Source organism: Klebsiella sp. HMSC16C06 (assembly GCF_001808325.1).
Classification (GTDB): Bacteria; Pseudomonadota; Gammaproteobacteria; order Enterobacterales; family Enterobacteriaceae; genus Klebsiella; species Klebsiella variicola.
The window spans coordinates 56013-113683 of record NZ_KV793007.1; the positions used below are offsets into that span (position 1 = coordinate 56013).

Below are 57671 nucleotides of genomic sequence, written 5' to 3' on the forward strand. Positions count from 1 at the left end.
CTGAACAGCTTCTCGCTGAGCGGTAAGGTCGTCGACAACATCAACGACTCCGCGCTGGCCTCGGTGAGCCGGGTCATTACGCCGGTGTTTAAACCGATCGGCGTGCATGAAGATAACTGGCAGGCCACCGTCGGCCTGTTTACCGGCGCGATGGCGAAGGAGGTGGTGGTCGGTACGCTGAACACCCTCTATACCGCCGAAGATATCCAGAATGAGGAATTCAATCCGCAGACCTTCAGCCTCGGCGAAGAACTGCTCGCCGCCGTCGACGAAACATGGCAGGGACTGAAAGACACCTTCAGCCTCAGCGTCCTGGCCAACCCCATCGAAGCCAGCAAAGGCGATGGCGAGATGGCCACCGGCGCCATGGGCGTGATGGGCAGTAAATTTGGCAGCGCGGCGGCGGCATACAGCTACCTGATCTTCGTTCTGCTCTATATCCCCTGCATCTCGGTGATGGGCGCCATCGCCCGCGAATCGAGCCGCGGCTGGATGACCTTCTCCATCCTGTGGGGGCTGAATATCGCCTATTCGCTCTCGACGCTCTATTACCAGACCGTCAGCTTTAGCGACCATCCGCGCTACAGCCTGGTGTGTATCCTGGCGGTGGTGTTGTTCAACGTGGTGCTCTTCGGCCTGCTGCGCCGGGCGCGCAGCCGGGTGGATGTCTCGCTGCTGGCCACCCGAAAAACGCCGGCCTCCTGCTGTTCCAGCCCGGCTGGCGATTGCCACTAAGGAGGGTCTGTGGCGTCGTTAATGGAAGTCCGCGATATGCTGGCCCTGCAGGGGCGTATGGAGGCGAAACAGCTCAGCGCCCGCCTGCGGACGCCTCAGCCGCTGATTGACGCGATGCTGGAACGGATGGAAGCCATGGGTAAGGTGGTACGGATCAGCGAAACGAGCGAGGGCTGTCTCTCAGGCAGCTGTAAAAGCTGTCCTGAAGGGAAAGCGGCGTGCCAGCAGGAGTGGTGGGCGCTGCGATGAAAGGAGTCAGGCCTGGTCGTGCAACGGGTAAAACGAGTAAGTCAGCAGTGAAAAACGGGCCAACAGGCCCGTTTTTTATGACTGGATTATTTATAAACGTCAGCGTTAGCGTGTACGGTTTTTTCGTTTTTCTGCCCGGCAATCACCACAAAGTATTTCCCACCCAGCTCATCGGCTTTTTTAGACAGATCGCGTCGGGCGTCCATCGGTGACGTCGTCCTGGAGGTCGTGATGCTGCCGACCTTGGTCAAATTCATCTTCGCCACGTCTTCTTTTTGGATCTCTTTCGCGGCAAATGCGCCAAAAGACAGGGTGCCAATCACCAGAGATGCAACCATTCCTGTAACAAGTTTCATAGCCTCTACTCTCCATAAGGTTGTTATTGTAGGTCACGGTGGCGGAATGAAATAATCAACCACCGTAACAACCTAAGTATTGCTAGGAATGGCCCATTTACCATGGCGCGGCAAAAAAAATTACCCCAGCCGCGTTTTCAACGCCAGCAGCGGCTCGCAGAAGGCCGCGGGATGGGAAACAAACGGCGCATGCGCCGCCTTATCGAAGAGGATTGACTCGCTTTCCGGCCACAGCTCATCCAGCAGCGGGACAATCTTGCGCGGCACCAGTCCGTCCAGCCGGCCATACAGCCGCAGAAACGGTATCGGCAACCCAACCAGCGCCTGGCGCAGATCGACGGTTCTGAGGATCTCCAGTCCGCCGTTCAGCGCCTCGGCGGAAGGCATCGGCAGCGAGAGCACCGCCTGCTTTAACGCCCGCGCATCCTGACGCGCGCTCTCTGTGCCCATGGTTTGCAGAGCGAGGAATCGCTCGACGGTGCGCTGGAAATCGTCGCTCAGCTGCTGCTGAAACCCGGCCAGCACCTCGGGTTTGATGCCGGGCCAGTCGTCACAAGCCGCGAAACAGGGGGAAGAGGCAACCGTCACCAGCGCCTGCACGCGTTCCGGGTGCATCATCGCCACCTGGCTTGCCACCAGCCCGCCCAGGCTCCAGCCCAGCCACACCGCCTGAGGAGGAGCCTGCTCCAGCACCCGCTGCGCCATCGCCTCGAGCGACATCGCCCCATACCCGCCGCTGCGGCCATAGCCAGGCAGATCCACCAGGTGGAGGGTAAAATGCGAAGCCAGCTGCGGCGTGATGCAATCCCATACCTGAGCGTTCAGTCCCCAGCCGTGCAGCAGCACAAGATGACAATCCCCTTCGCCGATTGTTTGCCACCAGATGTCGTTCATCCGTTACCGTTCTCTTTTTTACTGGACAGAAGGCCAAATATGCTAACAGCACACAGCTTATGCTGGCTATGCCAAATGCCGCTGGCGGTCGCCTGCTGGGGGATCTGCTCCCGCTGCAGCCGCGCCCTGCTCGCCTGCCCCCCGCTCTGCCCCCAGTGTGGCCTGCCGGCGGCGACATCCCATCACCCCTGCGGCCGCTGCCTGCAAAAACCACCTCCCTGGCATTGGCTGGTGGCAGTCAATGACTATCGCCCGCCGCTGAGCGGTCTGGTCCAGCAGTTGAAGTTTCACCATCGTCCGGAGCTGGGGCCCGCCCTCGCGCGCCTGCTGCTGCTGCGTCTTCTGCAGTGTGACGATTTGCCGCCGGTGGACGGTATGGTCGGCGTACCGCTGTGGCATCGCCGCCGCTGGCGCCGGGGTTATAATCAGTGTGACGAACTGTGCCGACCGTTAGCCCGCTGGCGAGGTTGCGTCTGGCATCGGGAAGGCCTGACGCGCCAGCGAGCCGGCGCCGTCCAACATTCGCTCAATGCCCGCCAGCGCAGGCAGAACCTGAAAAATGCCTTTCAGCTTGAATTTGCCGTGGAGGGACTCCATATCGCTATCGTGGATGATGTCGTCACGACCGGCAGCACCGTCGCCGAGATATCCCGCCTGCTTTTGCGAAACGGCGCCGCGACGGTTCAGGTATGGTGTTTGTGCCGTACCTTGTAGACCCCCGCTGATGGGCGTATTATAACCCAGTAAAATAGTCAACTATTAGGCCAACGCTATGATCCGTATTTCCGATGCTGCACAAGCGCACTTTGCCAAACTGCTGGCAAATCAGGAAGAAGGGACGCAAATTCGCGTATTTGTGATTAATCCCGGCACCCCAAACGCTGAGTGCGGCGTATCTTACTGCCCACCGGATGCGGTGGAAGACACCGACACGGCGCTGAAATTTGAACAGCTGACCGCCTATGTCGATGAGCTCAGCGCGCCCTATCTGGAAGACGCTGAAATTGATTTCGTCACCGACCAGCTTGGCTCGCAGCTGACGCTGAAAGCGCCGAACGCCAAGATGCGCAAAGTCTCTGACGATGCCCCGCTGATGGAGCGCGTCGAGTACCTGCTGCAGTCGCAGATTAACCCGCAGCTGGCAGGCCACGGCGGCCGCGTGTCGCTGATGGAGATCACCGACGACGGTCTGGCTATTCTGCAGTTCGGCGGCGGATGCAACGGCTGTTCGATGGTTGACGTGACTCTGAAAGAAGGCATTGAAAAGCAGCTGCTGAACGAGTTTCCGGAGCTGAAAGGGGTTCGCGATCTGACCGAGCATCAGCGCGGCGAGCACTCCTACTACTAAGCCTTCCTCCGGCGGCACCCTGCCGCCGGTCCTCCCTGGCCCTTTCTGTGTTACCGCGCAACATCTCCCGCTAAATGACCGGCAAAAACCGGGGAAAGAGTATGACTTAAGTCTCATATTTAACATTTTCCCCCGTCAGGTGATTCTCAACCCTCACATGTTACCCGTATCATCCCCTTCAGGCACCACCGGCAAAAAAATAGCCAGCTATCCTTTCTCTGGGTAAGGATAATGCAAGTATTTACGGTGCCAGACTATTTTGCTCCCACATGGGGCAGATGTCTTACAGGTTGAATCTTTGACGTTACCCATAACAAATTAAGGCCAGGTAAATCATGCCATTAATCATCGTTGCTATCGGGGTTGCCCTGTTATTGCTGTTAATGATCCGTTTCAAAATGAACGGCTTCATTGCGCTGGTTCTGGTGGCGCTCGCCGTCGGATTAATGCAGGGTATGCCGCTGGATAAAGTGATCGTCTCTATCAAGAACGGCGTTGGCGGCACCCTTGGCAGCCTCGCGCTGATCATGGGCTTCGGCGCTATGCTCGGTAAACTGCTGGCAGACTGCGGCGGCGCCCAGCGTATCGCCACTACCCTTATCAATAAGTTCGGTAAGAAGCATATTCAGTGGGCCGTGGTCCTGACCGGCTTCACCGTCGGCTTCGCGCTGTTCTATGAAGTAGGCTTCGTGCTGATGCTGCCGCTGGTATTTACCATCGCCGCCTCGGCCCGCATCCCGCTGCTGTACGTCGGTGTCCCGATGGCCGCCGCGCTCTCTGTCACCCACGGCTTCCTGCCGCCGCATCCGGGTCCGACAGCGATTGCCACCATCTTCCATGCCGATATGGGCAAAACGCTGCTCTACGGCACCATTCTGGCTATCCCGACGGTTATCCTGGCAGGGCCGGTGTTTGCGCGCTTCCTGAAAGGCATTGATAAGCCGATCCCGGAAGGCCTGCATAACCCGAAAGTGTTCACAGAAGAAGAGATGCCTGGCTTTGGCGTCAGCGTCTGGACCTCGCTGGTACCGGTGATCCTGATGGCGATGCGCGCCGTGGCCGAGATGATCCTGCCGAAGGGCCACGCCTTCCTGCCGATTGCTGAGTTCTTCGGCGACCCGGTGATGGCCACCCTGATTGCGGTACTGATCGCCCTGTTCACCTTCGGTTTGAACCGCGGCCGCTCCATGGAGCAGATCAACGATACCCTGACTTCTTCTATTAAAATCATCGCGATGATGCTGTTGATCATCGGCGGCGGCGGCGCCTTCAAACAGGTGCTGGTGGATAGCGGCATGGATAAATACATCGCCTCTATCATGCACGAATCGAACATGTCTCCGCTGTTTATGGCGTGGTCAATCGCCGCAGTGCTGCGTATCGCGCTGGGTTCGGCGACCGTTGCCGCCATCACCGCAGGCGGGATTGCCGCGCCGCTGATCGCCACCACCGGCGTCAGCCCGGAACTGATGGTTATCGCCGTTGGCTCCGGCAGCGTTATCTTCTCTCACGTCAACGATCCGGGTTTCTGGCTGTTCAAAGAGTACTTTAACCTGACCATCGGCGAGACCATCAGGTCCTGGTCGGTGCTGGAAACCATTATCTCAGTATGCGGCCTGGTAGGCTGTCTGCTGCTGGGGATGGTGGTGTAAGGATACTCCCGCACAGAAAAAGGCCGGTCCGCATAATGCGGACCGGCCTTTTTTATCGGACATGCTCATCGCCGCGCAGCAAACGACGCGGCGGGAAGTCATCTGGCGGCGGCTTTCTTGCTCGCCGCCTTGCGCCGTTTATCCAGATCCTTAATCAGCTTATTGACCTGTTCATCGGCAAACATCTGCTCCAGGGTGACGGACAGCTTCCGGCGCCAGTTCGGGTATTCGGTGCTGGTACCCGGAATGTTAACCGGCGACGCCATCTCCAGCCAGTCTTCCGGCTGCAGGCCCAGTAGCGCACTGTTACTGTCGGCAATGTAACGCTGCATCCCCCGGTTGAGGATCCCGGTCATGCTCATCAGCGAGGCCTTATGCCCGGCACGTTTGGGCAGACAGCCGTACTTATGCAACGCATCCAGCAGCCCTTGCTTCGCCAGCTCGCGGTCCTGGTACAGTCCGCGCAGCACCACCTCATCAGGATAGAGCCCCAGCGCTTTACCTAGCGTCAGATCGCCGCTTTCCCAGTAGCCGCGGAGGGTGGGCAGGTCGTGCGTCGTCGCCACAGCCATTGATTGCTCCGGGTACAGCGCCGGCGCGCGGAACGTTTTCTCTGCATCACTCTCAAAATAGAGCACCTTATAAGAATAGACGCCGCTGTTGCGTAACTTGCTGACAATCTCCACCGGTACCGTGCCCAGGTCTTCGCCGATCACCATGCAGCGATGACGCTGGCTTTCCAGCGCCAGAAGCGACAGCAGATCGTCGACGGGATACTGAACGTAAGCGCCATGGTCGGCGGTTTCACCATAGGGGATCCACCACAAACGCAGCACCGACATTACGTGATCGATGCGCAGCGCGCCGCAGTTCTGCATATTGGCGCGCAGCAGGTCGATAAACGGCTCATAGGCGCGAGCGGCAATAATATGCGGATCCATCGGCGGCAGGCCCCAGTTCTGGCCCAGCGGGCCCAGAATATCCGGCGGCGCGCCCACGGACGCTTTCAGGCAGTACAGCTCACGGTCGCACCAGGTCTCCGACCCGCCTTCGGCGACGCCCACCGCCAGATCGCGGTAGAGGCCAATCGGCATCCCGTCGCGCTGGCTGGTTTCCCAGCAGGCGGCGAACTGGCTCCAGGCCAGCCACTGCAGCCAGAGATAGAAACTGACGTCGTCCTCATGCTCAATGCAGAAGGCTTTCACCTCCGGGCTGTCGATATCCTGAAAGGCCTTCGGCCAGGCCGGCCAGCCCCAGCGCAGCGGGTCCTGTTGTACCTGCCAGGCGTGCAGCGCATCGAAAGCGGCCTGCCAGTAGAGGCTTTCCCCTTCGCGCAGAACAAACTCGCGGAACGCCGTCATCTGCTCATCTTCACGACGAGAGAATCGTTTCCACGCCATACGCAGCGCGGTCATTTTCAGCGTGGTGACCGCGGTATAGTCGACATCATCCGTTTGCCGCGCCGCCTGCAAGGCCTGCTGGGTCGCTGCGGACTGCCACCACGCCTGCGCCTCTTCGCTACGCTGGAAATCTTCAACCGCATTAACGTCGATGTAGATGACGTTTAGCCAGCGACGTGAAGACGGGCTATACGGACTGGCGCTCTCCGGGTTCGCCGGATAGAGAGCATGTATCGGGTTAAGGCCAATAAACGACCCGCCGCGGCGGGCGATTTCCGGCAACATGGCCCGCAGATCGCCAAAATCGCCGATCCCCCAGTTTTTCTCCGAGCGCAGGGTATAAAGCTGCACGCAGGTGCCCCACAGCTTTTTCCCCTCTTTCAGCGGCTGCGGTTCGTAGCAGCGCGCCGGCGCGACAATGGTCCGGCAGTGCCAACGCTCTCCCTCCTGGGTGAGCGTCAGGGAGTGGTACCCCTCCGGCAGTTTAGCCGGCAGCGGCAGCGTCTCGCCGCCGCGGGTTTTCCCTTGATACTGCTTACCGTCCTCAGTGGTCAGGATCCACTGATACTCACCGCGTCCTGCCACCGGCAGCGACATTTTTTTGCCGTGGGTGAAAATTTTCACGTTCGGCAGCGGGTTAACCGCCACTTTCGTGGCGGCGGTAGAGCGATGCATCGCATCCAGCAGGCGCTGTTTGGTGACAGCCGCGATAGACTGCGGCTTGCCGTGCGCATTGATATAGCTGGGGCTGATGCCCGCCGCCAGCGCGGCATTATCGAGGCGTTTACTCTCCATAGGCCTTCCTTTAGCGTTTCGCCTGCCAGATACGTTGCTGATAATCGCGGATCGAGCGGTCGGAGCTGAACATGCCGCAGCGCGCGGTGTTGAGGATAGCCGCGCGGGTCCAGGCCTCCTGGTCGCGATACAGCTCATCTACCCGTTTTTGCGCCGCTACGTAGGCTTCGAAATCGGCCAGCACCAGGTACGGATCGCCGCCCTGCAGCAGGCTGTGCAGCATCTGATCGAAGGCATGCTTGTCGCCGTTGCTGTAGGTGCCGTTCTCCAGCTCCTTAAGCACCGCATCGAGCAGCTTGTCTTTTTTACGCCATTTCAGCGGATCGTAGCCTTTCGCTTTCAGGGCTTTCACCTCTTCAACCGTGTGGCCGAAGATAAAGATGTTTTCCTCGCCCACCTGCTCAGCGATTTCCACGTTAGCGCCATCCAGCGTCCCGACGGTCAGCGCGCCGTTCAACGCCAGCTTCATGTTGCCGGTGCCAGAGGCTTCTTTACCCGCGGTGGAGATCTGCTCGGAGATATCCGCCGCCGGGATCAGTTTTTCCGCTGCCGATACACAATAGTCCGGCAGGAAGACCACCTTCAGCTTATCGCCGACTTTCGGGTCATTGTTGATCGCTTCCGCTACCTTATTGATGGCAAAAATAATGTTTTTCGCCAGATAGTAGCCCGGCGCCGCTTTCGCGCCGAACAGGAAGACGCGCGGCACGCGGTCCGCCTGCGGGTTTTCGCGGATCTCTTTGTACAGCGCAAGAATATGCAGCAGGTTAAGGTGCTGACGCTTGTACTCGTGCAGGCGTTTGATCTGAATATCGAAAATCGCCTGCGGGTTGATCTCAATCCCGGTACGCTGCTTCACAAACTCAGCCAGATGAACTTTGTTGGCCTGCTTGATATCGCGATAAGTCTGACGAAACGCCGCATCGTCAGCGTATTTTTCCAGGTTGATCAGCTGGTCGAGGTCATTGGCCCACTCTTTTTTCAGCGTCTCATCCAGCAGCGAGGCCAGCGCCGGGTTGCACTGCTTGATCCAGCGGCGAGGCGTGATGCCGTTGGTCACGTTATGGAATTTGTTCGGCCACAGCTGGTTATATTCCGGGAACAGATCTTTTACCACCAGATCCGAGTGCAGCGCCGCCACGCCGTTGACAGCAAAGCCGCCCACCACGCACATGTTGGCCATCCGAACCTGCTTGTCATGCACCACCGCCAGCTTCGCCCAGACCTGCTTATCGCCCGGCCAGGTTTTGTCCACCAGCTGTTTAAAGCGGTCGTTGATCTCTTTAATGATCTGCATATGGCGCGGCAGCAGCGCTTTCACCAGCTTCTCATCCCAGCACTCCAGCGCTTCCGGCATCAGGGTGTGGTTGGTGTAAGCAAAGGTTTTGCTGGTGATCGCCCAGGCGTCGTCCCAGCTCAGCTGGCGCTCGTCGATCAGCACGCGCAGCAGCTCCGGAATGGCGATGGTCGGGTGCGTATCGTTCAGCTGGATCACTTCGTAATCCGCCAGCTCGGCCAGCTTGCGGCCTGCCAGATGATGACGACGCAGGATATCGGCCACTGAGCAGGCGCACTGGAAGTACTGCTGCATCAGGCGCAGTTTTTTACCGGCCTGATGGTTGTCGTTCGGGTACAGCACCTTGGTCAGTTTTTCCGCGTCGATGCCCTGTTGCTCGGCGCGCAGGAAATCGCCATCGTTGAATTTGGTCAGGTTGAACGGATGAGCGTGTTTGGCCTGCCACAGACGCAGTGGCTGGGCGACGTTGTTGCGATAGCCAAGCACCGGCAGGTCCCAGGCTTCGCCGGTAATGACGAACGCCGGCTGCCATTCGCCGTTTTTGCTGACTTTCCCGCCGATGCCGACCTGGACATCCAGCGCCTCGTTATGGCGGAACCACGGGTAGCTGTTACGCCCCCAGTCGTCCGGGGCTTCCATCTGCTGGCCATCGTCAAAGGACTGGCGGAACAGGCCATACTGGTAATTGAGACCGTAACCGGTCGCCGACTGCCCCACCGTCGCCATGGAGTCGAGGAAGCAGGCTGCCAGACGTCCCAGGCCGCCGTTACCCAGCGCCGGGTCTGTCTCTTCTTCCAGCAGATCGGTGAGGTTGACGTCGTAGCCTTTCAGCGCGTCGCTGACGCCCTCGTACCAGCCCAGGTTGAGCAGGTTGTTGCCGGTCAGGCGACCAATCAGAAACTCCATCGAGATGTAGTTAACGTGACGCTGTCCTTGCGCCGGTTTCGCTACCGGCTGCGCCGCCAGAAGTTCCGCCAGCGCTCCGCTGACCGCGCGCCACCATTGACGCTGTGTCATCTCGGAAGCGGACTGTAAACCAAAATGCTGCCACTGACGCGTCAGTGCAGCCTGAAACTGAGCTTTGTTAAATGAAGTCTGTGACATAATGAGATCCGGGTCCTTTACTAAAACGATGGCGCTAGTGTGCCGACCTCCCGATTCATCGTCCTCATCCCGACGGGGATTAGACAGGGAGGAGTGGCGGGGATGAGCGAAAAGTGTGATCCTGGACACTATAGTGTGGGTGAGAAGGCAAAAATATGCTGTAAAAATCACCGCGATATGACAATCGAGAGGTTACGTCCGCAGGGAAAAAATTTGTTACAGGCCAATACGCGCTAAAAATCTTTCCGCCTCTCGCCAGGTTATTAAAAAAATAAATAGAGAGCTCTGGAGAAATAAGCACATTTCATCACATTGATCCGCAAAAAAGATTACTTCTAAGAAATCTCTGACAATAATTTAATAAAAACAAACAACTACTCTTCACATAAAATAAATCTCTCCCCGCTCCGCCAGCCGCCGCCTGAAAACCGCTGGCGGCGAGTTCTGCCTGCGATTTTTCCCCATTCTCAACCAATGTCAAAATTTGTGACATAGAGCAAATTCAAGAGCATAAAGTTCGGACATAACTTGCAATAAATTTCATAATCACCGACCTTATTAGATATTAATTACGAAGCGCAAAAAAAATCGCAACCTCTCTCTTGCACAGCGAAATGTAGAACTATGTTGATTCCGTCCAAATTAAGTCGTCCGGTCCGCCTTGAACACACTGTGGTTCGTGAGCGTTTACTGGCGAAACTTTCCGGCGCGAACAATTATCGTCTCGTGCTGATCACCAGCCCTGCCGGGTACGGTAAAACAACGCTCATTTCTCAGTGGGCCGCGGGTAAAAACGATCTCGGGTGGTTTTCGCTGGACGAAGGCGACAATCAGCAGGAGCGTTTTGCCAGCTATCTGATCGCGGCGATCCAGCAGGCCACCGGCAACCACTGCGGGGCCAGTGAAGCGATGGTGCAAAAGCGCCAGTACGCCAGCCTCTCCTCTCTTTTTGCGCAGCTGTTTATTGAACTCGCCGACTGGCAGCGCCCGCTGTACCTCGTCATTGATGATTATCACCTGATCAATAATCCGGTGATCCATGACGCGATGCGCTTTTTCCTGCGCCATCAGCCGGAGAATATGACCCTGGTGGTGCTGTCGCGTAACCTGCCGCAGCTGGGCATTGCCAACCTGCGCGTCCGCGATCAGCTTCTGGAGATTGGCAGCCAGCAGCTGGCCTTTACCCACCAGGAAGCGAAACAATTTTTCGACTGCCGTCTGACGTCGCCAATCGAAGCCGACGACAGCAGCCGGCTGTGCGACGATGTCGCCGGGTGGGCCACCGCGCTGCAGCTCATCGCCCTCTCCGCCCGCCAGAATAACTCTTCCGCCCAACACTCCGCCCGCCGCCTCGCCGGGATTAACGCCAGCCATCTGTCGGATTATCTGGTGGATGAAGTACTGGATAACGTCGACGCCCGCACGCGTAACTTTTTGCTGAAGAGTTCTCTGCTGCGCTCGATGAACGACGCGTTAATCGTGCGCGTCACCGGCGAAGAGAATGGCCAGATGCAGCTGGAGGAGATCGAACGCCAGGGGCTATTCCTGCAGCGGATGGATGATTCCGGTGAATGGTTCCGCTATCACCCGCTGTTTGGCAGCTTCCTGCGCCAGCGTTGTCAGTGGGAGCTGGCGGTTGAACTGCCGGAGATCCACCGCGCTGCGGCGGAAAGCTGGATGGCGCAAGGGTTCCCCAGCGAGGCCATTCATCATGCGCTGGCCGCTGGCGATGCCAAAATGCTGCGCGATATCTTACTCAACCACGCCTGGGGCATGTTTAACCATAGCGAACTAGGGCTGCTGGAGCAGTCGCTGTCGGCGCTGCCCTGGTCAAATCTGCTGGAAAATCCGCGCCTGATCCTGCTGCAGGCCTGGCTGATGCAGAGCCAGCATCGTTACAGCGAAGTCAACACCCTGCTGGCGCGCGCCGAGCAGGAGATGAGTGTGGAAATGGACACCGCGATGCATGGCGATTTCAACGCGCTGCGCGCACAGGTAGCGATTAACGACGGCGACCAGGACGAAGCGGAACGTCTGTCGATGGTGGCCCTGGAAGAGTTGCCGCTGGCCAACTATTACAGCCGCATCGTCGCCACCTCGGTGCATGGCGAAGTCCTCCATTGCAAGGGGAAACTGACCAAATCCCTCGCCGTGATGCAGCAGACCGAACAGATGGCCCGCCGTCACGACGTGTGGCATTACGCGCTGTGGAGCATTATTCAGCAAAGTGAAATTCTCTTTGCCCAGGGCTTCCTGCAGGCTGCCTGGGAGAGCCAGGAGAAAGCCTTCCAGCTGGTGCGTGAACAGCACCTTGAGCAGTTGCCGATGCATGAGTTCCTGCTGCGCATCCGTTCTCAGCTGCTATGGGCATGGGCGCGCCTCGACGAAGCTGAAGCCTGCGCCCGCCAGGGAATGGACGTTCTCTCAACTTATCAGCCGCAGCAGCAGCTGCAGTGTCTGGCGCTGATGGTCCAGTGCTCGCTGGCGCGCGGCGATCTCGATAATGCCCGTAGCCACCTGAACCGGCTGGAAAACCTGCTCGGTAACGGTCACTATCACAGCGACTGGGTCTCCAACGCCGATAAGGTGCGGGTGATCTACTGGCAGATGACCGGCGATAAAACCGCGGCGGCCAACTGGCTGCGCCAGACGCCGAAGCCGGAATTCGCCAACAACCACTTCCTGCAGAGCCAGTGGCGCAACATTGCCCGGGCGCAGATCCTGCTGGGCGATTTCGAACCGGCGGAAATGGTGCTGGAAGAGCTGAACGAAAATGCGCGTTCGCTGCGTTTGATGAGCGATCTCAACCGCAACCTGCTGCTGCTCAACCAGCTGTACTGGCAGGCGGGACGCAAGAGCGAAGCGCAGAAAGCCTTGCTCGAAGCCCTGACGCTCGCCAACCGCACCGGCTTTATCAACCACTTTGTGATTGAAGGCGAGGCGATGGCTCAGCAGCTGCGCCAGCTGATCCAGCTGAACACTCTGCCGGAGCTGGAGCAACACCGCGCCCAGCGTATTCTGCGCGACATCAACCAGCATCATCGCCACAAATTCGCCCACTTTGACGAAGGGTTCGTCGAGCGGCTGCTGAATCACCCGGAGGTGCCGGAGCTTATCCGCACCAGCCCGCTGACCCAGCGCGAATGGCAGGTGCTTGGCTTAATCTATTCCGGTTACAGCAACGAGCAGATTGCCGGCGAGCTTGACGTGGCGGCTACCACCATCAAGACCCACATTCGCAACCTGTATCAGAAACTGGGCGTCGCCCACCGGCAAGACGCGGTGCAGCATGCTCAGCAGTTACTCAAGATGATGGGATACGGCGTCTGACGACGCCGTTGCCGTTTAGCACAGCTCCAGCTGGAGGTTGTTATCGGTGATGACCTTCAGCACGCCCGCCGGCGGCAGCACGTCGGTATAGACCGCATCGACCATACTGATACTACCCATATTGACCATCGCATTGCGGCCAAACTTGGTATGATCCACCACCAGCATCACGTGGCGTGAATTCTCAATGATCGCGCGCTTGGTGCGCACTTCATGATAATCAAACTCCAGCAGCGAGCCATCGCTGTCGACGCCGCTGATGCCAAGAATGCCGAAGTCGAGACGGAACTGCGAGATAAAATCCAGGGTCGCTTCCCCAATGATCCCACCGTCGCGACTACGCAGTTCACCACCGGCGAGAATAATGCGGAAGTCCTCTTTCACCATCAGCGTGTTGGCCACGTTCAGGTTATTGGTGACAATGCGCAAATCGTGGTGATCGAGCAGGGCGTGCGCCACCGCTTCCGGCGTGGTGCCGATATCAATAAACAGCGTCGCCCCGTCGGGGATCTCGCTGGCTACCCGCCGGGCGATACGCTCTTTTTCCGCCGTCTGGGTCGCTTTGCGATCGTGCCAGGAGGTGTTCACCGAGCTGGAGGGCAGCGCCGCGCCGCCGTGATGGCGGAGGATCATTTTCTGTTCGGCTAAATCATTCAGGTCGCGGCGGATGGTCTGCGGGCTGACCGCGAACTGCTCAACCAGCTCTTCCGTGCTGACGTAACCCTGTTTTTTTACCAGCTCGATAATCGCGTCATGACGTTGTGTTTGTTTCATGAAATATCCCTGGAAAAATGTCGCCTACCCGACCCCTGTCGGTAAGTCTTTATGCGCGTTTTCGCCCATGCAAGGTATCAACAAACGCCATCGCCAGGCCGGTCGCCAGACCAGCCACATGCGCGCCGTTAGCGATCGCCATGCCGAAAACGTCAAACCAGCCAGCAATTAACCACACTAAAGAAAAGAGTATCAACCCGCGCTGCAGATAAATACCGCTCTGCGGATCGCGCTCGCCCCGCAGCCAGACGTAGCCCATCAGCGCATAGACCACGCCCGATAAGCCGCCAAACCACGGGCCGCTAAACTGATGCTGCACGAAGCCGCTCAACAGGGCGCTGATAACGGTGATCACCACCAGTTTGCCGCTGCCGATGCGTTTTTCCACCGCGCCGCCGAGATACCACCACCATAGCAGGTTGAAGAGAATATGCATCAGCGAGAAATGCATGAAAGCATGGCTGAAATAGCGCCAGGCTTCGAACTGCAGCGAAGGATCGTAGGGCCAGGCCAGCCAAATCATCACCGGCTGATCGCCCAACAGATTTTGCAGGATAAACACCGCGATGCAGATGAGCAGAATCGCCCAGGTGAACGGGCCGGCGTTATGCCGCAGCGTGGCAAAGAAAGGAAAGCGCTGATAGCGCAACCCGCTATTGGTCTGTCCGGACTGCCAGCTCGCCGCCAGATAACGCGGGTCCGCCGGGTTCTCAAGGAAGCGGGCCAGCTCAGCCCTGACACGCCCGGCCTGACTCTCATCAGCCAGCCAGACGTCGCTCTGGGCGTGCTGCTGAATGGTCAGGATAATCCCCTGCGTCGCCATATAATCGACAAACGCCTGGGCCACCCGTGGATTGGCAAAAGAGGTAATCATTAACATGCAGCGAATCGCTTATTCCACACAAAGGGGGATAGTATACCTGCCAGCCGTTAAAACGTCCCGTGCGCCACTTCCGCCGGGAAATGGCGATGCCAGGCGTCGAACCCGCCATCAACGCTGTAGACCTTATCAAACCCCTGCTGTAGCAGATACTGCGCGGCGCCCTTGCTGCTGTTGCCGTGATAGCACATCACCATCACCGCCGTGTCAAAGTCGTGGTCACGCATAAACGCGCCCAGCGTATCGTTGGTCAGATGAAACGCGCCCGGCGTATGGCCCATCGCATAGCTTTGCGGATCGCGGATATCCACCAGCACCGCCGTCTGCTGATGCAGCTTCTGGTGCGCTTCTTCAACGTTGATACATTCAAACTGTTCCATGGTTCTCTTCTCTTTCTCGTCATGACGGGCGATGGCCGGCCCAATTTTACCCTGTAGTGTACCGTCAGGCGGTAAAGAAACGCCAATATGTTACACCCATCACTCCAAAATGTTTTTTTGATGTTACCAAAAGCGCGTTTGTTTGCTATAGTGAGCGATATCGAGCATTTGTGAGCTTAAACGAAAGTGTGAGAGGGTAAGAACGTGGAAACCAAAGATCTGATTGTGATAGGCGGAGGCATCAACGGTGCCGGTATCGCGGCAGATGCCGCCGGGCGGGGTTTATCCGTACTGATGCTGGAAGCGCGCGATCTCGCCTGCGCTACCTCCAGCGCCAGTTCCAAACTTATCCACGGCGGGCTACGCTACCTCGAACACTATGAGTTCCGCCTGGTCAGCGAAGCGCTGGCCGAGCGTGAAGTGCTGTTAAAAATGGCTCCGCATATCGCCTTCCCGATGCGCTTTCGTCTCCCGCATCGTCCGCATCTGCGTCCGGCATGGATGATCCGTATCGGCTTGTTTATGTACGATCATCTGGGCAAACGCACCAGCCTGCCGGGCTCCACCGGCTTGCGTTTTGGCGCAGAATCGGTACTTAAGCCGGAAATTGTGCGCGGTTTCGAATATTCCGACTGCTGGGTCGACGATGCCCGCCTGGTGCTGGCCAACGCGCAGATGGTTGTCCGCAAAGGCGGCGAAGTGCGGACCCGCACTCGCGCCATCTCGGCAAAACGAGAGAATGGCCTGTGGGTGGTGGAAGCGGAAGATATCGATAGCGGCGAGAAGTTTACCTGGAAGGCGCGCGGTCTGGTCAATGCCACCGGTCCATGGGTCAAACAGTTCTTCGACGAAGGGATGCATCTGCGCTCGCCTTACGGTATCCGCCTGATCAAGGGCAGCCACATCGTGGTGCCGCGAGTGCATACTCAGAAGCAGGCCTATATTCTGCAAAACGAAGATAAACGTATTGTGTTTGTTATCCCGTGGATGGATGAGTTCTCCATCATCGGCACGACGGACGTCGAGTATAAGGGCGATCCGAAAGCGGTAGCCATTGATGATAAAGAGATTAATTACCTGCTGAACGTCTATAACGCGCACTTTAAAAAGACTCTCAGCCGGGACGATATCGTCTGGACCTACTCCGGCGTCCGTCCGCTGTGTGATGACGAGTCGGATTCGCCGCAGGCGATCACCCGCGACTACACGCTGGATATTCACGATGAGAACGGCCAGGCGCCGCTGCTCTCCGTCTTCGGCGGGAAGCTGACCACCTATCGCAAGCTGGCCGAGCATGCGCTGGAAAAACTGACTCCCTATTACAAAGGAATCGGCCCGGCATGGACCAAAACCGCGGTGCTCCCCGGCGGCGATATCGGCGGCGACCGCGACGACTATGCAGCAAAACTACGCCGTCGCTTCCCGTTCATCAGCGAATCACTGGCCCGCCATTATGCCCGCACCTACGGGAGCAATAGCGAGTGGATCCTGAAGGAAGCCAGCGCCCTGAGCGATCTGGGGGAAGATTTCGGCCATGAGTTTTATGAAGCCGAGCTGAAGTATCTGGTTGAGCACGAATGGGTGCGCAGCCTGGATGACGCCATCTGGCGTCGTACCAAACAGGGCATGTGGCTGAATGCCGAGCAGCAAGCGCGCATCAGCGAATGGCTGGCGCAGCATGCGGGAAAGTCTGAACTGTCGTTAGCGTCCTGACATCGCGCGGCGCCAGGAGAGAAATACCCGGGCTATGGCTTGCGCTTGGCCCGGATACCTGTTCACAAATTAAACGAGACTTTTTTTCCAGTCGGCAACGTGACATTTATACTGAGTTCTCCCCCCAGTGCCGCAATGTAGCGTTTTAGGGTCGAAAGCCGCGGATCGTTATCAGCCTGTTCCATTTTAGCGATCGTTGGCTGCTTTACCCCCATAGCCGCAGCCATCTCTGTTTGCGACATTTGCAACTCTTCTCGAAGCAAGTTTAAAGCGACAGACTGGCGTATCTCTGCCGCTTTCGCTGCAATACGCTGCTGGCTTTCAGGACTCTGTTTCGCCATGAGTTCTTTTAGCGTGGCCATTATCGCTCCTTAGTCAGGTGTTGGCTGAATTCTCTGTCAGCCAGAGTAATCATCTCTTTGTAAAAACGTTTCTCATTCATGCCATCCTTATTGCCCGCACATAAAACGATAGCTTTCCGCAGAGGATCAAAAGCAAAAAAGGCGCGGATGGGGAGCCCATGATGCTGAACCCGGAGTTCTTTCATATTCTGAAACGTTGAATCTTTCACCGTATCAACATACGGGCGCCCAAGCTGCGGACCAAACTCAGACAAGATGAGCATCGTGGCCAACATATCCTCTTTTAAAGCTCTACTTTGTAATTCGAACCAGGCATCAAACGTATCCGTCGTTTCTACATCCCACATAGGCGATCCCTCATAGCCTAAAGGCTATCATCCATATTATAGCCATTAGGCTATGAACGTCAACTTATTGAGCATTTATCGTACTGCTGGCGAATTCACGTCAATAGTATATTCCCGCAATAGCCTGAATCCTCCCCGGCACTTTTCCGAATAAAACGTTCTCCGCACAGACAGAAACGGGGCCAAATGGCCCCGTTGTGTTGCATTGACTGGCTTACAGCCTTACCGGGTCGATATGCCAGATATATTTCGCGTACTCCTGGATCGTCCGGTCAGAGGAGAAGTAGCCCATGTTGGCAATATTCAGCATCGCCTTATAGGCCCACTCTTCCGGATGTTGATACAGCTCGTCGACGCGATCCTGACAGTCCACATAGCTGCGATAGTCCGCCAGCACCTGGTAGTGGTCGCCAAAGTTAATCAGCGAATCCAGCAGGTCGCGGTAGCGCCCCGGTTCCGCCGGGCTGAACACGCCGGTACCGATCTGCGTCAGCGCCTGGTGAAGCTCTTCATCCTGCTCGTAGTATTCGCGTGGTTTATAGCCGCTGCGACGTAGCTCCTCCACCTCTTCCGCGGTGTTGCCGAAGATAAAGATATTCTCTTCGCCCACGTGCTCCTGCATCTCCACGTTCGCCCCATCGAGGGTGCCGATAGTCAGCGCCCCGTTAAGGGCAAACTTCATATTGCTGGTGCCGGAAGCTTCAGTGCCTGCGAGGGAGATCTGTTCCGACATGTCTGCCGCCGGAATAATCAGCTGCGCCAGGCTGACGCTGTAGTTGGGGATAAAGACCACCTTCAGCTTGTCGCCAATCTGCGGATCGTTATTGATCACCGCGGCCACATCGTTGATCAGGTGAATAATATGCTTGGCCATGTAGTAAGCCGAGGCCGCCTTACCGGCGAAAATGTTCACTCGCGGCACCCACTCCGCCTGCGGATCGGCTTTGATCCGGTTATAGCGGGTAATGACGTGCAGCACATTCATCAGCTGGCGTTTGTACTCATGGATGCGTTTGATCTGCACATCAAACAACGCCTTCGGATTCACCACCACATTAAGCTGCTGCGCAATATAGCTGGCCAGCCGCTGTTTGTTTTCCAGTTTAGCCTGACGCACCGCCTGATTGACCGTCGGATAGTCGATATGCTGCTTCAGCTCGTCAAGCTGGCTCAGATCGGTCCGCCAGGTGCGGCCGATATGCTCATCCAACACTTTCGACAAGGGCGGGTTGGCCAGCGCCAGCCAGCGGCGCGGCGTGACGCCGTTGGTGACGTTGGTAAAGCGCATCGGGAAGATTTTAGCGAATTCGGCAAACAGCGACTCCACCATCAGCCGCGAATGCAGCTCCGACACGCCGTTGACCTTGTGGCTGACCACTACCGCCAGCCAGGCCATCCGCACGCGACGGCCGTTGGACTCGTCGATAATCGAGGTTCGGCTGAGCAGCGCGGTATCATTGGGATACTGCTCCTGCAGGGTCTTGAGGAAGTAATCGTTAATCTCGAAGATAATCTGCAGATGGCGCGGCAGAATTTTGCCCAGCATATCCACCGGCCAGGTCTCAAGCGCCTCGCTCATCAGCGTATGGTTGGTATAGGAGAAGACCTGACAGGTCACCTCGAACGCCTCGTCCCAGCTGAATTTATGTTCGTCGATAAGCAGGCGCATCAGCTCCGGTATTGACAGCACCGGGTGGGTGTCATTGAGGTGAATGGCAATCTTGTCCGCCAGGTTGTCAAAGGTCTTATGCAACATGTAATGGCGGCTCAAAATATCCTGTACCGTCGCCGACACGAGGAAATACTCCTGGCGCAGACGCAGCTCGCGTCCGGAGTAGGTCGAGTCATCCGGATAGAGCACGCGGGAGACGTTTTCGGAGTGGTTTTTATCCTCTACCGCAGCGAAGTAGTCGCCCTGGTTGAATTTACCAAGGTTAATTTCGCTACTGGCCTGCGCGCTCCACAGACGCAGCGTGTTGGTGGCGTCGGTGTCAAAGCCGGGGATGATCTGGTCGTAGGCTTCCGCAATAATCTCTTCCGTCTCAATCCAGCGGGTTTTCTTCCCTTCCTGCTGAATGCGGCCGCCGAAACGCACTTTATAGCGGGTGTTGTGGCGCTCAAACTCCCACGGGTTACCGTACTCCAGCCAGTAGTCAGGGGACTCTTTTTGTCGGCCATCGACGATATTCTGTTTAAACATCCCGTAGTCGTAGCGGATCCCGTAACCGCGTCCCGGCAGGCCCAGCGCCGCCAGGGAATCAAGGAAGCAGGCCGCCAGACGGCCCAGACCGCCGTTGCCAAGACCAGGGTCATTCTCTTCATCGATCAGCTCTTCCAGATCGAGCCCCATCTCCGCCAGTGCGCTGCTCACATCGTCATAAATGCCTAGCGACAGCAGCGCGTTAGAGAGGGTACGGCCAATCAGGAACTCCATCGACAGATAGTACACCTGGCGCACTTCCTGCGAAAGCTGCGCGCGGTTGGAGCGCAGCCAGCGCTCCACCATGCGATCGCGAACGGCAAACAGCGTGGCGTTAAGCCATTCATGCTTGTTGGCGATGGCCGGATCTTTACCGATGATAAACATCAGCTTATAGGCAATAGAGTGCTTTAACGCCTCAACGCTCAGCGTCGGTGATGCATAGCTAAAGGGTACATTCATAACAATGACTCCAGTGGTTACATCAAGCGTTGATAAAGTTCGCGATAGGAGTTCGCGGCAACCTGCCAGCTAAAATCCATATTCATCGCCTGACGCTGCACATAGCGCCAGAGCGACGGGCGCGACCAGAGAACAAAGGCGCGACGGATAGCGCGCAGCAATGACAGCGCATTGCTGTCCTCAAAGACAAACCCTGTCGCCAGACCATCGGCAAGGTTCTCCAGCGAACTGTCAGAGACCGTGTCCGCCAGCCCCCCGGTGCGGCGCACCAGCGGCAGCGTGCCGTACTTCAGACCATACAGCTGAGTTAAGCCGCACGGTTCAAAGCGGCTCGGCACCAGAATGACGTCGGCGCCGCCCATAATGCGATGGGAGAAGGCCTCATGGTAGCCAATCTGCACCCCCACTTTGCCCGGATGTTCGGCGGCGGCGGCGAGGAAACCTTCCTGCAGCACCGGATCGCCGGCGCCCAGCAGCGCCAGCTGGCCGCCCTGCTCAAGCAGACCCGGCAGCGCTTCGAGCACCAGATCCAGCCCTTTCTGGCTGGTCAGGCGGCTGACCACGGCAAACAGCGGCGCTTTGTCATCGACCTTCAGGCCCATCGCAATCTGCAGCTGACGCTTGTTCTCCGCCTTCTCCTCCAGCGTGTCGCGATCGTAGCGCATCGGCAGCAGCAGATCGTTTTGCGGACTCCAGATACCGTCGTCAACGCCGTTGAGGATCCCCGACAGCCGTCCTTCATGATGGCGCTGGCGCAGCAGCCCTTCCATGCCGTAGGCGTATTGCGGTTCGGTGATCTCGCGCGCGTAGGTCGGGCTTACCGCCGTAATATGGTCGGCGTAGTAAAGACCGGCCTTCAGAAACGAGATCTGACCGTTAAACTCGAGGCCATGCATGTTGTAAAACGACCACGGCAGCTCGATATCATTCATATGCCAGGAGTAAAACATCCCCTGGTAGGCCAGGTTGTGCACGGTAAAGACCGATTTAGCCGGGCGTCCGCGCGCCGCCAGGTAGGCCGGCGTCAGGCCGGCGTGCCAGTCATGGGCATGCACCACATCCGGGCGCCAGAATGGATCCAGTCCGCTGGCCATTTCGCTTCCCACCCAGCCCAGCAGCGCAAAGCGCAGGACGTTGTCGGTATAAGCGTGCTGGTTGGTATCGTGGTATGGGCTCCCCGGCCGGTCATAGAGATGCGGGGCATCTATCAGGTAGATCCCCACGCCGTTAAAGTGGCCGTACAGCAGCGTGATCCGCCCGGCGAAGGTATCGCGGCGGGTTACCACCTGGGCATCCACCACGCCGCGGCGGATATCGGGAAACGCCGGCAACAGCACGCGGGTGTCGATACCCTCCGCAATTTGCGCCGCCGGCAGTGCGCCGATGACGTCCGCCAGACCGCCCGTCTTTAACAGCGGGAACATCTCAGAACATACATGTAAGACCTGCATTAGCGCTCCTGTTTGTGCCCCAATTTCCGCAGCATGTCGCGGGTCACCAGCACGATACCTTCCTCTGAGCGATAGAAGCGGCGTGCATCCTCTTCCGCGTTCTCACCAATCACCATACCTTCCGGGATGACGCAGGCGCGGTCAATCACGCAGCGACGCAGGCGGCATGAGCGCCCCACCCAGACATCTGGCAACAAGACTGCCGAATCAATGTTACAGAATGAGTTCACCCGCACGCGCGGGAACAGCACCGACTGCACCACCACCGACCCGGAGATAATGCAGCCGCCGGAAACCAGCGAGTTCAGGGTCATGCCGTGGCTACCGGAGCGGTCCTGGACGAACTTCGCCGGCGGCAGCGATTCCATATGGGTGCGGATCGGCCAGTTCTGGTCGTACATATCCAGTTCCGGCGTGACTGACGCCAGATCGAGGTTGGCCTTCCAGTAGGCCTCCAGCGTTCCCACATCGCGCCAGTACGGCTCAGCGTTCGGGTCAGACTGCACGCAGGAGAGCGGGAAAGGATGTGCATAAGCCATGCCAGCTTCGGTGATCTTCGGAATGATATCTTTGCCGAAATCGTGGCTGGAGTTTTCGTTGCGATCGTCTTCTTCCAGCAGCTCATAAAGATAGGCGGCGTCAAAGATATAAATGCCCATACTGGCCAGTGATTTGGTCGGGTCGGTTGGCATCGCCGGCGGGTTAGCGGGTTTCTCGACGAACTCAATGATTTTTTCGTTTTCATCGACCGCCATGACGCCGAAGGCGGATGCCTCTTCAATGGGCACCGGCATGCAGGCCACGGTGCAACGCGCCCCTTTTTCGACATGGTCAATCAGCATGCGCGAGTAATCCTGCTTATAAATATGATCGCCCGCGAGGATCACCACGTACTCCGCTTTGTAGCGGCGGATGATGTCCAGGTTCTGCGTCACTGCGTCCGCCGTGCCGCGATACCAGTTTTCGCCGTGCACGCGCTGCTGGGCTGGCAGCAGATCGACAAACTCATTCATCTCTTCGCTGAAGAACGACCAGCCGCGCTGGATGTGCTGCACCAGCGTGTGCGACTGATACTGGGTGATGACGCCGATACGGCGGATCCCTGAGTTAATGCAGTTAGATAATGCGAAATCGATAATACGGAACTTGCCGCCGAAGTGAACGGCAGGTTTCGCACGCTTAATGGTGAGATCCTTGAGCCGGGTGCCACGCCCGCCCGCGAGGATCAACGCCACGGATTTGATGGGTAATTGACGCGCCAGCATCAGCGGATCGTTTTTTTCAAGCCTAACCATGATTAACTCCTTTTTACACCCCAGCTTTCCTTCTCATCCCGCCGCGCCGCCGCCACGAGTTCAACCGGAAGCTTCAGGGATTACGACCTTTGAAATACGCACACTCCGTGCGCGGGCCCATGCCAGACAGCCATGATGACCGGATTATCCTCTCCGGCGAAGGGAGGAACGGCGCGCCATTCCCCCTCAGGTAAAACCATATCGACCACCTCTGCGGTGGCGTTCAGCGTGAGCAGCCAGCGATCAGACAACTGGATCTGCATACACGCTGCGCCCTGCTGCCACTCCCCGGCAGTCAGCGGCTGGGCGTTGCGATTAAGCCAGCGGACATTGCCATCGCCCTCCTGCCACCAGCGGTTGCGGGTGAGCGCTGGAATGCGACGGCGCAGGTGGATCAGCGCCGCGGTAAACGCGGTTAATCCCGGGTTCGCCTGACGCCAGTCCAGCCAGGTCAACGCGTTATCCTGGCAGTAGGCATTATTGTTGCCGTGCTGGCTGTGGCCCTGCTCATCGCCCGCCAGCAGCATTGGCGTCCCCTGAGCCAGCAGCAGCGTCGTCAATAGCGCATGCACGCTGGCGCGCCGCCGTTCAATCACCGCAAGATTGGCGTCTAATCCCTCTATACCATGATTGTTGCTGTAGTTATTGTTAGTCCCATCGCGATTCTCCTCCCCGTTTGCCTCATTGTGTTTCTGATTGAAACAGACGCAGTCGCGGAGCGTGAAGCCATCGTGGGCCGTCACCAGGTTCACCGTCGCCGATGGCCGTTTGCCATCGCGAGCAAAGAGATCGCTGGAGGCCGCGAAGCGTTGCGCAAAGTCACCGAGGGAGACGTTTTGCTGCAGCCAGAAACGACGGGAAATATCGCGAAAATGGTCATTCCATTCGGCGAACAGCGGTGGGAAATTAGCCACCTGATAGCCGCCCGGGCCGATATCCCAGGGTTCCGCAATCAGTTTCACCTGCGACAGCACGCTGTCGCGGCGGATAGCCTCGAACAGAGGCGCATCCTGGCGGAATTCCGGCGTCCGCCCCATCACTGAGGCGAGGTCGAAGCGAAAGCCGTCGACATGGCACTCATCCACCCAGAAGCGCAAACACTGGCGCGCCCATTCCACCACCCCGGGGTGGCTGAGATTGAGCGTATTACCGCAGCCGGTCCAGTTGTGATAATCGCCATCCTCCCTTACCCAATAATAGCTACGGTTGTCGATTCCGCGCAGGGAGACGGTGGGCCCTTCGAGATCAATTTCCGCGCTATGGTTGAGCACGATATCCAGAATCACCTCGATGCCGGCGGCATGAAGCGCCTTAACCGCATCACGAAACTCATCGAGGGCACGCGCGGGATCGCTGGCATAGCGCGGATCCAGCGCGAACCATGCCAGCGGGTTGTAGCCCCAGTAGTTGCTCAAGCCCATCCGCTGCAGTCGCGGCTCGCTGGCGAACTGCGCTACCGGCAACAGCTCGAGGGCGCTGATGCCCAGCGATTTGAAGTAAGCGATCATCACCGGGTGGCCCAGCGCCTTATAAGTTCCGCGAATGGCTTCCGGCAGCTGCGGGTGCAGCAGGGTGAGTCCTTTCACGTGCGCTTCATAAATCACCGTTTCCCCCCACGGGGTACGCGGCGGCTTATCGCCCCGCCAGTCGTAATGCAGATCCACCACTTGCGATTTTGGCGCGATTGCGGCGCTGTCGCGATGATCCGGCTCCCACATTCCACCATGCAGGCGTTCGTCATCCGGCAGATCGCCCTCGACCCGATACGCGCAGGGATCGAGCAGCAGCTTCGCCGGGTTAAAGCGGTGCCCCTGCGCCGGGTCCCAGGGACCATGCACCCGATAGCCGTAGCGCAGGCCCGGCCCGGCAGCGTCCAGCCAGCCGTGCCAGATGTCGCCGCTGCGCGCCGGGAGATCGACGCGTTGCTCGTTACCCTGCTCGTCGAATACGCACAGCTCCACCCGCTCCGCATGGGCGGAGAAGAGGGCGAAATTCACGCCCTTGCCGTCATAGCTGGCGCCCAACGGCGCAGGTTTGCCTGCCGCAAGTGAGGTCATTGCGCCTCCCGGACCAGCCAGATCGTCGCCAGCGGAGGCAGGGTCAACGATAGCGAATGTTCGCGGCCATGGCTGGCGATCGCGTCGCTCTCCACCACACCGCCGTTACCCTGGTTGCTGCCGTGATAGTGCATGGAGTCGGTATTCAACGCCTCGCGCCAGCGTCCCGGCTGGTTAATGCCGAAGCGGTAGTCATGGCGCGGCACCGGCGTGAAGTTGCTGGCGACGATAATCTCATTCCCGGCCCGGTCGCGGCGCACAAAGACAAACACCGAACGCTCATGGTCGTTGACCACCAGCCATTCGAAACCGTAGGGGTCAAAATCCAGCTCGTGCAGCGCTTTATGGTGACGGTAGGTATGGTTCAGGTCACGCACCAGTCGCTGGACGCCATGGTGCCAGTTGTCGCCGCCCTCCAGCAGATGCCAGTCGAGGCTGCCGTCGTGGTTCCACTCGCGGCCTTGAGCGAACTCATTGCCCATAAACAGCAGTTTTTTACCCGGGAAGGCGAACAGCCAGCCGTAGTAGGCGCGCAGGTTGGCAAACTTCTGCCAGGCATCCCCCGGCATGCGGTCGAGAATCGATTTTTTGCCGTGCACCACTTCATCGTGGGAGAGCGGCAGCACGAAGTTCTCGGTGTAGTTATAGAGCATGCCGAAGGTCATTTTGTCGTGATGGTAGCGGCGATGCACCGGATCGAGCTTCATGTAATCCAGGGTGTCGTGCATCCAGCCGAGGTTCCATTTGAACCAGAAACCGAGGCCGCCGCCGGCTGGCGGACGGGTCACCCCGGCAAAATCGGTGGACTCTTCCGCCATCGTCACCGCGCCCGGCGTCTGTTCGCCGAGGATGCGGTTGGTGCTGCGCAGAAACTCAATAGCTTCCAGATTTTCCCGGCCGCCGTATTCGTTGGGGATCCACTCACCTGCCTTGCGGCTGTAATCGCGATAGATCATTGAGGCCACCGCGTCGACCCGCAGGGCATCAATACCGAAGCGCTCGATCCAGTACAGCGCGTTACCGACGAGGAAGTTGCTGACTTCGCGGCGACCATAGTTGTAGATCAGGGTATTCCAGTCCTGGTGATATCCCTCGCGTGGATCGCTGTGCTCATACAGCGAAGTACCGTCAAACGAGGCAAGGGCAAAATCATCCGCCGGGAAGTGGCCGGGCACCCAGTCAAGAATGACGTTCAGCCCGGCGGCGTGCGCGGCGTTGATAAAGTAACGGAAATCGTCGCGGGTGCCGAAACGGCGGGTCGGCGCATAGAGCCCGGTGGGTTGATAGCCCCAGCTGCCGTCGAACGGGTGCTCGTTAACCGGCAGCAGTTCGAGATGGGTGAAGCCCATCCATTTCGCGTAGGGCACCAGCTGGTCGGCCAGCTCGCGGTAGCTCAGCCAGAAATTATTATCGGTATGACGGCGCCAGGAGCCGAGATGCACTTCATAGATAGAGATCGGGGCATCAAACTGGTTCGCCGCTTTGCGGTCCGCCGGCTGTTCCACTTTGGGCGGCAGGTCGCAGATAAGCGAGGCGCTTTCCGGACGCATTTGCGACTCAAAGGCGTAAGGGTCGGCTTTGACCCGCAGATGGCCGTGGGCGTCAATCAGTTCGAATTTATACAGCTGGCCATTATGCGCGCCGGGAACGAACAGCTCCCAGATCCCGGACTCTTTGCGGAATCGCATCGGGTGGCGTCTGCCATCCCAGTAGTTAAACTGCCCCACCACCGACACGCGGCGGGCATTCGGCGCCCACACCGAGAAACGGGTACCGGTGACGCCGTCCATGGTGGCAGCGTGCGCGCCCAGCGTTTCGTAAGGGCGCAGGTGGGTCCCTTCGGACAGCAGCCAGACATCAAGATCCTGCAACAGCGGACCAAAGCGATAAGGGTCATCAATCAGATTCTGCTGCCCGTGCCAGGTGACGGCCAGCTGATAGCGAAAGGCGTTTTTGCGACGTGGCAGGACGCCGCTGAAGAAACCACGCGAGTCGAGGCATTCGAGCTTGCCGACTTTGCGTCCGGTTTTCGGTTCAATAACCCACACGTCGGTGGCATCGGGTAATAATGCGCGTACTTCCAGCCCGGCGTCAGTTCGGTGCATGCCGAGCACGGAAAAGGGATCCGCGAAATGACCGGCGATTAGCGCATTAATCACGTCTCTATCAATATGATTAGACATGCTTTCATCCTGTTGTAAGTGTCGCTCATTCCTGTAACTGGCGACTTTTTTTGACCTGAACGGCGCAGTGCTCTCAGCATCCTCCTGCTCCGTCCCACCTTCAGGTAAGGAATTCCTTACTTAAAGCATAGCCAAGGCTGAGTTACCTCCGTGGGGAAAAATCTAACATCCGCGTTTACTCCTTGTATTACGCAAAAAAAAAGGGGGCTTGAAGACCCCCTTTCTGTTCATCCTGCGCTTACGCCAGCTGGCGAAGCATCCGGCGTAGCGGCTCCGCAGCGCCCCACAACAGCTGGTCGCCAACGGTAAAGGCCGACAGATACTCCGGCCCCATATTCAGTTTACGCAGGCGTCCGACCGGGGTGGTCAGGGTGCCCGTCACCGCGGCTGGGGTCAGCTCGCGCATGGTAATCTCACGATCGTTCGGTACCACTTTGGCCCACGGGTTGTGCGCGGCCAGCAGCTCCTCAACGGTCGGGATAGACACATCTTTCTTCAGCTTGATGGTGAACGCCTGGCTGTGGCAGCGCAGCGCGCCAACGCGGACGCACAGGCCGTCTACCGGGATAACGGACGAGGTGGCGAGGATCTTGTTGGTCTCCGCCTGGCCTTTCCACTCTTCGCGGCTCTGGCCGTTATCCAGCTGTTTGTCGATCCACGGGATCAGGCTGCCCGCCAGCGGTACGCCGAAGTTATCCACCGGCAGCTCGCCGCTGCGGGTCAGCGACGTCACTTTGCGCTCGATATCCAGAATGGCGGAAGCCGGATTCGCCAGCTCTGCCGCAACATGGTTGTGCAGCTGACCCATCTGGCTCAGCAGCTCGCGCATATGACGCGCGCCGCCGCCGGAAGCCGCCTGGTACGTTGCCACGCTGACCCACTCCACCAGGTCCTGGGCAAACAGGCCGCCGAGGGACATCAGCATCAGGCTAACGGTACAGTTGCCGCCGACAAAGGTTTTGACGCCATTATTCAGGCCGGCGGTGATCACGTCCTGGTTAACCGGGTCGAGGATAATGATCGCATCGTCCTTCATGCGCAGCGAAGAGGCGGCGTCAATCCAGTAACCCTGCCAGCCGCTTTCGCGCAGCTTCGGGTAAATCTCGTTGGTGTAATCGCCGCCCTGGCACGTGACAATAATGTCCAGTGCCTTCAGCGCGTCCAGATCGAACGCATCCTGAAGCGTGCCACCGGTGCTACCGCCGAATGACGGCGCTGGCTGTCCCAGCTGGGAGGTAGAGAAGAACACCGGGCGAATGGCGTCGAAATCGCGCTCTTCAACCATGCGTTGCATGAGAACAGAGCCGACCATTCCGCGCCAGCCGATAAAACCAACATTTTTCATAACGTATTCCTGCGAGGTGTGTGCTGTTTGTGCCTGGCCAGTTTCCAACTGGATTATCCCTCACCTTACAAAATGCAGCTAAAGTCGCAAGTGAAATTAATCAATGATTGCTGAACAATCAGAAAAGCAACTTATCCTGCACATTGTCCACCGTCGCTGGTCGTCGTCAAAAACGCAACGATTATCGGGGAAATCCCCTGCGCAATGGAATATTTTCCGTTGCTATTTTATTGATCCTGATTATGGATTGAGCGCGAAATCAGGTGATTTACCGCTTGCCAAATAAACGCATCAAACCCAGGCACAGCAAGGGCTGACGAGGGATACGAGTATCGTCGTAGCGCTAATAAGGGCGAATAGCAGGCAAGGAAAAGGGGGAAAAAGGGCGGCTTATTACAAAGAAGCCAGGGTAAGCAGCGTTACCCTGGCTTTTTATACCCCGCGAGCGGGAGGTGAGCGGGCTTAGCTCAGCAGCTGGAAAGCGATCATACCGACAATCGCCCCGGTGGTACCCAGGATGGTTTCCATCATGGTCCAGGTTTTCAGCGTCTGGGCTTCCGTCGCACCGGTAAATTTACCGAACAGCCAGAAGCCGGCATCGTTCACGTGGCTCACCACAATCGAGCCGCCGGCGATACAGATAGACAATGCCGCCATCTGCGCGCCGCTGTAGTTCAGCTGCTCAATCACCGGCATCACCAGGCCGACCGCCGTCAGGCACGCCACGGTGGCAGAGCCCTGAATGATACGCACCGCCGCCGCCAACACGAAACAGGTAATCGCAATCGGCAGACCCAGGCCTGTCAGCGCTTCGCCGAGCGCCGGGCCGACGCCGGAGTCAACCAGCACCTGCTTGAAGACGCCGCCGGCGCCGATCACCAGCAGGATAATCCCCGCCGGCTGCAGCGCGTGGCCACAGATCTCCATCACGCGGTCTTTCGCCATCCCCTGGCGCATCGCCAGGCCGTAGATCGCGACCAGGCAGGCAACCAGGATCGCGGTGAACGGATGGCCGATAAACTCGAACCATTCGTAGGCAGTGGAACCCACCGGCACAAAGCGCGCGGCGATGGTTTTTAGACCCACCAGCACCAGCGGCAGCAGGATCAGCGACAGGCTAAAGCCGAAGGAGGGCATTTTTCCTTCGCCGAGATGCGGTTCGCTGATATCGTCAGGAATATGCAGCTCAACGTAGCGGCTAATGAAGTTACCCCACAACGGACCGGCGATAATCATCCCCGGGATCGCGGCGCACAGGCCAATCAGGATCATCCAGCCAAAGTCGGCGTGCATTTGCGACGCCAGCAGCATCGGCGCCGGCCCGGGAAGCAGGAACGCGGCGGCGGCGGCCACCCCTGCAAACAGCGGGATCACCAGCTTCACGAGGTTAGTGCCGGTATGGCGCGCCATCGAGAAAGCGACGCTGATCAGCAGGACAATGGCCACTTCGAAGAACAGCGGCAGCGCGCAGATAAGACCGGCAAGACCAATCGCATAGTGCGCGCGGTTGTGGCCGAAGGATTTGAGCATCTTGACGGCAATCTGATCGACCGCCCCCGTTTCATGCAGGATCTTACCGAACATCGCGCCGAGCGCGACGACGATCGCCAGGAAGCCCAGCGTACCGCCCATCCCTTTCTCCATCGTCGCCGCGATTTTATCCAGCGGCATGCCGGAGAAAAGACCTGCACCAATAGAAACCACCATCAAAGCCACGAAGGCGTGCATCCGCGCTTTCATGACTAAAAACAGCAGCAGCAATACCGAGCCGACTGCTGTTAAAACAAGCGTTAAAGTACTCACTAGTGACTGCCTTTGTTGATCACCTCGATGGTGCTGGCCACCACGCCTTCCAGCGGCTGGTCGATATCGACGATAAGCACATCGCTCTCGTCGGCGCCTGGTTCCTGCAGCGTTTCAAACTGCGTCACCAACATTTGGGTTTTGAAGAAGTGTCCTTTGCGTGCCTTCAGACGGTTTTCGATCACGTCGAAATCGCCTTTCAGATAGATGAAGGAGAGGTTCGGGTTGCCCTTGCGCAGAATGTCGCGATAGCTCTTCTTCAGCGCCGAGCAGACGATCAGCGACACCTTGTTGGTACGCTGCATAGCAAACGCGGCGTCATTCAGCGCCTGCAGCCACGGCGTGCGGTCATCATCGTTCAGTGGCTCACCGGAGGCCATCTTAGTGATGTTGCTGCGCGGATGCAGAAAGTCGCCGTCGAGAAACGCGGCATGCAGTTGATGCGCCACTTCGCTGGCGACAGCGGATTTCCCGCTGCCGGAAACGCCCATCAGAACATAGACGTGGTGATCATGATTAGTCGTGCTCAAAGCATCCTCCCACCGGACAGGTACGCCGCGCCATGGCTGACTCATCCAGCGCGAAGGCGGCGTATCGGTTAATTGTTACGGGTAACTGTTATCGGTAACATTGTCATGCCGGACCTGTGGAGAAGCAATATCCATTCGTGCCAGATGTGAATATGTGTGATCTACTTCAAACTTGTCAGTTTAAATTGATCCGCCCGGTGACAATGTGAAACCTAAATCTAACATCTTAGGGGTAATCGCTTCACCACGAATGCGCGCCAGCAGCCGTTCGGCGCCGATGCGTCCCATCCGCTCGCGCGGGGTCAGGACGCTGGCGAGACGCGGCTCCATCACCTGGCCGATATCATGGCCGTGGAACCCGGCGATCGCCATATCATCGGGGATCTTCAGCCCCAGACGCTGGCATTCAAACGCCGCGCCGACCGCAAGGTCATCGTTGGTACAGAAGATACCGTCAAGCTGCGGATATTCGCGGCGCGCCTGACGCATCAGCTCAATACCCGACGAGTAGGACGAAGACTGCTCCACCATCACGCTATAGGGCGTCATCCCGGCGTCGAGCATCGCCTGCTCGTACCCCTTCTGTTTGATGATAGTTCGTTCATCGAGACGCGCCCCCAGATAGGCGACGTGGCGGTGGCCGCGGGCGATAATCGCTGCGGTCATCTGCCGGGCGGCTTCAAAGTTATCAAACCCGACAGCGATATCGAGGCACGGCGACCGGCTGTCCATCAGCTCCACCACCGGAATGCCGGCGACTTCAATCATCTTCAGGGTGCGAGGCGTATGAGTGCGTTCGGTGAGGATCAGGCCGTCAATGTTCCAGGAGAGCATCGATTCGAGGCGTTTCTCTTCCATTTCCGGCTTATAGCCGTAGTGCGCCAGCATGGTTTGATAGCCGAAGGCGTCGGTGACGCTTTCGATACCGCGCAGCACTTCCGAGAAGACTTGGTTAGTTAACGACGGCAGCAGCACGCCGATGGCGCGGCTGGTCGCGTTGGAGAGAATGTCAGGGGCGCGATTGGGAATATAACCCAGTTCATCGAGGGCAACGGCAATCTTGCCACGCAGCGCTTCGGAGACCTGCTCCGGGTTGCGTAAATAGCGACTGACCGTCATTTTGGTCACGCCGACAAGATCGGCTACATCCTGAAGTACGGGTCTTTTCTTTTTCATCGTCCTGACTGTGATCAACGGGGAAACATTTTCTCAGTTTATCACGGACAAAGCGCAACCTTCGCCGATGTTGGAGAAGGTTGCGCAATTTATTTAACCTGGCTCAGATAACTATCAAACCGGCGGCAGATCGAACAGCAGGATCTCGCTATCGCTGTCGGCATGAACCGAAATCGCCTGCTCGTCCCAGATGGCCAAACCGTCGCTGGTGGTGGCTTTGGTACCGTTGATGGTCACTTCGCCTTTGACCACCTGGATCCACACGCGGCGTTCCGCGGCAATCTGGTGAACCGACTGCTCATCTTTCAGCAGCGCCCAGCGATAGAGTTCCATATCCTGGTACACCTTCAGCGAGCCATCTCGCGCATCTGGCGACAACACCAGCTGTTTGCCCTGGGCGGCGTCGAAGCGGCGCTGCTCGTAGCGCGGGGTAATGCCGGTTTCTTCCGGAATAATCCAGATCTGATACAGACGCAGACGATCGGTTTTGCTCGGGTTGTACTCAGAGTGGCGTACCCCGGTACCCGCACTCATGATCTGGAACTCGCCTGCCGGCACCTGCTCTTTGTTGCCCATGCTGTCCTGGTGCTCCACCGCCCCTTCCAGCACATAAGTCAGGATTTCCATGTCTTTGTGTGGATGGGTACCGAAGCCCTGACCGGCGTCGATGACGTCGTCGTTAATCACCCGCAGGGCAGAGAAGCCCATAAAATTCGGGTCATAATAGTTGGCGAAAGAGAAAGTATGCCAGGAATCCAGCCAACCATGGTTAGCGTGGCCACGTTCGTTCGCTTTGCGTAAGTAGATCATGTTGCACCCCCGTATGTTTTCGATGGAGTCAGTGTGGACCCATTTCGCCGTCGATCATAGAGGGTGAAAATTGACTCCTCTGTTCAAAAAATATGAACAAGCGTCGAGGAGCCCGTTTTGCTTATTTTGCCAGGGTGATGGTGGCCGGAGAAGGCTGTTCAAAGCCGCGCTCCAGGATCTCCATATTGGTGAGAACGTCAGATTCCTTGACGTAATTCGGCTGGCCGTTGACGAGAGTTTCATACAGCGCGTCGTACACCCGACCGTAGTCGCCGGTCTCCAGCGGCACCGCTTCACGCACCGTCTCCCCCGCCTCGTTGACGTACACCAGCTCGCCGACGCTGTCGTCCGCGCCAAAACCCGGCTCGCCCGGCATGATATTGGCCTTCAGGCTGGTCTCCTGCTGGTCAATGCCGTATTTCACAAACGAACCTTTATGGCCGTGAACGATGAATTTCGGGTAGTCGATCTGCACCAGGTGGCTGGTTTTGACGATGGCCTTCAGATCGCCGTAGAACAGTTGGGCCTCAAAGGTGTCATCCGGGTTGGCTTTATTGCGCAGCGAGCGCAGATCGTAAGAGACATGGTCCGGACGGCCGAACAGCGAAATGATCTGATCCAGGGTATGTACGCCAAGGCCATAGAACTCGCCGTTTTGCGGGCCGCCGGGGTTGGTCTCCGCCACCGGGCGGTAGTTATCAAAATGACTTTCGATCTCCACCAGTTCGCCGAGTTTCCCGCTCTCAATCACCTTTTTGGTGGTCAGGAAACAGGAGTCGAAACGGCGATTCTGGTAGGGCGTCACCGTGAGACCTTTGCTGTTTGCCAGGGAAAACAGGGTTGTGGCCTCCTCAAGCGTCGGGGTGAACGGCTTTTCCACCAGCACGTTTTTCCCCGCCTCCAGCGCCTTTTTCGCATATTCGAAATGACTGTCGGCGTGGGTGCAGACCACCACCAGATTGACCTGCGGGTCGTTTAACACGTCATCAAGATCGCTGGTGAAATGGATATGGGAATATTGCGGCGCCTGCTCCTCGGGCTTTGCCCGGCGGCGGTAAATGTGCGCCACCTGCCAGCGGTCTTTGCGTTGCAAAACGTAAGGAAGGTGATAGCGGGTGGTGCTTTTACCAAAGCCAATAAATGCACAGTGCAGAGTCATAACGCTGTCCTTAGTTGATGAGCTACCTTCAACCATAGCGCAAGCCGGGCCATCACTTCATCCTCTCTGTCCGCTTTCCTGGAAGATTCGCCAGCAAAATAGCTCAAGCATCACTTATACGAAAATATTAATAACTAATTGATTAACCAGTGATTAATTCGCCATTTTCCAGCTAAAAAACTTGATCCTAACGGCGAAACTACGGATAAGTGGAGGGCAAACCAGGACGTTGCTGATGACTAACGGAGTAGCCAGCCGCTGCTAATGGACAAACAGTATTTCGCCATAAACGGCACCCTTTTTTTCTGGCTTCTTGGACTGATCGCCTGGTCTGTCGATGCCATCGCGCTGGCGCGCCTGGCGGCCGCCTGCGCGCTTGTCGCTTTCCTCCTCCATAGCCAACGGAACAAGATTAACGCGATGTTTATTAAGAAAAATAAAACGGAACCTCAAGCGTCAGAAGCAGCCACACTTCCGGCAATAAACCCAGAACCCGAAGCGGTCGCCAGCAAAAAACACGAGACCACGATCATCGCCAGCGGGGTACATTTCGTCGGCAATATCGTCGCCAGCGGCCATGTCTATATTCACGGCCAGTTGACCGGCAACATTGAGGCCAAAGAGCATCTGATTAAGGTAATGCGTGAAGGCCAGGTGGAGGGCAACATCAGCTGCCGGGAGCTGATTATTGACGGCAAGGTGCAGGGCCAGTGTCATGGCGATAGCATCACCATCGAGGAGCACGGCCATCTGGATGGTACCCTCGCCTATCGCGCGCTGGCGATCAAGAAAGGCGGGGTTTTTAGCGGTCGCGCTGAAATGCTGGCCGCAGCGGAGAACAAAAGTCATATTCTCGGTCTGGTAGCAGACACGCCATCCAAAGCCGACGCGGAGCCCGCCAGGCCGCAGAGCGCCTGAAATAGCGGCAAAAAAAAGCCAGCACCCGGCTGGCTAAAGTAATACTGGAAGCAATGTGAGCAATGTCGTGCTTTCAGGCTTTCCGCAAGGGTCTCCCTGAATGCAGGACAATAATAATCATTCTCATTCGCACTTGTCTACTTTTTTTTGCAAATAATGCGTGTTGACTCGAACGCCGTAGTCAGTGATGTTTAAAGGGACTTTTCACCTGAATGAGGAACAAGGAATGAGTGAAATCGTGATACGCCATGCTGAACCGAAAGATATTGACGCGATTCGTCAAATTCACGCCCAGCCGGAGGTGTATCACAACACGCTACAGGTCCCTCATCCATCCGAACATATGTGGCGGGAGCGGCTAACCGATACGCCCGGCGTGAAGCAGCTGGTGGCCTGTATCGATGAGCAAGTCGTCGGCCATTTAAGCATTGCCGTCGTCCAACGTCCCCGCCGTAGCCACGTCGCCGATTTTGGTGTCAGCGTGGATTCGCGCTGGCACAACCGCGGCGTCGCCAGCGCGCTGATGCGTACCATGATTGATATGTGCGACAACTGGCTGCGGGTTGAACGTATTGAGCTGACGGTGTTCGCCGATAATGCCCCGGCGATTGCGGTGTATAAGAAGTACGGCTTTGAGATCGAAGGCACCGGCAGGCGTTACGCGCTGCGCAACGGTGAGTATGTGGATGCGTATTATATGGCGAGAATGAAGTAGCGTGTTGCCGGGTGGCGGCGACTGGCCGCCCTCTGTGCGCTCCCTGCGCCATGAGAGTCATAACGCAGAAGAAATATCGGGAGCGCAATGTGCTCTGAATTAACACAAAGCACATATTTTTCCCGGACCAAAAAAGTTGAAAACCGATAACAGTATCTACGTTCGCACAGTTGTAGGCCCGGTAAGCGCAGCGCCACCGGGCAACACATCAATACCCCGCCGTTAAATCATCCGGCGAACGCGGATCGGAGGCGCCATACAGCATGCCGTCCGGCCCTACCATGATGCTTTGGGTACTGCCCATCGCCTCTTTCAGCGCCACTTTCTGCCCCTTCGTCTCGAGCAGCTTCAGGGTATCCGGGCTAAAGCCTTTCTCCACCCGCAGCTCATCCGGCAGCCATTGATGGTGGAAACGCGGCGCGTTGGTGGCTTCCGCGACGTTCATCCCGAAATCGATGGTATTGACCACCATCTGCAGTACGGTGGTGATGATCCGACTGCCGCCCGGGCTGCCGGTCACCAGCCAGGTTTTGCCGTCTTTCACCACAATGGTCGGCGACATCGACGACAGCGGGCGTTTTTTCGGCTCCACCGCATTGGCGTCGCCGCCCACCAGACCATAAACGTTAGGCACGCCGGGCTTCGCCGAGAAATCATCCATCTGGTTATTGAGTAAAATACCGGAATCGCCGGCCACAATGCCGGTACCGAAGGTGGTATTCAGCGTATAGGTCACCGCCACCGCATTACCCTCTTTATCGACCACCGAGAAGTGGGTGGTCTGGTTGCTTTCATACGGCGCCAGCTTGCCCGGGCGGATCTGACTGGAAGGCTTCGCCTTGTTGACGTCGATCTCGGCGGCAATTGCTTTGGCATAGGCTTTGCTGGTCAGCGCCTGCCACGGCACTTTGACGAAGTCAGGATCGCCGAGATATTCAGAGCGGTCGGCATAGGCGTGTTTCTCCGCCTCCGCCATCACCTGCATAGCATCGGCGCTGCCAAAGCCATATTTCTGCATATCGAAGTTTTCGAGGATATTGAGGATCTGCACGATGTGGATCCCGCCGGAAGACGGCGGCGGCATGGAATAAACCTCATACCCGCGATATTCGCCGCTAACCGGCGTACGCTCCACGGCCTTATAGCTGGCAAGATCGGCTTTGGTGATTAGCCCGCCGTGCTTTTTCATCTCGTCAGCGATCTGGTCGGCGATGGCCCCTTTATAGAAGGCCTCCGGGCCGTGCTCGGCAATCAGCTCCAGGCTCTTACCGAGATTCTTTTGCACCAGCCGGTCGCCCTTTTTCAGCGGCTCGCCGTTCTTCCAGAAGATCGCTTTACTGTTTTCATGCTGCGGGATCACTTCGCTGCCATAGGTCTTCAGATCGTCCGCCAGCGCATCGTTAACGATAAAGCCCTCTTCTGCCAGCTTAATCGCCGGGCGGATCACTTTGTTCAGCGGCATGGTGCCGTACTTTTCCAGGGCGAGGGAGAAACCGGCGACGCTGCCTGGCGTGCCGGAGGCCAGATGCGAAGTCAGTGATTTTTTACTGTCCGGGTTGCCCTGGTCGTCAAGGAACATGTCGCGGGTGGCCTGTTCCGGCGCCATTTCGCGGAAATCGATCGCCGTGGTCTTGCCGTCTTTAGTCCGCAGCATCATAAAACCGCCGCCGCCGATATTCCCGGCCTGCGGATGCGTGACCGCCAGCGCGTAGCCAACCGCCACCGCCGCATCGACAGCGTTGCCGCCCTGGCGCAGAATATCCACGCCGACGCGGGTCGCCAGCGCGTCCACCGACGCCACCATCCCCTGCCGGGCGCGTACCGGGTGGAACACATCTTCTTCTACGCCATAAGAGACTGGCGGCGGCGGTGGCGGATTGGCGGCGACGGTGAAACTACCGCCCGCCAGCAACGCAGCGATGACCACCTGGCGCCATATTGTTGTTTTTATCATTGTCTTACTCCTGAAAGGTAGGTTTCATTCCCCGCTTAAGCCTGGTTGATAACTCCTAAAAAATCATTGTTATGGCGGATTCGAGGTACACTTAAGTGATCCCACGCACGGGAGGAGAAAACCATGAAAGCGATTCTGTTTCTGGCGGCGCTGATGCCGCTTGGCGTATTAGCCCAGCCGATCAATATTAATAACAACCCTAACCAGCCGGGTTACGTGGTGCCCAGCCAGCAGCGCATGCAAAATGAGATGAAGGTGCAGCAACAGCAGCAGCAGAGCATGCTGAAGCAGGATCTGAACAATCAGACCCGCTCGCAGCAGCAGCATTTGCAAAACCAGTTGCAGACGAATCAGCAGCGCGCGGCCCAGGGCGGTAATCTCAATCCGCCGCAGCAGGTGCTACCGAACAACAACGGTGGAATGCTGCGGCAGACCAACCCGTAAAGGTCAGCCGCCGCAAATCCGTCTTAAGGGTGGAAATTCGGCCCGATGACGTCAATGGCATCGGTGCAGATGCAATCTACCCCCCAGCGCAGCAGCTCGGCGGCGCGCTGGGGTTTATTGACCGTGTACACCAGAATATGCAGGCCGGCCTGTTTCAGGCTCGCCACCCGCGCCGCATCCAACAGCTTGTGATTGAGGTGAATCGACACGCAGCCCAGCCGGGTGGTCAATTCGCGCCAGTCATCGCGCCACTCATCCAGCAGCAGCCCGCGCGGCAGCTCGGGCGCGGCTTCCTGCGCCGCCTCCAGAGCATCGATTTCAAAAGAGGAGAGCAGCGGCGCGGTCATGCCTTGCCACAGATCGCGCGCAGCCAGGGCCACCACGTTGCCGGTCTGCGGCCCCAGCCCGGTGGTCGGCTTAATTTCGATATTCGCCATCATACCGTGACGGCGGCAGCGCTCCGCCACCTGAGAGAGCAACGGCAGCGGCTCGCCCTTAAATTCACGGCTGAACCAGCTGCCGGCATCGACCTTCAGCAGATCGTCCCACGCCAGCTCGCCCGCCACGCCCCAGCCGTTGCTGGTGCGTTCGAGATTATCGTCGTGCAGCAGAAAGATCTGCCCGTCCTTCGACAGCTTGACGTCAAATTCAATCATCGTGTGCCCGTAGCGGGCGCCAACGTCTATAGCCGCCAGGGTGTTCTCCGGCGCCAGTTTACCGCCGCCGCGATGGGCGACGATGCGGGGATAAGGCCAGTTACTCATGCGCGTTGTCCTGTTTCACCATCAAAGAGATGCAGATGTTCCAGGGGCAGATGCAGCCATAGCGTGCTGCCGCCCGCCGGGCGCTGCTGATGCGGCAGTCTGACCACCAGCTTCTGCTCGCCCCAGCGCCCGTGGGCGAGGTTATCGGCACCTAAAATTTCCAGGGTATCCATCAGCAGCGGGATGCCGCCTTGCGCCTGCGAGCTTAAAATAAAGTGCTCCGGGCGGATACCGAGCGTCATTTTACGCCCGGCGTAGCGCCGATGCTCGTGATTCATCGGCAACGCCATGCCACCGGCCAGCTCGAAGCGGCCGCCGTCATCGCTCACCCGCCCTTCCAGCAGATTCATGGCCGGGCTGCCGATAAAGCTTGCCACAAAGCGGCTGGCGGGCTTCTCATACACTTCCACCGGGGTGCCGATCTGCTCGGCAACGCCTTTATTCATCACCATCACCCGCTGGGCCAGGGTCATCGCTTCGACCTGATCGTGGGTGACGTACAGCGAAGTCGTTTTCAGGCGGCGATGCAGCTGCTGCAGTTCCAGACGCATCTGCACGCGCAGCTTGGCGTCGAGATTTGACAACGGTTCGTCGAACAGGAATACCGCCGGGTCACGCACGATAGCGCGGCCCATCGCCACGCGCTGGCGCTGACCGCCGGAGAGCTCCCGCGGGCGACGCTTGAGCAGACCATCCAGCTCCAGAATACGCGCCGCCTCCTGCACCCGCTCGGCAATCAATCCCTTACCCATGCCGCGGATCTTCAGCCCCCACGCCATATTCTCTTCCACGCTCATATGCGGATAAAGCGCATAGTTCTGGAACACCATGGCGATGCCGCGATCTTTCGGTTCCATCTCAGTCACCCGTTTGCGATCGATCCAGATATCGCCGCTGGTCACTCGTTCAAGCCCGGCGACCATCCGCAGCAGCGTTGATTTCCCGCAGCCCGACGGGCCGACCATGACGATAAATTCCCCGTCCGCCACGTCCAGCGTCAGCGGTTGAATCACCTGGGTTTTGCCATCCCAGCTTTTGCTTACTGCCTGTAGTTTTAAACCAGCCATTTTATTTCTCACTATCGACCAGGCCACGCACAAAGGCGCGCTGCATGGCTAAAACGATGACGACCGGCGGGATCAGGGTCAGCAGCATCGCCGCCATCACCTGATTCCACTGGGTAGTACCTTCGCCGGTGGCGATCATGCCTTTAATACCGGCGACGGCGGTGCCAAGATTCACATCCTGAATAATCAGCAGCGGCCACAGATATTGGTTCCAGCCGTAGATAAAGGTGATGACGAACAGCGCCGCGAGATTGGTTTTCGACAGCGGCAGCACGATGTCGCGAAAGAAGCGCATCGGCGAAGCGCCATCGATACGCGCCGCTTCAATCAGCTCGTCCGGCAGGGTCATAAAGAACTGGCGGAACAGGAAGGTGGCGGTGGCCGAAGCCATCAACGGCAGCGTTAACCCGGCGTAGCTGTCGAGCATGTTGAGGTTAGCGATGACCTCCACCGTCGGGAAAATCCGCACCTCAACGGGCAGCATCAGGGTGATAAAGATCATCCAGAAGAACAGGTTACGCAGCGGAAAGCGGAACCAGACGATGGCGAACGCCGAAAGCATCGACACCACGATTTTGCCGACCGTAATGGCGAACGCCATGATGAAACTGTTGAGCATCATCAGCCAGAACGGCGCGCTGTTGACGCCGACGCCGTTCACCCAGATGGTCTTCATGTTCTCCAGCAGATGGCCGCCGGGGATCAGGGTCATCGGCGTTTCAAACACCGATTGGTTATCCAGCGTCGCCGCCACGAAGGCGACGTAGAGCGGGAATAAAATGACGGCAATGCCCAGAATCAGCATGGTGTGGCTGAAAATCGTCAGCCCGCGACGGTTCTCAATCATTGGTAACGCACCTTACTTTCAACGTAACGGAACTGCACCACCGTCAGGATAATAACGAGGAACATCAGCACCACCGACTGCGCGGCGGAAGCGGAAAGATCGAGTCCGGCAAAACCTTCGCGATATATTTTGTAGATTAGGGTGGTGGTGGCCTGCACCGGGCCGCCGGCGGTGGCGGCATCGATCACCGGGAAGGTGTCGAAGAAGGCGTAAACCAGGTTGACCACCAGCAGGAAGAAGCTCACCGGCGCAATCAATGGCAGCGCCAGCTTAAAGAAGCGACGAATGGGCCCGGCGCCGTCAATGGCGGCGGCCTCAACCAGCGAACGCGGGATCGACTGCAGCGCGGCGAAGAAGAACAGGAAGTTATAGCTTATCTGCTTCCATACCGAGGCGAAGACCACCAGGAACATCGCCTGGCCGCTGTTTTGCGCGTGGTTCCAGTCGTAGCCCAGCTCGCCGAGGAAATGGGTGATCAGCCCGCGCCCGGGGTTAAAAAGGAAGATCCACAGCACCGCCGCGACGGCGGGAGCCACGGCGTACGGCAGCAGCATCAGCGTTTGATAAAAGCGGCTGCCTCGCACCACATAGTCGACCAGCGCGGCAAAAAACAGCGAAACGAGCAGGCCGCTGACAGTCACCAGGGTGCTGAATTTTATAGTGGTCCAGAACGAGTCCAGATAGTACGGGTCATGAAACAGCGCAACGAAGTTATCCAGGCCGACAAACTGGCTGGAGAGACCAAACGGATCGACACTCTGCAGCGAGTACCACAGCGCTTCGCCCGCGGGCCAGATAAAGAAAATCAGCGTGATAATCAGCTGCGGCGCGACCAGCACATAGGGCAGCCAGCGCGAGCGGAATACCGGACGGGATGATGACATTGAGATTGGGTTCCTGAACAATGCCGGGAGGCGGCTACGCCTTACCCGGCCTACATAGGGCACATCGTAGGCCCGGTAAGCGCAGCGCCACCGGGCAAGTTACAGATTACGATTTGGTCGCTTGCTCGAAGCGACGCAGCAGCTGATTCCCACGCTGAACAGCGGAATCCAGCGCCTGTTGCGGGGTTTTCTTGCCGGTCCACACGCTCTCCAGCTCTTCATCGACGATGGTGCGGATTTGCGGCATGTTGCCCAGACGCAGGCCTTTGGTGAACGGCAACGGCGGCTTGTTCAGCATCTGGCGGGTGGCGATATCGGCGCCCGGGTTCTTATCATAGAAGCCCTGCTGGCGCGTCAGATCGTAGGCCGCAGTGGTGATCGGCAGATAGCCGGTTTTCTGGTGCCATTCGGCGGCGATTTCCGGTTTGGTCAGGAAATCGAGGAACTTCGCCACGCCGGTGTAAGTCTCTTTGTCTTTACCCTGCATCACCCACAGGCTGGCCCCGCCGATGATGGCGTTCTGCGGCGCGCCTTTCACGTCGGCATCGTATGGCATCATGCCGACGCCGTAGTTGAATTTGGCATACTGACGAATATCGGCCAGCGAGCCGGATGACGCGGTAGTGATCGCGCAGTCGCCGTTATAGAACTTCTCGGTGGACTCGTCTTTGCGCCCGAAGTAGCTGAAATCACCCTTCTTGTTCATCTCTTCGAGCAGGGCGATATGCTTCACCTGCTCCGGCTTATTGAACTCCAGTACCGCATCGGTACCGTCGAAGCCGTTATTTTTCGTGGCCACCGGCAGACCATGCCAGGCGCTGAAGTTTTCAATCTGGATCCAGCCCTGCCAGCCGCTGGCGTACCCGCACTTCATCCCGGCGGCTTTCAGCTTCGCGGTATAGGCCGCCAGATCCTGCCAGGTCTTCGGCGGCTGCTCCGGATCTAAGCCGGCTTTTTTGAAGGCGTCTTTGTTGTAGTACAGCACCGGCGTAGAGCTGTTAAATGGCTGGGAGAGCAGATGGCCGGTTTTCGAATCGGTGTAATACCCGGATACCGTCGGCACGAACTGCGATTCATCAAACTTGATGCCCGCCTCGCTAAACACCTGGTACACCGGCTTAATGGCTTTTGACGCCATCATGGTGGCGGTGCCGACTTCATACACCTGCAGGATCGCCGGGGCGTTGCCGGTACGGAAAGCGGCGATACCAGCACTCAGGCTCTGTTCATAGTTGCCTTTGTATACCGGAACGATTTTGTAATCAGGATTGGCCGCGTTAAAGCGTTGCGCCAGAGAATCCACTTCTTTACCCAGCTCGCCTTCCATTGAGTGCCAGAATGGGATGGTGGTAACCGCCAGGGCCTGACCGGCAAAAGCCAGGCTCAGCGCCAGTCCTAAAGCTGTATGTCGTAACGATATCATCGGTTATCTCTCTTGTTGTGCCGAATGCGCGATTTCACGCGTTTTATGCTCGCGGGGTAACATGACATGTTCGAATTACAGAAAAATAACTTTTTTATTACAAAAAAAAGATAGTAACGGGTCAGAGAGATGACAAGCCGATGAAAGGACGGGGAAAGTAAAGTGGGAGCTGAGACACGGATAATAGTTGCGCGATCGGCTCCCGGGGTCGGCGCAAGCGCCTCGCCCGGGCTACAACGGCTTGGATAGCCCGGCCAAGCGAAGCGCCGCCGGGTTGCAACGATTTAACCGTCATCCGCGCAAACGCGCGACAATCTGTTCCAGGGTAAGTTGCCCCGCTGCCGCCTCGACGGTCATGCCGACGAAGTCCGGGTTCGCCGGCAATATAATTCCATTTCGCTTTAAAAAAAGCAGGGTAATAAACAGTGCCGTACGCTTATTTCCATCATTGAAAATATGGCCGCGAGAAATCGCCAGCAGGTGCATCGCAGCGAGTCGCCACACGTCTGTCACACCTTCATATTCAATTTTGTTTAGCACCCTATACATTATCGCTTCGGCACGCCCCGGGTCGGGCATACCGGCAACGCCAGGCGTGACGCGGAGCAGCCTGTCGTGAAACTGTATTATCTCTTCCGCTGAGATAATCTGCAGCGTCATTTATCCGCAAGCTCCCTGATCTCATCACCATGAACCGCCATAATAGCCGCGAACTCATCATCCATTCTGGCCGCCTGGTAGCGTTCAAACTCTTCTGCACTAATGATGACCGCAGATTTATGCCCACGACGGGTAATGGTCACAGGTATACCTGTCACTGCGCTTTCCAGCACATCGGCCAGATTTTGTCGGGCTTCGCTATAGTTAACCGTTCTCATAAATACCTCCAAAGCTGTACTCTTTTATTGTACAACATACATGTACAAAAAAAGAGCCATCAGGCTCTTTTAAAGGTATTTATGCGATCGGCTCCCGGGGTCGGCGCAAGCGCCTCGCCCGGGCTACAACCCGGCGAAGCGAACGACGCCGGGTTGCGATGAATTAACCGCCGAGATAGGCGCTGCGCACCGCCTCGTTGGCCAGCAGCGCGTCGCCGGTATCCTCCAGCACCACGTGGCCGTTCTCCAGCACGTAGCCGCGATCGGCCAGCTTCAGCGCCTGGTTGGCGTTCTGCTCGACGAGGAAGATAGTCATCCCCTGCTCGCGCAGCTGCTCGATGGTGTCGAAAATCTGCTGAATGATAATCGGCGCCAGCCCTAATGAGGGCTCATCAAGCAGCAGCAGGCGCGGCTGGCTCATCAGAGCACGACCGATCGCCAGCATCTGCTGCTCGCCGCCGGACATGGTGCCGGCGCGCTGAATACGGCGTTCATGCAGACGCGGGAACAGCTCATACACCCATTTGATGCGGGTCTGGAACTGATCGCGGTCGGCAAAGAAACCGCCCATCGCCAGGTTCTCTTCCACCGTCATACGCGAAAAGACGCGCCGCCCTTCCGGGACGATCGCCACCGCTTCACGCATGATTTTCGCCGTCTGCCAGTCGGTAATATCCTTACCGTCAAAGACAATGCGCCCGCTGGAGGCGCGCGGATCGCCGCACAGCGTGCCGAGCAGGGTGGTTTTCCCCGCGCCGTTGGCGCCGATCAGCGTGACGATTTCACCCTGTTTGATATGCAGGCTGACGTTGTGCAGCGCCTGAATCTTGCCGTAGTGGGCGCTGACATTGTCAAAAGTTAACATCGCGTTTTCCATCTTATGCCTCACCAAGGTATGCGCGGATCACGTCCGGGTTATTACGAATCTCTTCCGGCGTCCCGTTGGCCAGCGGTGTCCCCTGGTTTACGACGTAGATACGATCGGAAATGCCCATCACCAGCTTCATATCGTGTTCGATAAGCAGGATGGTGGTGTTGTGATGGTTACGCAGCTCGGCGATAAGCTCGTCCAGCTCTTTGGTCTCTTTCGGGTTCAGCCCCGCCGCAGGTTCATCGAGCATAAGAATTTCCGGCTGGGTCACCATGCAGCGGGCAATCTCCAGCCGGCGTTGGTCGCCGTAGGCCAGGTTGCTGGCCTGACGGTTGGCGTGCTCCAGCAGGCCGATACGCTCCAGCCAGGTGGCGGCCCGATCCAGCGCTTCGCTCTGCGCGCGACGGAAGGCCGGCGTTTTCAGCAGGCCGGAGAAGAGCCCGGTTTTCAGCTGCTGATGTTGCGCCACCAGCAGGTTTTCAATCACCGTCATTTCGCGGAACAGACGCACGTGCTGGAAGGTTCGCACCACCCCCATCCGCGCAATCTGCTGGCCCGGCAGCCCTTCCAGGTGCTGGTCGCGCAGCATAATGGTGCCGCCAGTGGGCTTGTAGAAACCGGTCAGGCAGTTAAAGACGGTGGTCTTCCCGGCGCCGTTGGGGCCGATCAGCGAGACAATCTCGCGCTCTCTGAGCTCCAGCGACACATTGTTGACGGCCAGCAGGCCACCGAAACGCATCATCAGGCCGCTGACGGATAATAATGGCTGACTCATGCCTGCTCTCCTTTCGCCTGACCGTTTTTCAGCTTCAACTGCACGCGCGTCATTGGCAGCAGCCCCTGCGGACGCCAGATCATCATCAGCACCATCAGGCCGCCGAGCATTAACATGCTGTATTCGTTGAAGTCACGCATCAGCTCGCGCGAGACCACCAGCAGAATAGCCGCGAGGATCACCGCGAACTGCGAGCCCATCCCGCCCAGCACCACGATCGCCAGCACGAAGGCCGACTCGGCGAAGGTGAAGGATTCCGGGCTGACGAAGCCCTGGCGCGCAGCGAACAGCGTCCCGGCGAAGCCAGCAAACGCGGCGCTGATGGTAAAGGCGGTCAGCTTGATGCGCGTCGGGCTCAGGCCCAGCGAACGACAGGCGATCTCATCTTCACGCAGCGCTTCCCACGCCCGCCCCAGCGGCATTCGCAGCAGGCGGTTGATGACGAACAGGCTGAGCACGACCAGCAGCAGCGCCACCAGGTAGAGGAAAATCACCCGATCGGAGGGATCGTATTTGACGCCGAAGAAATTGCTGAAGGTATCCCAGCCGCCTTCGCGGGCGGTACGGCTAAATTCAAGGCCGAAGAAAGTCGGTTTCGGGATCTGGCTGATGCCGTTCGGCCCGCCGGTGATCTCGGTATTGTTGAGCAGCAGAATACGCACAATTTCACCGAAGCCTAAGGTCACAATCGCCAGATAGTCGCCGCGCAGACGCAGCACCGGGAAGCCCAGCAGGAAGCCGGCCGCCGCGGAGACCAGGCCAGCCAGCGGCAGACAGGTCCAGAAGCCGAGACCGTAATAGTGGTTCAGCAGCGCGAAGGTATACGCGCCGATGGCGTAGAACCCGCCGTAGCCCAGCACCAGCAGGCCGGAAAGGCCGACCACCACGTTCAGCCCGAGGCCGAGGATGATATAGATCATCGTCAGGGTGGCGATATCCACCGTACCGCGCGACACCATAAACGGCCAGGCCACGGCGATCACCAGCAAGGCTATCAGGAACAGCTTCTGCTTCACCGTTGAGCCGTCAATCGCCGGCATAATAAACTTCGGCCCGGAGACGTTCTTAACCGCTTTCTGGAACAGCGGCCGCAGCAGCTGGAAGAAAAAGACCACCGCGGTGCCGATAAAGATCCACTGCCAGCGAATATCGGCGGCGGTATCGACCACCAGCTTGGTGCCGTCCAGCTCCAGCTGCACGCCCATAAAGACGCCCGCCAGAATGAAGAACATCACGGCAGACAGCAGCGCCATTGCAATTTGCATCGGTTTCATACTTTTTCCACCTCCGGGCGGCCCAGAATGCCGGTCGGCATCACTAACAGCACCAGAATCAGCAGCGCGAAGGAAACGACGTCCTTATATTCGGTGCTGAGATAGGCAGAAGAGAGCGCCTCGGCAATACCCAGGATCAAGCCGCCGATCATTGCGCCAGGAATACTGCCGATACCGCCGAGCACGGCGGCGGTGAAGGCCTTCATCCCGGCCATAAAGCCGATATAGGGGTTAATCACGCCGTAGAACTGGCCGAGCAGCACGCCCGCCACCGCCGCCATCGCTGCGCCGATGACAAAAGTCAGGGCGATGACGCGGTCGGTATTAATGCCGAGCAGGCTCGCCATTTTCAGATCTTCGGCGCAGGCGCGGCAGGCGCGGCCCATCCGCGAGTAGCGAATAAACAGCGTCAGGGCCAGCATGGCGATAAAGGTCACCACCCAGATCACCAGTTGCATGGTGGTGATCGTCGCGGAGAAGCTGTCGCTGTGGCCGACGATCCACTGGCCGTTAAACAGGCTTGGCAGCGCCACGTCGCGCGACCCCTGGGTCAGGCTGACGTAGTTCTGCAGGAAGATAGACATCCCGATAGCGGAGATCAGCGCAATCAGGCGCTTGGAGTTACGCACCGGCCGATAGGCAACGCGCTCGATACTCCAGCCGTAGGCGCTGGCAATCACAATGGCGCCCACGAATCCGGCGGCGACCAGCAGCCAGCTGGTGTCGATGCCCATCATCATCAGCGCGGCGATGATCATGAAGGAGACATAGCTACCAATCATGTAGACCTCGCCGTGGGCGAAGTTGATCATGCCAATAATGCCATACACCATCGTGTAGCCGATGGCGATCAGCGCATAGGTACTGCCCAGCGTGACGCCGTTAAACATCTGCTGCAGAAAATAGAGAAACTGCTCGGACATAAGGTAACCTTTTTCAAACCGCCCGCGGTTCGCGGGCGGAGGGATAACTCGTCTTCAGCGCTTATTTCGCCGCGCTCGAAGAGCCGTCGGCGTGCCACTGGAAGACACCAAACTCAAATCCCTTCAGATCGCCTTTTTCATCCCAGGTCAGCGGCCCAATCACGGTTTTCGCCCCGTGCGCTTTCAAATCTTTGATTAAATCCAGCGGCTGCTGGCTGCCGGTTCTGTCCATCGCCTGCGCCAGCGACTGAACGGCGGCATAGGTGATCCAGACGTACGGCCCGCTCGGATCTTTCTTCTCCGCTTTCAGCGCGTTGACGATGGCGCTATTGGCAGGGTCCTGATCGTAGCGTTTTGGCATTGTCACCAGCATGCCTTCCGCCGCGGCGCCCGCGATATTGGACAGCGAGGCGTTGCCGACCCCTTCCGGCCCCATAAACACGGTTTTCAGCCCGACGGAGCGCGCCTGGCGCAGCATCTGGCCCATTTCCGGGTAGTAGCCGCCGTAGTAGACGAAGTCAATGTTCTCTTTCTTCAGGCGCGCCAGCAGGGCGGAGAAATCTTTTTCCCCCGCGGTGATGCCGTCGAAGAAGACGATATTGGCCCCGGCTTTCTTCAGGTTGTCCTGCACCGAACGCGCCAGCCCTTCGCCGTACTGCTGCTTGTCATGAATGATGGCGATACGCTGCGGTTTCACTTTCTCGACGATATATTTCGCCGCGGTCGGCCCCTGCGAGGAGTCGAGGCCGGCGGTACGCATGATGTACTGATAACCGCGCTGGGTCAGCTCCGGATTGGTCGCCCCGGGGGAGATCATCAGGATGCCTTCATCCTCATAGATGTCGGAAGCCGGCTGGGTGGAAGAGGAGCAGAGGTGGCCGATAACGTACTGAATGCCGTCGTTGACGATTTTGTTGGCCACCGCGACCGCTTGCTTCGGATCGCAGGCGTCGTCATATTCGACGGCCACCAGCTTGTCACCCTTAATACCGCCGCTGGCGTTGATGTCTTTAATCGCCTGACGCGCGCCATTGAACTCCATGTCGCCCCACTGGGCCACCGGACCCGACATCGCGCCGACCACGGCGACCTTAATATCCTTGGCCATCGCCGCGTGCGACATCGCTAATGCGACAATGCCCGCGACGATGGTTTTCGCGTTCCTTTTCATGCTGCAGAACCCCGTTCGTGATGTGGTGTAAATGTTTTGTATTTTTATGGTTAAAAAGCATTCTGTGCTTTTATTAAACAACGCCATTTTTACCATTGAGTTTAATGGTTTAGCGCAGCTTTTCACTAAAAAACAGATTAAAATCTCTATTTTTCAGTCGATTAAGCAAAGATAATATTCTGTATTTTGGTGAAGATAAACAAAAAAAAGTCCATCCTGCAGCATAAAATAACGATACATAAGGCGGAATAAAACGCTGCGCATTAGGTTAAAATTCTGCTTATTTTTCGATCCATGACGGATTGCGCTACCCTGACAACGTCAGGAAAACGAATCCCCTGATGTACGCGCAAAAAACAGCGCTCCGCCAGACAGCAATTTTGGGTACACTGGCGCCTCTGTTTTGCACTGGATTTGCCGCCCATGAAACTGACCATTATCCGTTTACAGCACTTCAGCGATCAGGATCGCATCGACCTGGGGAAAATCTGGCCGTCGCAGGATCTGTCGACCCTAACCCTGGACGAGAATCATCGTCTCTACGCCGCCCGCTTTAACGAACGCCTGCTGGGCGCCGTGCGCGTCACCCTGCGCGGCGTCGAAGCCGAGCTCAGCGATCTGTGCGTGCGTGAAGTGACCCGCCGCCGCGGCGTCGGGCAATACTTAGTGGAAGAGACGTTGCGTGATAACCCGGCCATCAATAGCTGGCGCGTCGCCGACCAAGGGGTGGAGGACCGCGGCGTGATGGCCGCATTTATGCAGGCGCTCGGCTTTAGCGCCCAGCAGACCGGTTGGGAAAAGCATTAAGAAAAGCGTTCGTTGGGTAAAACAGCGCTTGTTTGTTGCCTCCCGGCAACGGAATAAAGCCCAGCTGTGGGTAAACGGCTGGGCTTGTTTATTTCATACTGCGACGATAATGCCATGGTGCCCCGAACGCGAAGCTGCGGATTGGCCTGTCAGATATTCGCCAGGGCAAAGGCCCACATGATATTTCAGAATTTAACTCGCAAGTGCACGTTTCCCCTGTGCTTCACGTGAGGTAAGATTCGCTGACGCGTAAAATTGCGCAGAAAGTATTCAGCGCAACGCGATCATCAGCAGTCAACATGGAATAAACATATGGAAATGTATATCGGACTGGCTATTGTCGCCGTGATCCTTATCTGGGCGATCTTCACTTATAACCGTTTTATCTCTCTACGCCGTTTCAAAGATGAAGCCTGGAGTGGCATTGCCGTCCAGCTCAAGCGCCGTCACGATCTGGCGCCCAATCTGTTCAGTCTGGTCAAACGCTATGCGCAGCACGAAAAAGAGCTGCTGGAAGAGATTGGCCGCCAGCGCAGCGTCCTGATCGGCAATCCCCAACAGGTGGCCGACAGCGAGCAGCAATATGCCGGAACGTTGAGCCGTATATTCGCCCTGGCGGAAGCCTATCCGGAACTCAAAGCCAGCGAAAACTTCCTCTCGCTGCAGCAATCCCTTAGCGAAATAGAAGAACAGCTGCAGATGGCCCGCCGTTACTTCAACGCCACGGTCCGCGAGTTTAATATTCTGGTGGAGTCTTTTCCCAGCCTGCTGCTGGCCCGCCTGTTTAGCTTCAGGGCGGAACTTTTCTTTGAACTGGAGTCCCCTGAAGAAGCCAAATTGCCACGGATGGAGTGACCCATGTCCACCTGGTCCATGCGGATACTGCGCAGTATTGGCCTGTTGCTGCTGCTGTTGAGCAGCCCTGGTTCAGCCGTCAGCGACGATAAAGCTATCACCGATGCCTCGCCACCCCCGGCTAATGCCCGCCGGGTCCCCGCGTATGAACATATTCTCTTTTTCGATTCCCTGGCGCGTTTTCAGCCAAATGGCAGCATGGAGATGCGGGAAAATATCACCGTGCTAGCCCTGGAAAAGGAGATCCGTCGGGGGATTTTCCGCACGCTGCCTCTCAACTGGCACCGACAGGACGGCAAAATTTTTAGCGTTGATTACGCCATCAAATCGGTCTCGCGCAATGGACTCCCGGAACCCTACAGCCTCGATCGCACGACAAAAACGCTGACCGTGCGCATTGGCAGCGCCGATCGCATCCTGAAGCCAGGTATTTATAACTATGAAATTCGCTATCAGGTTAGCCACCATTTCAGCCGCTTCCCCGACTGGGATGAGCTTTACTGGAACGTGACAGGCAACGACTGGAGCTGGCCAATCGGAAAAGCCCGTTTCCAGCTTGCACTGCCTGACGCCGCCGGGCAGTTGAATGCGGATGGCAGAGATGCAAGGTTGCGCACCATTGATGTTTACACCGGTCGTCCGGGGGCGAAAGATCACCATGCGATCATCCTGCCTGATGGCAGCATACAAACGTCGCGCCCCCTTGCCGCCGGCGAAGGGCTGACCGTGGTCTATACCTGGCCCCGCGCCATTCTGGCAAATGCCATCGCCCCCGAAGCGGTTTGGCCGTTGGTCCATTTACTGGTGCCGACGCTGGCCACCAGCGTTATCTGGCTTCCCCTACTACTGCTTGTTGGTTATTACGGGCTGTGGTGGCGCAAAAACGTCACAGCGACGGGTTTAAAAATGCCGCCGGTGACGCCGCAATTTTCGCTGCCCGCCGCAATGTCGCCAGGCTATCTGCGCTTTATTACGCAATGTAAGTATGACGATGTGGCATTCAGTAGCGATTTGCTGGGGCTGGTAGCCAAACGAGCCATCACATTGACGAGGAAAAAAAACCAGACCAAAGGCGCATGGTCTTCATCCCCTGTTGATGAGCAGTGGCTTTCCCGCCAGCCAGACGAAAAGCATAAGCCGCTGAATCCCATAGAGAAGCAGCTGATGAGCCTGCTTTTCAGCGCTAAACGTAAGAACATTAATCTCAGTACGCCCCATCAAACGTTGATGCAAAACGCGCGCAGGTGGCTGGAAAAAAGTTGTGAAGAGCAGAAACCGCAGCTATGCCGGACATGGGGTAAACCGCTGCGTCATTGTATTTATATTGCTCTGCTGGTTCCGATCGTTTGCGGCATCGGATTTAGCCCGGCGGCAGCGGCGCTCACCGTTCCCAGTCTGCTGTTTGTATCGGTCGGCGGGGTAATGACGTACTTGTGCCTGAAGTTTTTACGCAACCCGATGAAAACACTGCGTAGTTTAGGACCAGTTATGATCCTGATGGCGCTGGTATTTAGCCCTTTCGCCACCGTGGCGGGAGGCGTTTTCCTGCTCGGCATGTTACCCATCACCCAACTTCCTGCCGGATACCTGGGCGCCTTGCTGACAGCCATCGCATTGTGCGCGCTCGTCGCCTGGAAAACGCCACGCTATACGCAGAAGGGGTTAAACGATCTGGCCGTCGCCAAGGGATTGAAGCTGTATATTAAAACAGCCGAAGAGAAGCGTTATCAGACACTTTAACAACCTGACCAGATGGTCACGCACTTTGAAAGCCTGCTGCCGGTCGCTCTGGCGCTCGGCGTAGGAAAGACCCTGGCGAACACTTTTGCCCGATACTTAAGCAGCACCGGCGCGATGTCGGAAGTGTTACAGCAGACGGACTGGCGGGACATGCATCATTTCTACCAGAGCTGTCATTCCGCAGCCAGTGAGAAACCGGTGCGGCGTTCAGAAGGTGGCTCTTCAGGGTCGGGCTATAGCGGTTCCGGCTCTTCCGGCGGCGGATCGTCAGGAGGCGGTTCCGGCGGCGGCGGCGGTGGCGGCTGGTAAGAGAAGGCCGGATAGCATTTATCCGGCCAACAAAGCTGCGGCGTGAAAGGCCCCCACCCATTTAACCCAGCATTTCGCGTTGCAAAAAGGCGTCAAGACCCGAAATCCCCGGGAGCTTACATCAGTAAGTGACCGGGGTTGAGGGCCGCAGACAACGCATTTGCAGCGTGAAAGGCGCCGGTTAAATTATTTGGCGTCGGTCGCCGTACCGTTAGCATGCCAGGTAAAGACCCCGAACTCGAACCCTTTCAGGTCGCCTTTCTGATCCCACGACAGCGGGCCCATCACGGTGTCTACCGTCGCGCCTTTCAGGTATTTAGCGATTTCCGCCGGATCGTCAGACTGATTCAGGCCCGCCTGCAGCGACTGCAGCGCCGCGTAGGTGGTCCACACGAAGGCGCCGCTCGGATCCTGTTTCTTCGCCTTGATCGCATCCACGATCGGTTTGTTCGCCGGCACCTGGTCGTAGTTCTTCGGCTTGGTCACCAGCAGGCCTTCCGCCGACTCGCCGGCGATGTTAGACAGGGAGACGTTCGCTACGCCTTCCGGGCCCATAAACTGGGTTTTCAGACCGGCAGCACGGGCCTGACGCAGGATCTGGCCCATTTCCGGGTGGTAGCCACCGTAGTAAACGAAATCGATATTCTCTTTCTTCAGGCGCGCCACCAGGGTGGAGAAATCTTTCTCACCGGCGGTGATGCCGTCGAAGAAGACCACGTTCGCCCCGCCTTTTTTCAGGCCATCCTGCACCGCACGGGCCAAACCTTCACCGTACTGCTGTTTATCATGTACCACAGCGATACGCTGCGGCTTCACTTTGTCGAGAATGTATTTCGCTGCGGTGGGTCCCTGATCGGAGTCCAGGCCGGTGGTGCGCAGGATCAGCTTATAGCCGCGCGCGGTCAGCTCCGGTGCAGTCGCTGCCGGCGTGATCATCAGAATGCCTTCGTCTTCATAGATGTCAGACGCCGGCTGAGTGGAAGAGGAGCACAGATGGCCAATAACGTACTTGATGCCGTCGTTGACCACTTTGTTGGCGACCGCTACCGCCTGTTTCGGGTCGCAAGCGTCATCATATTTGACGATCTGCAGCTTATTGCCCTTGATGCCGCCCTTGGCGTTGATATCCGCTACCGCCTGCTCGGCGCCGGTAAACTCCTGGTCGCCGTACTGAGCCACCGGGCCGGACATCGCCCCGACGACCGCGATTTTGATATCTTCCGCCAGCGCCGCGCTGCTCATAACTAAGGCAATACATCCTGCCAGTAACGCTTTACCCTTCATATTCATCCTGAGGCTCCCCATTATTATGGTTTTTGCATTTGTTGTGATGTTGTTTGTTAGCGCATTATTTTGTTTATATCGATAGGAAAAGCATATGATAGCTAATCCACCGGGGGCTGCTCGCGCTTTTGCAGCACACTATGCTAAACATACCGTCATTCTGAGGAATTTGAAACGACTAAATTGCGGGCTATGTAACAGATAAGTGACAAATAAAAAAACCGCGCCAGCATGAACCGGACGCGGTGCAAAACAGGCCCTGATTACCAGCCAGCGGGCAGGTAGCCTACCGCGGACGCTATCGCGTAGACGGCGCTGCAAAGATACAACAACACAATGAAGCATTGGATAAGCGGATGGGTCATCCAGGCCGGACAGGTCCAGCCTGGGGTCAGGTCGCCACGCTGGCGGGCGCCCTTCAGCATCAGGATCGGCATAATTGATAAAATGACGCCGCTGAACACTCCGGCAAAATAGAGCGCGTTGACGAAAGAAACCATGCCGCTATAGGCCAGCACGAACGGCGGGATCGCCACCACCAGCAGCACCATCAGGCGACGGGCGGGCTGTTCGTCATTCCCCAGGCGGAACTGATCGAAGATATTGGTCAGAAAGCTTCCGCCCAGCCCCCAGTAAGAGGTCAGCATGGCGCACAGCGCAAACAGGTTGGCCGAGAAGAACGCCCATTCGCCAAGCGCCCGGCCCCAGGAGATGGTGGCCACATCCGAGATATTGTCCAGGCCATTAAGCGAGATAACCGATAGCGGCACCAGCGCCAGCAGGGCAAAGGTCAAAGCCATACCGACCATAATGGCCCTGGGCAATTTTTCCGGTTTGTCGGCGAAGCCCCGCGCCATCTCCGGCACGATATACTGTGCCGAGAAGCAGAATGCCACGACGTTGAAGACCGGAACCATATACAGCCAGTTGCCGTCGAGCAGATAGCCCACGCGGGTGGTCTCTTTCAACAGCGTGGCAATCACCAGCACCGAGATCATCACCACCATGCCGATGCTGATAAATTTCTCGCCGCGGCCGATCGCCTTCAGGCCCAGGTAGAGCACCCCTGCCGCCGGGACGAAAAACAGCACGCTGCCCAGCGCCGGCGAGATGCCAAACAACGAGTGCAACAGCTTGCCGCTGCCGGTCATATAAGCCGTCAATGCGCCGACGCTGTTAACGCAAACGGAGAGGAACATCATCAGCGCGCCAAAACCGCCGACGTAGCGCTTCGATAAACCACTGAGCTGCAGATGTTTACGGGTGCGGAGCGTGGATTCCGCGACATAGAGCATAGTCACCGTCGTCAGGCTGCCCACCAGCACCAGCCAGAACAGCAGCGGTAAGAAGCCCGCTTTGCTCGACGCATAGGCGATAGAGAGGACACCCGCACCGATATTGGTACCGACAATCATCGATACCCCTTCGATGAAGCTCAGAGATTTTGTAGGGACAGCCGTACGTTCCCGGCCGGTGAGGACGGGAGAAAAGGTGGAGTTTTCAGACATAATACTTTCCGTTTTACTCCGGCGGTTTTTACCGCCGGAAAAAAGGTGATATCAGGGTGATAAACCACTCACGCTGAGCATGAACAGCTGGCTGCGGTGTCCTGTTTCTGTTCGGCTTCCGTGCCGCCGCAGCCCGCCGGGGAGACGTTAGCTCTTCAGGATGCGCGCCAGAATATCCAGCGCTTTCGAGAACTGGGCGTCGGGGATAGTCAACGGATACAGGAAGCGGATCACGTTGCCGTAGACGCCACAGCTCAGCAGCAGCAGGCCGTTTTCCTGCGCTTTCTGTTGCACCTGGCGGGTGAACTCCGGCGACGGCTCGCCAGTTTGCGGATCGTTAAACTCCACCGCCACCATCGACCCCCGGCCACGGACATCCACGATCGCCGGGCAGGTGGCGCGCGCCTGGTTGAGCACCTCCTGCAGATGGCTACCCAGCTGTTCAGCCCGTTGACACAGCTGCTCTTCGGCAATGACATCCAGCACCGCGTGCGCCGCGGCCACCGCCAGCGGGTTACCGGCATAGGTTCCGCCCAGCCCGCCTGGGGCTGGCGCATCCATCACCTCGGCGCGACCGACAACGCCCGACAGCGGGAAACCGCCGGCGAGGCTTTTCGCCATCGTCATCAGATCCGGTTTCACCTGATAGTGCTGCATAGCGAACAGCTTGCCGGTGCGGGCGAAACCGGTCTGCACTTCATCAGCGATCAGCAGAATACCGTGGGTATCGCACAGATCGCGCAGCGCCTGCATAAAATCGGCCGGCGCGACGTTAAAGCCGCCTTCCCCCTGGATCGGCTCGAGGATGATGGCCGCTACCTGGTCCGGCGCAATATCCGCTTTGAAAATGCGCTCCAGGCTTTTCAGCGCATCCGCGGTGGTCACGCCGTGCGCCGCATTCGGGTAGACACCGTGATACACCGAGCCCGGGAAGGGCCCGAAGCCGATTTTGTAGGGCGCGACCTTACCGGTGAGGGCCATGGTCATAAAGGTACGGCCGTGGAAGCCGCCGCCGAAAGTAATCAGCCCCGGGCGGCCGGTGTAAGCGCGGGCAATTTTCACTGCGTTCTCAACCGCTTCCGCGCCGGTGGTGAAGAAAGCCGTTTTTGCCGGCCCGTCAATTGGCGCCAGATCGTTGATACGCTCCGCCAGCGAAACATAACTTTCGTACGGCACAATCTGATAGGCGGTGTGGGTGAACGCCTGCAGCTGATCGGCGACCGCGGCGACCACTTTCGGATGACGGTGGCCGGTATTTAACACGGCGATCCCGGCGGCGAAATCGATCACCTCATTGCCTTCGATATCCCACAGCGTGGCGTTTTCCGCCTTCTCGACAAAGTAGTTACACATTACGCCTACGCCGCGCGGCGTCGCCTGCTGGCGACGTTGATTCAGTTCTGAGCTTTTCACCTGCGAATCTCCTGTCGTGTATGTCACGTTATCGCAACAAATTAGAAACGATGTCGTTTATTTACACAGGAGTTGGCCCTATAATCGAGTACCAATTTCGAATATCTGAGGGATCCAATTGCGTTCGCTGGTGGGTGACCTGGTACTGGTCCGTCTGCAGGAAGAGCGGGATCCTCTTCTGCACAAACGCTTATATAACGCGCTGCGCCGCGCGATCCTCGATGGTTCACTGGCGCCGCAAAGCCGCCTGCCGCCGTCGCGCGATCTGGCGGGTGAACTCGGCGTATCAAGAAACACCATATTAACAACTTATGAACAATTACTGGCGGAAGGATATGTGGTTTCCCGCCGGGGAAGTGGAACATTCGTTGCCCAAACCGCCCCTGAGAGCTCATTGACGGCTAAAGGTCAGCAAGAAAACAGCAGTATCGCGGCACCAACGGTGCATCTTTCACGCCGAGGCCAACATCTGCTCGGCCAGGTCAGCGCCAGCCCGCGCCAGTGGGGGGCGTTTATACCCGGCGTGCCGGACGTTAACGCCTTTCCCCATCCGCTGTTCAGTAAGATCCAGGCCCGTATCAGCCGTCGGCCCAAGCCGGAGCGGCTCAGCTATAGCTGCAACGGTGGCACCCCGGAACTGCAGCAGGCGCTGGTGGATTATCTGCGCGTGTCGCGCGGCGTCCACTGTCAGGCAGATCAAATTCTTATCACCGAGGGGATCCACCAGGCGATCGATCTGGTCACCCGCATGCTGTGTGAT

General features: G+C 57.7%; 49 protein-coding genes and 2 pseudogenes (2 of these 51 cut by a window edge). 15 read left to right on the top strand and 36 right to left on the bottom strand.

The features are described 5' to 3' along the window. On the top strand, nt 1-735 hold the end of the coding sequence (gene feoB, locus HMPREF3142_RS16570) for a Fe(2+) transporter permease subunit FeoB (protein ID WP_008807002.1). 1584 nt of this gene lie to the left of the window's left edge; only the last 735 of its 2319 coding nucleotides appear in the window; the start codon falls outside the window, past its left edge; its stop codon occupies nt 733-735. Between the two features lie 9 nt (nt 736-744). Then, complete coding sequence (feoC, locus tag HMPREF3142_RS16575) at nt 745-984, top strand: [Fe-S]-dependent transcriptional repressor FeoC (RefSeq protein WP_004202151.1); 240 nt, start codon at nt 745-747, stop codon at nt 982-984. Between the two features lie 86 nt (nt 985-1070). On the opposite strand, the gene HMPREF3142_RS16580 is transcribed toward feoC, so the two are convergent. Together HMPREF3142_RS16580 and bioH are read right to left on the bottom strand one after the other, a co-directional pair. Further along, nucleotides 1071-1340, bottom strand: coding sequence for a YdgH/BhsA/McbA-like domain containing protein (locus HMPREF3142_RS16580; RefSeq protein ID WP_002920510.1), 270 nt, complete (start codon nt 1338-1340; stop codon nt 1071-1073). Between the two features lie 120 nt (nt 1341-1460). Further along, on the bottom strand, nt 1461-2234 hold the full coding sequence (bioH, locus tag HMPREF3142_RS16585; protein ID WP_032733884.1) for a pimeloyl-ACP methyl ester esterase BioH: 774 nt from the start codon (nt 2232-2234) through the stop codon (nt 1461-1463). A 39-nt stretch (nt 2235-2273) separates the two neighbouring features. On the opposite strand from bioH, the gene gntX reads away from it, so the two are divergent. The 3 genes from gntX to gntT all read left to right on the top strand — a co-directional run bounded on the left by gntX (nt 2274) and on the right by gntT (nt 5234). Continuing rightward, nucleotides 2274-2948 carry a DNA utilization protein GntX gene (gene gntX / locus HMPREF3142_RS16590; RefSeq protein WP_022065517.1) on the top strand — a complete coding sequence of 225 codons (675 nt, stop codon included), beginning with the start codon at nt 2274-2276 and terminating at the stop codon, nt 2946-2948. Nucleotides 2949-3006: 58 nt separating this feature from the next. Next, on the top strand, nt 3007-3582 hold the full coding sequence (nfuA, locus tag HMPREF3142_RS16595; RefSeq protein ID WP_002920540.1) for a Fe-S biogenesis protein NfuA: 576 nt from the start codon (nt 3007-3009) through the stop codon (nt 3580-3582). A 335-nt stretch (nt 3583-3917) separates the two neighbouring features. Beyond that, complete coding sequence (gntT, locus tag HMPREF3142_RS16600) at nt 3918-5234, top strand: gluconate transporter (RefSeq protein WP_008806999.1); 1317 nt, start codon at nt 3918-3920, stop codon at nt 5232-5234. Between the two features lie 98 nt (nt 5235-5332). Here the strand turns inward: gntT and malQ are convergent, their stop codons facing one another. Both malQ and malP read right to left on the bottom strand, forming a co-directional pair. Then, the gene (malQ, locus tag HMPREF3142_RS16605; protein ID WP_008806998.1) at nt 5333-7429 is read right to left on the bottom strand and encodes a 4-alpha-glucanotransferase; all 2097 of its coding nucleotides are present in this window, start codon (nt 7427-7429) and stop codon (nt 5333-5335) included. Between the two features lie 10 nt (nt 7430-7439). Continuing rightward, entirely contained in the window at nt 7440-9830 is a 2391-nt protein-coding gene (gene malP / locus HMPREF3142_RS16610) for a maltodextrin phosphorylase (RefSeq protein ID WP_070612234.1), read from the bottom strand. A gap of 624 nt (nt 9831-10454) precedes the next feature. Here malP and malT point away from each other — a divergent pair. After that, on the top strand, nt 10455-13160 hold the full coding sequence (gene malT / locus HMPREF3142_RS16615; RefSeq protein WP_012967130.1) for an HTH-type transcriptional regulator MalT: 2706 nt from the start codon (nt 10455-10457) through the stop codon (nt 13158-13160). A gap of 15 nt (nt 13161-13175) precedes the next feature. On the opposite strand, the gene HMPREF3142_RS16620 is transcribed toward malT, so the two are convergent. Genes HMPREF3142_RS16620 through glpE form a run of 3 tightly spaced genes read right to left on the bottom strand, consistent with a single transcriptional unit; the run spans nt 13176 to nt 15194 of the window. After that, the gene (locus tag HMPREF3142_RS16620) at nt 13176-13934 is read right to left on the bottom strand and encodes a DeoR/GlpR family transcriptional regulator (protein WP_008806995.1); all 759 of its coding nucleotides are present in this window, start codon (nt 13932-13934) and stop codon (nt 13176-13178) included. A gap of 49 nt (nt 13935-13983) precedes the next feature. After that, on the bottom strand, nt 13984-14814 hold the full coding sequence (gene glpG / locus HMPREF3142_RS16625) for a rhomboid family intramembrane serine protease GlpG (protein WP_008806994.1): 831 nt from the start codon (nt 14812-14814) through the stop codon (nt 13984-13986). A 50-nt stretch (nt 14815-14864) separates the two neighbouring features. Continuing rightward, entirely contained in the window at nt 14865-15194 is a 330-nt protein-coding gene (glpE, locus tag HMPREF3142_RS16630) for a thiosulfate sulfurtransferase GlpE (protein ID WP_004202138.1), read from the bottom strand. A 204-nt stretch (nt 15195-15398) separates the two neighbouring features. On the opposite strand from glpE, the gene glpD reads away from it, so the two are divergent. Next, nucleotides 15399-16907 (top strand): glycerol-3-phosphate dehydrogenase, encoded by a 1509-nt coding sequence (gene glpD / locus HMPREF3142_RS16635; RefSeq protein ID WP_008806993.1) that lies wholly within the window; start codon nt 15399-15401, stop codon nt 16905-16907. A gap of 62 nt (nt 16908-16969) precedes the next feature. Here glpD and HMPREF3142_RS16640 read toward each other — a convergent pair whose 3' ends face one another. The 8 genes from HMPREF3142_RS16640 to asd form a co-directional block, all read right to left on the bottom strand. Beyond that, complete coding sequence (locus HMPREF3142_RS16640; RefSeq protein ID WP_008806992.1) at nt 16970-17269, bottom strand: helix-turn-helix domain-containing protein; 300 nt, start codon at nt 17267-17269, stop codon at nt 16970-16972. Then, the gene (locus HMPREF3142_RS16645; RefSeq protein WP_008806991.1) at nt 17269-17616 is read right to left on the bottom strand and encodes a type II toxin-antitoxin system RelE/ParE family toxin; all 348 of its coding nucleotides are present in this window, start codon (nt 17614-17616) and stop codon (nt 17269-17271) included. The genes HMPREF3142_RS16640 and HMPREF3142_RS16645 overlap by 1 nt, the downstream gene beginning before the upstream one ends. Nucleotides 17617-17830: 214 nt before the next feature. Then, nucleotides 17831-20278 carry a glycogen phosphorylase gene (gene glgP, locus HMPREF3142_RS16650; RefSeq protein WP_070612235.1) on the bottom strand — a complete coding sequence of 816 codons (2448 nt, stop codon included), beginning with the start codon at nt 20276-20278 and terminating at the stop codon, nt 17831-17833. Between the two features lie 17 nt (nt 20279-20295). Continuing rightward, a complete protein-coding gene (gene glgA, locus HMPREF3142_RS16655) occupies nt 20296-21729 on the bottom strand; it encodes a glycogen synthase GlgA (protein ID WP_004202133.1) in 1434 nt (477 codons plus the stop codon). Next, nucleotides 21729-23024, bottom strand: coding sequence for a glucose-1-phosphate adenylyltransferase (gene glgC, locus HMPREF3142_RS16660; RefSeq protein ID WP_008806989.1), 1296 nt, complete (start codon nt 23022-23024; stop codon nt 21729-21731). The genes glgA and glgC overlap by 1 nt, the downstream gene beginning before the upstream one ends. Nucleotides 23025-23104: 80 nt before the next feature. Further along, entirely contained in the window at nt 23105-25081 is a 1977-nt protein-coding gene (glgX, locus tag HMPREF3142_RS16665; protein WP_022066279.1) for a glycogen debranching protein GlgX, read from the bottom strand. Next, nucleotides 25078-27264, bottom strand: coding sequence for a 1,4-alpha-glucan branching enzyme (gene glgB, locus HMPREF3142_RS16670; protein ID WP_070612236.1), 2187 nt, complete (start codon nt 27262-27264; stop codon nt 25078-25080). The genes glgX and glgB overlap by 4 nt, the downstream gene beginning before the upstream one ends. 238 nt (nt 27265-27502) lie before the next feature. Further along, nucleotides 27503-28609, bottom strand: coding sequence for an aspartate-semialdehyde dehydrogenase (asd, locus tag HMPREF3142_RS16675; RefSeq protein ID WP_012540397.1), 1107 nt, complete (start codon nt 28607-28609; stop codon nt 27503-27505). 103 nt (nt 28610-28712) lie between these two features. Between asd and HMPREF3142_RS29905 the strand changes: the two are divergent. Continuing rightward, nucleotides 28713-29075, top strand: a pseudogene (locus HMPREF3142_RS29905) (hypothetical protein). On the opposite strand, the gene gntU reads toward HMPREF3142_RS29905, so the two are convergent. From gntU to HMPREF3142_RS16700, 5 genes are all read right to left on the bottom strand, one after another. Next, nucleotides 29072-30412, bottom strand: coding sequence for a gluconate transporter (gene gntU, locus HMPREF3142_RS16680; RefSeq protein ID WP_008806984.1), 1341 nt, complete (start codon nt 30410-30412; stop codon nt 29072-29074). The pseudogene HMPREF3142_RS29905 and the gene gntU sit on opposite strands and share 4 nt — an antisense overlap. Continuing rightward, a complete protein-coding gene (gene gntK, locus HMPREF3142_RS16685) occupies nt 30412-30942 on the bottom strand; it encodes a gluconokinase (RefSeq protein WP_012540395.1) in 531 nt (176 codons plus the stop codon). Before gntK ends, gntU begins: the two co-directional genes overlap by 1 nt. Nucleotides 30943-31122: 180 nt before the next feature. Continuing rightward, nucleotides 31123-32118: a gluconate operon transcriptional repressor GntR gene (gntR, locus tag HMPREF3142_RS16690; protein ID WP_002920777.1), complete on the bottom strand. Its 996-nt coding sequence runs from the start codon at nt 32116-32118 to the stop codon at nt 31123-31125. A 114-nt stretch (nt 32119-32232) separates the two neighbouring features. Beyond that, nucleotides 32233-32928, bottom strand: a complete 696-nt coding sequence (locus HMPREF3142_RS16695; RefSeq protein ID WP_002920779.1) for a pirin family protein — start codon at nt 32926-32928, stop codon at nt 32233-32235. 121 nt (nt 32929-33049) lie between these two features. Continuing rightward, entirely contained in the window at nt 33050-34087 is a 1038-nt protein-coding gene (locus HMPREF3142_RS16700; RefSeq protein ID WP_032740283.1) for an oxidoreductase, read from the bottom strand. A 264-nt stretch (nt 34088-34351) separates the two neighbouring features. On the opposite strand from HMPREF3142_RS16700, the gene HMPREF3142_RS16705 reads away from it, so the two are divergent. Beyond that, the gene (locus tag HMPREF3142_RS16705; protein ID WP_008806981.1) at nt 34352-35005 is read left to right on the top strand and encodes a bactofilin family protein; all 654 of its coding nucleotides are present in this window, start codon (nt 34352-34354) and stop codon (nt 35003-35005) included. Between the two features lie 226 nt (nt 35006-35231). Continuing rightward, nucleotides 35232-35720: an N-acetyltransferase gene (gene yhhY, locus HMPREF3142_RS16710; protein ID WP_032733890.1), complete on the top strand. Its 489-nt coding sequence runs from the start codon at nt 35232-35234 to the stop codon at nt 35718-35720. A 208-nt stretch (nt 35721-35928) separates the two neighbouring features. On the opposite strand, the gene ggt is transcribed toward yhhY, so the two are convergent. Then, nucleotides 35929-37674, bottom strand: coding sequence for a gamma-glutamyltransferase (gene ggt, locus HMPREF3142_RS16715; RefSeq protein ID WP_008806980.1), 1746 nt, complete (start codon nt 37672-37674; stop codon nt 35929-35931). Nucleotides 37675-37797: 123 nt separating this feature from the next. On the opposite strand from ggt, the gene HMPREF3142_RS16720 reads away from it, so the two are divergent. Then, complete coding sequence (locus HMPREF3142_RS16720; protein WP_008806979.1) at nt 37798-38118, top strand: DUF2756 family protein; 321 nt, start codon at nt 37798-37800, stop codon at nt 38116-38118. 23 nt (nt 38119-38141) lie between these two features. On the opposite strand, the gene ugpQ is transcribed toward HMPREF3142_RS16720, so the two are convergent. The 12 genes from ugpQ to livK all read right to left on the bottom strand — a co-directional run bounded on the left by ugpQ (nt 38142) and on the right by livK (nt 48995). After that, nucleotides 38142-38882, bottom strand: a complete 741-nt coding sequence (ugpQ, locus tag HMPREF3142_RS16725; protein WP_023298301.1) for a glycerophosphodiester phosphodiesterase — start codon at nt 38880-38882, stop codon at nt 38142-38144. Next, the gene (locus HMPREF3142_RS16730; protein WP_008806977.1) at nt 38879-39949 is read right to left on the bottom strand and encodes a sn-glycerol-3-phosphate import ATP-binding protein UgpC; all 1071 of its coding nucleotides are present in this window, start codon (nt 39947-39949) and stop codon (nt 38879-38881) included. The genes ugpQ and HMPREF3142_RS16730 overlap by 4 nt, the downstream gene beginning before the upstream one ends. A gap of 1 nt (nt 39950) precedes the next feature. Next, nucleotides 39951-40796, bottom strand: a complete 846-nt coding sequence (gene ugpE, locus HMPREF3142_RS16735; protein WP_008806976.1) for a sn-glycerol-3-phosphate ABC transporter permease UgpE — start codon at nt 40794-40796, stop codon at nt 39951-39953. Then, nucleotides 40793-41680 carry a sn-glycerol-3-phosphate ABC transporter permease UgpA gene (gene ugpA / locus HMPREF3142_RS16740; RefSeq protein ID WP_012967120.1) on the bottom strand — a complete coding sequence of 296 codons (888 nt, stop codon included), beginning with the start codon at nt 41678-41680 and terminating at the stop codon, nt 40793-40795. Before ugpA ends, ugpE begins: the two co-directional genes overlap by 4 nt. Before the next feature lie 106 nt (nt 41681-41786). Next, nucleotides 41787-43103, bottom strand: a complete 1317-nt coding sequence (gene ugpB / locus HMPREF3142_RS16745; protein WP_008806974.1) for a sn-glycerol-3-phosphate ABC transporter substrate-binding protein UgpB — start codon at nt 43101-43103, stop codon at nt 41787-41789. 291 nt (nt 43104-43394) lie between these two features. Further along, nucleotides 43395-43763, bottom strand: coding sequence for a type II toxin-antitoxin system death-on-curing family toxin (locus HMPREF3142_RS16750; protein WP_002920800.1), 369 nt, complete (start codon nt 43761-43763; stop codon nt 43395-43397). Then, the gene (locus tag HMPREF3142_RS16755) at nt 43760-43981 is read right to left on the bottom strand and encodes a type II toxin-antitoxin system Phd/YefM family antitoxin (protein WP_032731361.1); all 222 of its coding nucleotides are present in this window, start codon (nt 43979-43981) and stop codon (nt 43760-43762) included. The genes HMPREF3142_RS16750 and HMPREF3142_RS16755 overlap by 4 nt, the downstream gene beginning before the upstream one ends. A gap of 163 nt (nt 43982-44144) precedes the next feature. Next, on the bottom strand, nt 44145-44858 hold the full coding sequence (livF, locus tag HMPREF3142_RS16760) for a high-affinity branched-chain amino acid ABC transporter ATP-binding protein LivF (protein ID WP_004145133.1): 714 nt from the start codon (nt 44856-44858) through the stop codon (nt 44145-44147). 1 nt (nt 44859) lies between these two features. Next, the gene (gene livG / locus HMPREF3142_RS16765) at nt 44860-45627 is read right to left on the bottom strand and encodes a high-affinity branched-chain amino acid ABC transporter ATP-binding protein LivG (protein ID WP_008806972.1); all 768 of its coding nucleotides are present in this window, start codon (nt 45625-45627) and stop codon (nt 44860-44862) included. Further along, nucleotides 45624-46901 (bottom strand): branched chain amino acid ABC transporter permease LivM, encoded by a 1278-nt coding sequence (livM, locus tag HMPREF3142_RS16770; RefSeq protein WP_008806971.1) that lies wholly within the window; start codon nt 46899-46901, stop codon nt 45624-45626. Before livM ends, livG begins: the two co-directional genes overlap by 4 nt. Continuing rightward, nucleotides 46898-47824, bottom strand: a complete 927-nt coding sequence (gene livH, locus HMPREF3142_RS16775) for a high-affinity branched-chain amino acid ABC transporter permease LivH (protein WP_012540389.1) — start codon at nt 47822-47824, stop codon at nt 46898-46900. The genes livM and livH overlap by 4 nt, the downstream gene beginning before the upstream one ends. Before the next feature lie 61 nt (nt 47825-47885). Continuing rightward, nucleotides 47886-48995, bottom strand: coding sequence for a high-affinity branched-chain amino acid ABC transporter substrate-binding protein LivK (gene livK / locus HMPREF3142_RS16780; RefSeq protein ID WP_002920808.1), 1110 nt, complete (start codon nt 48993-48995; stop codon nt 47886-47888). 423 nt (nt 48996-49418) lie between these two features. Between livK and panM the strand changes: the two genes are divergently transcribed. From panM to HMPREF3142_RS16795, 3 genes and pseudogenes are all read left to right on the top strand, one after another. Next, nucleotides 49419-49802, top strand: coding sequence for an aspartate 1-decarboxylase autocleavage activator PanM (gene panM, locus HMPREF3142_RS16785; protein WP_012540387.1), 384 nt, complete (start codon nt 49419-49421; stop codon nt 49800-49802). Between the two features lie 312 nt (nt 49803-50114). After that, the gene (locus tag HMPREF3142_RS16790; protein ID WP_012540386.1) at nt 50115-50657 is read left to right on the top strand and encodes a LemA family protein; all 543 of its coding nucleotides are present in this window, start codon (nt 50115-50117) and stop codon (nt 50655-50657) included. Nucleotides 50658-50660: 3 nt separating this feature from the next. Beyond that, nucleotides 50661-52706, top strand: a pseudogene (locus HMPREF3142_RS16795) (DUF2207 domain-containing protein). A 186-nt stretch (nt 52707-52892) separates the two neighbouring features. On the opposite strand, the gene livJ reads toward HMPREF3142_RS16795, so the two are convergent. The 3 genes from livJ to HMPREF3142_RS16810 form a co-directional block, all read right to left on the bottom strand. Further along, nucleotides 52893-53996: a branched chain amino acid ABC transporter substrate-binding protein LivJ gene (livJ, locus tag HMPREF3142_RS16800; protein ID WP_002920812.1), complete on the bottom strand. Its 1104-nt coding sequence runs from the start codon at nt 53994-53996 to the stop codon at nt 52893-52895. Between the two features lie 257 nt (nt 53997-54253). After that, nucleotides 54254-55498, bottom strand: a complete 1245-nt coding sequence (locus tag HMPREF3142_RS16805; protein ID WP_008806968.1) for an aromatic amino acid transport family protein — start codon at nt 55496-55498, stop codon at nt 54254-54256. 147 nt (nt 55499-55645) lie between these two features. Continuing rightward, a complete protein-coding gene (locus HMPREF3142_RS16810) occupies nt 55646-56911 on the bottom strand; it encodes a 4-aminobutyrate--2-oxoglutarate transaminase (RefSeq protein WP_032740291.1) in 1266 nt (421 codons plus the stop codon). A gap of 118 nt (nt 56912-57029) precedes the next feature. On the opposite strand from HMPREF3142_RS16810, the gene HMPREF3142_RS16815 reads away from it, so the two are divergent. Then, nucleotides 57030-57671 carry the 5' end (the start) of a MocR-like pyridoxine biosynthesis transcription factor PdxR gene (locus HMPREF3142_RS16815; RefSeq protein WP_032740292.1) on the top strand. It continues 882 nt past the right edge of the window, so the window shows 642 of its 1524 coding nt (coding positions 1-642); its start codon is at nt 57030-57032; the stop codon falls past the right edge of the window.

Bases quoted from the DNA above. Each gene is read 5' to 3' on its own strand.
- HMPREF3142_RS16580 (WP_002920510.1), bottom strand. From the start codon at position 1,340: ATGAAACTTGTTACAGGAATGGTTGCATCTCTGGTGATTGGCACCCTG.
- bioH (WP_032733884.1), bottom strand. From the start codon at position 2,234: ATGAACGACATCTGGTGGCAAACAATCGGCGAAGGGGATTGTCATCTT.
- gntX (WP_022065517.1), top strand. From the start codon at position 2,274: ATGCTAACAGCACACAGCTTATGCTGGCTATGCCAAATGCCGCTGGCG.
- nfuA (WP_002920540.1), top strand. From the start codon at position 3,007: ATGATCCGTATTTCCGATGCTGCACAAGCGCACTTTGCCAAACTGCTG.
- gntT (WP_008806999.1), top strand. From the start codon at position 3,918: ATGCCATTAATCATCGTTGCTATCGGGGTTGCCCTGTTATTGCTGTTA.
- malQ (WP_008806998.1), bottom strand. From the start codon at position 7,429: ATGGAGAGTAAACGCCTCGATAATGCCGCGCTGGCGGCGGGCATCAGC.
- malP (WP_070612234.1), bottom strand. From the start codon at position 9,830: ATGTCACAGACTTCATTTAACAAAGCTCAGTTTCAGGCTGCACTGACG.
- malT (WP_012967130.1), top strand. From the start codon at position 10,455: ATGTTGATTCCGTCCAAATTAAGTCGTCCGGTCCGCCTTGAACACACT.
- HMPREF3142_RS16620 (WP_008806995.1), bottom strand. From the start codon at position 13,934: ATGAAACAAACACAACGTCATGACGCGATTATCGAGCTGGTAAAAAAA.
- glpG (WP_008806994.1), bottom strand. From the start codon at position 14,814: ATGTTAATGATTACCTCTTTTGCCAATCCACGGGTGGCCCAGGCGTTT.
- glpE (WP_004202138.1), bottom strand. From the start codon at position 15,194: ATGGAACAGTTTGAATGTATCAACGTTGAAGAAGCGCACCAGAAGCTG.
- HMPREF3142_RS16640 (WP_008806992.1), bottom strand. From the start codon at position 17,269: ATGGCCACGCTAAAAGAACTCATGGCGAAACAGAGTCCTGAAAGCCAG.
- HMPREF3142_RS16645 (WP_008806991.1), bottom strand. From the start codon at position 17,616: ATGTGGGATGTAGAAACGACGGATACGTTTGATGCCTGGTTCGAATTA.
- glgP (WP_070612235.1), bottom strand. From the start codon at position 20,278: ATGAATGTACCCTTTAGCTATGCATCACCGACGCTGAGCGTTGAGGCG.
- glgA (WP_004202133.1), bottom strand. From the start codon at position 21,729: ATGCAGGTCTTACATGTATGTTCTGAGATGTTCCCGCTGTTAAAGACG.
- glgC (WP_008806989.1), bottom strand. From the start codon at position 23,024: ATGGTTAGGCTTGAAAAAAACGATCCGCTGATGCTGGCGCGTCAATTA.
- glgX (WP_022066279.1), bottom strand. From the start codon at position 25,081: ATGACCTCACTTGCGGCAGGCAAACCTGCGCCGTTGGGCGCCAGCTAT.
- glgB (WP_070612236.1), bottom strand. From the start codon at position 27,264: ATGTCTAATCATATTGATAGAGACGTGATTAATGCGCTAATCGCCGGT.
- asd (WP_012540397.1), bottom strand. From the start codon at position 28,609: ATGAAAAATGTTGGTTTTATCGGCTGGCGCGGAATGGTCGGCTCTGTT.
- gntR (WP_002920777.1), bottom strand. From the start codon at position 32,118: ATGAAAAAGAAAAGACCCGTACTTCAGGATGTAGCCGATCTTGTCGGC.
- HMPREF3142_RS16695 (WP_002920779.1), bottom strand. From the start codon at position 32,928: ATGATCTACTTACGCAAAGCGAACGAACGTGGCCACGCTAACCATGGT.
- HMPREF3142_RS16700 (WP_032740283.1), bottom strand. From the start codon at position 34,087: ATGACTCTGCACTGTGCATTTATTGGCTTTGGTAAAAGCACCACCCGC.
- HMPREF3142_RS16705 (WP_008806981.1), top strand. From the start codon at position 34,352: ATGGACAAACAGTATTTCGCCATAAACGGCACCCTTTTTTTCTGGCTT.
- yhhY (WP_032733890.1), top strand. From the start codon at position 35,232: ATGAGTGAAATCGTGATACGCCATGCTGAACCGAAAGATATTGACGCG.
- ggt (WP_008806980.1), bottom strand. From the start codon at position 37,674: ATGATAAAAACAACAATATGGCGCCAGGTGGTCATCGCTGCGTTGCTG.
- HMPREF3142_RS16720 (WP_008806979.1), top strand. From the start codon at position 37,798: ATGAAAGCGATTCTGTTTCTGGCGGCGCTGATGCCGCTTGGCGTATTA.
- ugpQ (WP_023298301.1), bottom strand. From the start codon at position 38,882: ATGAGTAACTGGCCTTATCCCCGCATCGTCGCCCATCGCGGCGGCGGT.
- HMPREF3142_RS16730 (WP_008806977.1), bottom strand. From the start codon at position 39,949: ATGGCTGGTTTAAAACTACAGGCAGTAAGCAAAAGCTGGGATGGCAAA.
- ugpE (WP_008806976.1), bottom strand. From the start codon at position 40,796: ATGATTGAGAACCGTCGCGGGCTGACGATTTTCAGCCACACCATGCTG.
- ugpA (WP_012967120.1), bottom strand. From the start codon at position 41,680: ATGTCATCATCCCGTCCGGTATTCCGCTCGCGCTGGCTGCCCTATGTG.
- ugpB (WP_008806974.1), bottom strand. From the start codon at position 43,103: ATGATATCGTTACGACATACAGCTTTAGGACTGGCGCTGAGCCTGGCT.
- HMPREF3142_RS16750 (WP_002920800.1), bottom strand. From the start codon at position 43,763: ATGACGCTGCAGATTATCTCAGCGGAAGAGATAATACAGTTTCACGAC.
- HMPREF3142_RS16755 (WP_032731361.1), bottom strand. From the start codon at position 43,981: ATGAGAACGGTTAACTATAGCGAAGCCCGACAAAATCTGGCCGATGTG.
- livF (WP_004145133.1), bottom strand. From the start codon at position 44,858: ATGGAAAACGCGATGTTAACTTTTGACAATGTCAGCGCCCACTACGGC.
- livG (WP_008806972.1), bottom strand. From the start codon at position 45,627: ATGAGTCAGCCATTATTATCCGTCAGCGGCCTGATGATGCGTTTCGGT.
- livM (WP_008806971.1), bottom strand. From the start codon at position 46,901: ATGAAACCGATGCAAATTGCAATGGCGCTGCTGTCTGCCGTGATGTTC.
- livH (WP_012540389.1), bottom strand. From the start codon at position 47,824: ATGTCCGAGCAGTTTCTCTATTTTCTGCAGCAGATGTTTAACGGCGTC.
- livK (WP_002920808.1), bottom strand. From the start codon at position 48,995: ATGAAAAGGAACGCGAAAACCATCGTCGCGGGCATTGTCGCATTAGCG.
- panM (WP_012540387.1), top strand. From the start codon at position 49,419: ATGAAACTGACCATTATCCGTTTACAGCACTTCAGCGATCAGGATCGC.
- HMPREF3142_RS16790 (WP_012540386.1), top strand. From the start codon at position 50,115: ATGGAAATGTATATCGGACTGGCTATTGTCGCCGTGATCCTTATCTGG.
- livJ (WP_002920812.1), bottom strand. From the start codon at position 53,996: ATGAATATGAAGGGTAAAGCGTTACTGGCAGGATGTATTGCCTTAGTT.
- HMPREF3142_RS16805 (WP_008806968.1), bottom strand. From the start codon at position 55,498: ATGTCTGAAAACTCCACCTTTTCTCCCGTCCTCACCGGCCGGGAACGT.